The sequence below is a fragment of the Rickettsiales endosymbiont of Trichoplax sp. H2 genome (assembly GCF_009690945.1).
In the GTDB taxonomy this organism is placed as follows: Bacteria; Pseudomonadota; Alphaproteobacteria; order Rickettsiales; family Midichloriaceae; genus Aquirickettsia; species Aquirickettsia rohweri.
This window is the reverse complement of sequence record NZ_NPHZ01000001.1, coordinates 347,029-391,521: the sequence shown is the minus strand read 5'-3', so window position 1 is coordinate 391,521 and position 44,493 is coordinate 347,029. Positions and strand designations below refer to the sequence as shown.

The following is a 44,493-nucleotide window of genomic DNA, read 5'->3' as shown; positions in this document are numbered from 1 at the left end:
AATATTTTAGCTTCTGCATTAAATTTATTTATAGCAAGTATAGTGAATACAGCTTCATTTATCTCTGTTCCGTCTAAATGTCCACAACCTGATAGTATTACTGCTATTTTTTTCATTTTGTTAATTTATAAAAACTAAGTTTAAAATATTTATAATGCTTATTGTAAAATAAGTATTATTTAGTTAAATTTTACTATGATAAATTAATATAATCAAGAAGGTAAAAAAAACAAAAAATTCGTTTTGATATATTATCAAATAAAGATAATGTTAGTAAGTTAGATTTTAATAATGATATACAAGTGCAAATTCTTAAAATTAATTATATTAAAACTATATTAGGAGTTATGTTAGTAATAGCAGATGACAATTATGTGTACATGCTAGATTTTATAGACGCAAAGAATTTAGGAAATAAAGTATTACAGTTATATACCAAGACAAACTCAATTATTAGTACAGGTACAAATAGAATAATTTTATCTATAGAGAAAGAACTTGCATTATATTTCCAGGGAAAGTTAAAAGTTTTTCAGACACCAGTTAAGTTGTTAGGTGGAAGATTTGAGAAGATGGTTTGGAGAAAGTTAAGAGATATACCATATGGAGAAACTAGAAGTTATTTAGAGCAAGCAAAAGGTTTAGGTTCTTTAAAAGGATTTAGAGCAGTTGGTAGAGTAAATAGTTATAATAAATTAGTCATAATATTACCATGTCATATAGTTATAAAATCAAATGGTGAATTAGGTGGTTATGGTGGTGGACTAAATAGAAAGCAAGTGCTAATTAATCATGAAGAAAAATTTCACAATATTTAAATATTAATAATTGATATTGTAATTGGCTGTTAAAACAATTTTCAAATGATGAATGTAGAAATAATTCCATTATGAAATTTTGGTTTAAAGTACGTAGAATGAGGAGGAAAAATTAAATTATTATTTATTAAATTTTTACCTAATATTGAAGGTATATATAATATTAATTGATTATTAGATGTATTATATGATATTTTTTATAACTTATTTTTAAAATTTATTTTATCTTTACTGAGGATATTATATATATCTTTTAGAAATCCCTTAGCTAAAACAATATCTTGAGAATTGAATTGGATAAGTTATTTTTATAAGAAACGGATAATAGAAAACAAATTTAAAGCACAAAATTTTTTAGGTCAACAAAATGAAGTAAACATATCACTGCTAATTTAAGTATTATGAAAAGCATTGGAATGCCTATAATAATTTGTATTGCTTTAAAAAGTATGAAAACAGCTAGATTGAATATTTATGTAACAAAATTGGTCCAATAAATAGGAAAACACTTACTAAGTATACATTGCATAATTTGGTTATATACTATAAATTTTTAAATAGAAACTTAAGAGCATAAAAGATTAATAATATACCTGTAATAATGGAAATTAGTTTATTGTATTTTTTAAACTTGCTTATCAAAATATGATTTGATGAAATAAAGACTAGGGAAAAAACCCATATTGCACCAATTGAACATATAATTATCCAGTATATTAAATTTAAGATAAGATAATGTTTATTATGAGTAGTTTGAGAAAAAATACTTAGAAAGAAGCTAAAAGCTAAAGGGTTGCATATTTCTACTAAAAGTCCTTTTAAAAAATATCCATATATTTTAATTTTTTTTGTGTATGCTAATTCTTTATTTAATTTATTATCAAAAATGAAAATATTTTTTATGCCAAATATAATAAATATTAAAGCACAAATTATCTTTAATATTTTAAAAAACAAATAATTTTTGTAAAAAATGTTACTAAAGATTATTGCAATACTTGACTGAATAGAAATGCCTAAAATGACCCCTAAACTTGTACTTAGACCAATAGTCCTTCCATATAATAATGTATTATTACATATAATTAAAAAAGATGGTCCTGGTTGTATTAATGCAATTATATATAATAAAATTGTACTAATTGACATCAAAATCTAAATTTTTTTAATTGTATTTAAAAGTTAGCATTAAGAGTTAAATATATCAATTACAACTTGGCAATTAAATAAATGTATAAATAGAAAAATTTGTTCTGGTGTTAAGTATGATTTAAAAGAATTTGATATTATTACTGTGGTTCTTAAATGTTAAAATATTATAAGTGCTGTATATACAGTCTCTTTTTTGTAAAAATTTTCTAATTTTGAATTAATTAAACTACTTTTTAATTAAATAATAATATAAATTTATTTCCTAATTTTTAATGTATTTTACGGACTTCAAATGATTTGAATTTGCCTTAACATATTAATTAACTATTTTATGTGGATTATATTTGGACAATATGGTTGAAGATAAAATAACTATAGTTTATTCTTATGTTTTTGAATACAAGTTTTAACTTTTCAATAATGCATTAATTAGTAAATTTATGTAAGATCATAGTTGACAAGATTAAATTAACAATTTAATTTTTATTACGTAACAAATTAAGAGATATAAAAACTATGGTTAATGAATTAGTAAAAAGGCTCAGTACTGGCAAGCATAAAGTAACAATAGGGAATAGAGAAGAACCTAATAGTGAAATAGAAGAAAGACTTACAGATATGAAGTACATACATGTAATGTTTCCAAATACTAAAGGCGGTACTGAACTTGGTATAAATGTAGATACTGAAAGCTGTGATTTAACAAAAGCAGATTTTAATAAAGGAAAAGGTAAAGTACACATAGAGGGAACAACGAATTTAAATTATTGTGATGTAAGGTGTATAGCTGATGTAGATTTAGAAAGTAGAAAGGGAGAAGGTTATTTAGTAGTGGCCAATAACTAATTATAAATTATATAAAAACAAAAATAGAAAAGGAGGTAAAAAATGTCGGAAGAACAAGAAGAATACATATGTTTAATAAATGAAGAAGAACAATATTCTTTATGGTTTGCGTGGAAGAAAATTCCATTAGGTTGGAAGCAAGTTGGTCCTAAGGGTAGTAAAGAAGAATGTTTAGAATATATAGAGAAAGTATGGACTGATATGAGACCTAAGAGTCTAAGAGAACAAATGGAAAAAGATGTTACAAATAATGATGAGCAGCCTAGAGTTTTAAATTAATTAAATTTAATCCTTTACTATAACCGATATTACCCCATTGTTAAATTTAGGTTCAAAGTATGTAGAGTGAGGAGGAAAAATTGTTTGTATATCCATTAATTTTTTTCCTATAATTCCTGGTATGTATAATATAAGTTTTTCATTATGCGAATCTTGTGTTTTTCCTTCTGGCGTATTGTTAAAATTTATTTTTCCATTACTTAACTTTATGTATACATCTTTTAAAAATTTTTTAATTACATTGATTTCTTGTGAACTTAGTTTTAGTAGTTTATTTTGATGAGATAACATCACATAGCTATTTTTTTCTGAGTGATTATTTGTAGGTGATAAATTATATTTATTGCTCAATTCCTTGATTACATTTTGACAAATATATTCATTAGTATAAAACCGTGTTATATTTTTTGATTGAACAAGATCTTTTGAAATAAAAAAACCATATGCGTTATTATTTTTGGAACATAAAGTTTTTAATGAAGAGATTCTATGATGTCCATCTATTATAAAAAATTGATTTAAACTTGAGAAATATAAATTAATTAACTTATCGTTAGGTAATTTCCAAAAATAATAGTTGTTATTTGAATCACTAATTTTCACATCATAATGAGCTTGCATTATTTGTGCGTAATAAGAATTTATTTCTATATTATTCTCATGACTTAGAATTAAAGGAGTAGTTAAAATATTAAACTTATTTAAATCATTTTGATACTCAAAAACTTTCTCTTTTATAGTTTCTTCATGTAATTTTAGCTTATTGCTATGTAAGTCATTAGTATTAATTTTAGCTATAATTCCCACATAAGAATAATTTAAGATTTCTTTTTTTACTAAATATATATGTTCATCGAAAGGTTGGAAAAAGAAGCCTTTTTTATATTGCTCTAATAAATATTTATTATAATTAACTGCTTTCTTTGTAAATAAAGATGCTTCATTTTTTATATACAGTTTCTTTTGATTGAATACAAAGCTATATTCTCTAGTATTAGGAAAAATAGCTTTAAAAGGTAAAAGCTTCATTTTTATATTAATAAAAATCTTTTATTATAATATTTTCCTGTTGTTTTTGTGCTTGCTCATATACAAACTTAGATAAAGCAATATCTAATATTCCTAGTCCCATAGGTGATACTATAATAGGTTTTATATCAAAATTTAAATTATTAACCAATAGCTCTCCAATAGTAGCATTTATAAAGTTAGTATGATTATACTTTTGTTGAGCTAAATGAGGACTAGTATTTGCATTCATTACATGCTCAATATCATCTACTATATTTGATGATTGTTCTATAATATCAGGAGCTATATCTCGTAAAGAAATATTAAGTAATACCGCATTTTTTTTAATTAAATTATATTTATCTACATATGGTGTTTTACCAGTGGTAGTAAAAATTAATAAATCAGACTCTTGTAGTAACTTATCTAATTTATTTTCTACTTTTATATTGGAGTGCAAGGTAAATTTCTTATTTTGTAGTTGAGAACTAAAATCTTCTGCATTTTTAGTTACTTTATCATATAAGATAATATTTTTGGCACTCCACTTTTGATTGGAAAGACATTTTATTATATTAAATGCTATTCTACCTGTTCCAACTACTCCTATAGTATTTACTTTTTTATTTTTTATTAAATGATCGGTAACTAATACTGCGGAATAAGCAGTCCTTACAGCACTAATTAAACTACCTTCGATACATGCTAAAGGATATCCTGTTTCGTAGTCATTCAATATAATAACTGCTGAAGCTCTATTTAAACCATTATTAATATTTTCTGGATTACTAGAGATCCATTTAATTCCAGCAATTTTATCTTTGTTAGCAATTAGTGCTGGTAGTGCTATTATTCTAGATAAAGGTTTATCAGGATACCAGATAAAATAACTTGGTGGATTGACTGTATCTTTATTATGATGAGCAATATATGTATCTTTTATTATGTCATATACAGCTTGATGATTATTATTAATAATTCCTTCAACTGATTTAGCTGTAATAACTGAAAAGTTTTGATTCATTTTTTACCTCATTAACTAATTGTGTATTATAATTTTTTTCTATCCAATTATAATCATATATTGTATTTATATATTTATCTCCAAAATCTGGAGATATAGTAACTACATTACTGTTTTTATTTATAATATGATTTTTGCTGAATTGTCTAATTGCTTCTATAACAGTGCCTGAAGAACCCCCTAAAAACAGGCCATATTTTTTTAGTAGATAATAACACATTCTTATGGTATCTGGCTCTTTTATTAAGATTGTATCGTAAATATTGTAATTATTAAATATTTCAGGTTTTCTACTTGTACCTAGTCCAGGAACTAAACGTTTAAATGATTTATGACCAAATGTAACTGAACCATATGCATCAACTGCAATAATTTTAGTATTAGGGGATTTTTCAGCAAAATATTTAGCACATCCAGTTAAAGTCCCAGTTGTACCTGCTCCTATAAATAAATAATCTATATTCTTTATCTGGTTAAAAATCTCTTTTGCTGTAGTTTCGTAATGAGATTCTGTATTAACTAAAGATGCATATTGATTAGTCCAAATAATATTGGGATCGTTTTTAGTAATTTCATTAATTTTATTTATTCTTGTGTTTAAATATCCTCCATTTTTATCTTTTTCTATGACCTTGATTAATTTAGCATCATAAATAGACATTAATTTTTCTGCATGAAGAGAAATATTAGGATCCACAACACATATAAAGTTGTATCCTTTTTGTTTGCAAATTATACTTAATGCGATTCCTAAATTACCAGATGATGATTCGATTATAGTATTCTTTTTAGGAGAAATATTATATTTTTTTTCTAAAGGTTCTATTAGTGCAGAAGCTGGTTTTATTTTAATAGAACCAGCAACATTTAATCCTTCTATTTTAATATAAAAGTTATTTATATTAAAAAAATCTACTGCTTCATAAAATATAGGGTTGGTCTTTATTTCTTCTATAGCTGTTACTATCATCAAAAGATTAAGTAATAATATTTGATAAAATTTCTATGCCTTTGCTAATGTCGTCTAATTTACAATGACTAAAATTAAATCTGGCACAATCATTAGCAATTTCTATATTGTCAATGACACAAAAATCACTACCAGGTATGAATAATATTTTTTTCTCAGATGCTTTATTGAATATTTCTTTTGCATAATTGTTATGAAATTTTATCCATAAACAAATACCGTTATTTGGTTTATATAAAGTTATCTTATCCTGTAAATTAGTATAAAAACTATTTATCATATGATCTCTTTTTCTTTTATATAAATTTCTAATGTTAATTAAGTGCGATTCAAATTTATTTTGTGCTAAAAATTCCAGTACTATTTTTTGTGATAATGTTTGAGTATTAATATCTAGTGATTCTTTTAGAATAGATAATTTATTTATCAAATGATATGGAATTACTATCCAACCAACTCTTAAAGATGGGGCTATTACTTTTGAGAATGAGCCTACATAGCATATATTATCATTATTATAAGCTTTCAAAGCGGGATAATTTTGTTCATAGTATAGTAAACCATAAGGGTCATCTTCAACTATTGGAATATTATATTGCAATGATAAATCTATTAATTGTTTTCTTTTTTCTATTGTTAAACTATTACCTAAAGGATTACTACCATCAGATACAATATAAATAAAACTAGGCTTTTTATTTGATAATCTTATTTGTTTTGTTAAGTCTTCTAAACTAATTCCATTATTATAGTTTGTTAATATTGGGATAAGGTTAATTCTTGATGCTTGAGCTGCTTGTATAAAGCCTGGATATGATAAATTTTCTACTAAAACATTATCTCCTTCATTACTTAATAATCTTGTTAATAGACTAATACCTTGTTGTGCACCACTAGTTATAAATATTTCATCTTCCTTACATTTTACTCCTCTTTTTTTCATTATTTTAGTGATATGAGTTTTTAGCAAGTGATTGGTAGGTGAATATTGTAAGTTATGCTGAGCAAACTTGAATGATGAACAAAATTCTGAAGGCAGGGTTGATTCATCTGGGAGTCCTAAAGCAAAGGAAATATACTGAGATAAATCTCCAACTTGTAAAGACCTTTGCATTGCAGATGGTGATAAATTTTTTGTCCAATCAGCAAATTGTATCATATTTCTTGATTAGATTTTTGTTGTTGTTCCATAGCTTTAAACAAAGCTGTAATATTGTTTTTACCAAAGTTTTTTGCTCCTTCTCTTTGTATAATTTCATAAAACAATGTAGGTCTTGTTTGTGTTGGTTTTGTAAATACTTGTAGAAGAAAGTTCTCATTTTCTTCATCAATAAGCACATTTAAGTTTTGTAACTGATTTAAGACTTTTTTATAATTCAATTTTATGTTTTGTGAAAGATTCTTATAGTAAGAATCTGGTACATCTAATAATTCAATACCATTATTTTTTAAGATTTGTAATGTATTAATTATATTAGTAGTTAGAAAGGCTACGTGTTGTACTCCTGGGGAACAGTTATATTTTAAAAACATATCAATCTGGGATGTTAGCTTCTTTTTTAGAGGTTTTACAAATACTAGTTTTATTTCATTATTTGGTAGACTCATTACTATTGAATCCATGCCAGTAAAATTTGTCTCAATTTTTTCCTTGTAAGACTGATAAAATCCAAATATATCTTTATAATAATTTCTCCAACAATCAAAATCATCCACTGCAATTGCCAAATGATCTATATGACTCATACTGATATTATTATCATGCATTTCTTCAATATATGTAGTATCTTTGTTAATTTTTTGGATTAAGGTATGTCTTGTATCTCCAAAAGCGCCAATTGTAGCTTTAATTATTTTTTCAGATTCAAATAATAAACATTCTTTTGGTTGTTCTAATATTTGGATCCCAAAATTATTTACATTATTCATTAATAGTTCTATATTATCAACTTCAAAAGCTATATCTTTAACTGCGTCTCCATGTATATTAATTTCTTTATTAATATTACTACTACTATTTTTAGAAGAAGTTAGTAATAAAAGAATATTTCCTAATTTTAGCAAAGACTGCTCAGTTTCAGATTTTTTATTGATGTTATGATAAATTTCTTTAAATCCGAATCCTTTTTTGTAATAAAATTTTGATTGTACTAAATTAGCTACATAAATTTCTATGTATTTTATATTAATCAACATATTTTACAATAAAAATAATAATTTTAATATTTTTATGCTATAGTTATTTTTTCATTTATTCAAACATAAAAAGTTAGTATATAGTAATTTATGGATAAAAAATTAATAAATAAAGTAGCTTTAGTGACAGGGGGAGTAAATGGTATAGGAAAGAGTATATCTGAGATATTTGCAAAAAATGGCTCTCAGGTAATAGTTATAGATATAGATGAAAATTATAATGGTAGTACATGTGATAAAAATATAGAGTACTTAAGATTCGATGTTAGTGTTGAAAACAATTGGATAAAAATAATAGATTACATACGAAAAAAATATAAAAAATTGAACATCTTAGTTAATAATGCTGCTACAAATGGATTTAAATATAATCAAGATCCAGAAAATATGTCTTTAGAGGTATGGGAACACATACATAGAATAAATCTTACTAGTATATTTTTGGGGTGTAAATACTCTATAAAAATTATGAAAGAAAATAATAAGAATTGTTCTATAATAAACATGGCGTCTAGGTCTGGTATTGTAGGTGTTCCTAATTTGTCCGCCTATGCTTCTAGCAAGGCAGCGATAAGAAATTATACTAAATCAGTAGCTCTGTATTGTGCTCAAAAAGAATATAATATTAGGTGTAATACCATTAGTGCTGCAGCTATTGATACAAGGATATGGGACCATATAAAGCAAAATAGAAATAAATTTAAATTATTTCTTGACTCATTACCATTAAAAAAAATGGGGGATGTTAAGGAAGTGGCACATGCTGCACTATACTTAGCATCAGATGCATCATTATATTCAACTGCTTCTGAAATAATTATTGATGGTGGTATATTATCAACAGGTATAGGGCTGCCGAGATAAGAACATTTCAATAGTTTTATTTAAATAAATTCTATAAGTATCACAGCTATTATTTTATTGTATTTTGAGTAATTTTTAATGGAGCAAAAAATATTTAACAGGACACTTGATGGATATAATGCTATTTGTTCTTCCGTAAATTTTTGGGTTTTTATAAAACCTCTTTTTTGTTATTTATACTTCTTTTTTGAGATTTTTATGATTATTTTCTGTCTCTTTTTTTTGGTAGCAGATCAAGTATTTTTATAAAAAAATAACACTATATATAAGTTAAAATTATTAATTGTAAGAAAATATTAAAAATTATATGATAATTCTGTATTTAAATTTTAACATTCAGTAGCATAAAATCAACACTTCAGCAATAATTAACTTAGAAATTTTATATATAAATTTCTATAATCTTTTATAAATACTACTTTTATTGACAAATAACTCTTCATAGGTTCCATCTTTTATAATCTTTCCATGCTCAAATACTAATACTCTATCCATTCCTAATAATGTAGATAGCCGGTGTGCTATTACTATTGATGTTTTTCCTTTCATTAATTCTTTTAGTGACTCTTGAATTTTATTCTCTGTTTCTAAGTCTAACTGTGATGTTGCTTCATCTAATATTACTATCGGAGCATTTTTTAGTATTGCTCTTGCTATTACTATCCTTTGTCGTTGACCACCAGATAATTTGCCCCCTCTTTCTCCTATTAAGGATTTATATCCATATGGTAATTTTTTAATAAATTCATGAGCATGGGCTTTTTTTGCTGCCTCTATAATTTCATACTCACTTGCATTTAGATTACCATATCCTATATTCTCTTCAATTGTGCGATGAAATAGTAAAGATTCCTGTGGAATTATGCTAATGGCAGCACGTAGTGAATCTTGTGTTACTTTTTTAATATTTTGTCCATCAATTAAAATTTCTCCTGATGTTACATCAAATAATCGTAATATTAAATTGCTAAATGTTGTTTTTCCACCTCCTGAATGTCCTACCAAACTTACCTTTTGTCCTCCTTTAATTATAATAGATTTATTTTTAAACAATTCTGTCGTTCCCTTATAATTAAATTGTACATTGCTAAATTCAATTTCTCCCTTTGTTAGTACTAATTTTGTTGCATCTGGTTTATCTTGTACCTCCTTGGGCAATTCTAGTATTTTTAATGCTTGGTTAACTGTACCGCAATTTATAATAAACTCTTGTAAATTATATGATAAATTATATAGATTTGTGAAAAGGGTAAAATTTAACATAAAAACTAATGCAAAATCTCCTGGACTGATTATTCCTTCTCGGTGTAGGTATATTAAACCAATCAAAAATCCAATAGTATATATAGATACTATAACACCTTGTATTACATAAAACTTCATTAAAAAATATCCTTGCTGCTCTGCTTTTGATATAAATATTTGGCTTATATTGCTTAATTTACTATTTTCCCAACTACTCATTACAAAACACTTCACATTAAGTATATTGCTTAAATAATCTGATAAATGTCCCCATATCTTAGATCTTGTTTCCGCAAATTCGCTTGTTATTGGCCGAACTTTTTTTATACCAAAATACGTAATGATAAAAAATATAGACATCCATATAAGCATTACCACTACAAATAATATATGTACTTGTGCCAAAAAAATGAGTGTGATTAGTGTAGAAAATACAATATATATGAATTGATATATTACTGTACCTATAATCGTTGGTATTAGATTAAACACATCTTGCGCTTTAGCCAAAATTGTTCCTGATGTATGATTTTGAAAAAAGCTATATGCATATTGATCAATATTATCTATAAATCTTGACACTATATAGGATTGAAATTTAAATAAATACTTTATAGAGCACCAATCTCTTGCTGCAGATATATAAACCATTAAAAATTGAAGGCAGGAATAAATTATCACTAGCAATAAGAGATTACTTGCATTCGGACTTATTGTAGTATCAATTAGCAATTTAATAAGATAAGGACGTACATTCGTATCTATTGCTATAATACAAATGATAAAGATCATACATCCTAAATGGAGTCGATATGGGCGTGTTGATTCTAATATAAATTTCCAAACTCTCATAGTGTATATTCTATTTAATCTATTTTTAAGAAATACTTCTTGTTTCTTTTTTGATTCAACATTTGCTTTAAGATTACGTTCTGCTTTTTATTAAGGTTAAGTGTCTTAATACTCTTTGATATATACTAAACTTCTCTCTTTTATTATCACTATATCATTTAATTTATTCATTATTTTCTACTTAAATTAGTCACTATATTAAATATTATTTATACTAAGTGATATCTGTAAAATATTTAAATTTTTCGTCATCTAACTCACAAATACTCATAATAGCTATATTGTCTACACTGTTTTAGAGTTAGCACTTTATCAAGAATTATATCTAATTTTTAACTCAATTTGTAAGCTTAATAAAGATAAGTTTACTACTTACACTAGTATCTATTTTTTTTAGTTCATCCATTCTGTTTTGAGAAATTACTGGATGGGTTTTCTAGTAGTTTTGATACCAAATTTTTCGTATCCATAGCGTACATTTATAGTTTATATAAGTGCTAAGCTTAAAAATAATTTTTCTAATTTGCAAGTACTCTTTTAGATATTTTGATTTATAGTACATATATTGGTATTGGTAAATAAATTGTGATCTGCATTCATATTTAAAGCAAAAATCTCATTTCCTAAAGAGCATTGTTCTTCTTTTAATGATGCATAATTTACAGCTGAAGAAGATTCCATTAATTCTAATGTTTTATTTTCTATATGTAATTCAGCATCATAAAAATTTAAACTATCCGATATATGATGATCTATGCAAATAACTAAAGTATTAGTGTATTTTAAACTATTTTTTATAAATAATTGTAGTTCGGGGATTTCTTTTTGGTGTAGTCCTGTAAATGGTTCATCTAAAAGAAGTATTTTAGCTTTTTTCATCAATGCAGAAACCAATAATACTTTTTTCTTTTGTCCTCCACTTAGGACATTGCTCCATTCTTTTTTGAACATGAGAAATTCTTCAATGTTACATGTATTTTTAATGTCATCACTTCCACTGCAAAGCTTTAGTTTTTCAAGTATACTGAAGACTTCATAGTATATTTGTTCTTTTTTATCTAAATCTATACGTTTAGGATAATAAATTGCTTCTAAAAGCGTTACATTTATTGGAAAGAAATCTCTTTGAGACATTAATACTATATCTTTTGTATGATTTAATCCGTTTGGATATTTTATTATACCATTTGCTGTTATTCCATTATACATTATGCCTTTTATTTTAGATAACAAACTACTTTTTCCTGAACCTGAATCTCCTGTTAATGCATAATATCTACCTGATTTTAACACTAATTCTTCAATATGCAATAATTCTACATCACCTATTGTTATATGTAAATTTTCTAATATCATTTCATCTCTTGTATTCTCTATTTGTTGTAACTTTTTATCATGAACAACATCAATGTTATTAATTTTATTTATAAAAATATTGAGTTTTTCTATTGAACTACTTACTTCTTCAACTGTTCCAGCATTTTTTCCTCTCCAACTCATCAATGAAGATATACTTTCAGATGCAATCCAGACCTTTAACTGGAGACCTGTGTTCAATTCTTCTATGCGAACTTTATATCCTATCGAAAAAATGCTTACTATAACATCAGTATATTTTTGAATATTTCTCCATGTATCATGAATATATTCAACCATTAATTTCCTTGTTTTTGTAGCTTTGATTTCATTGTTTACTTCTTTTAGTACAATTTGGCTATATACAAACCCATCTCTTTCTACAACCGTCTCCACATTTCTTATATCGTGTTTTGTAATAATATTTCTTTTAGTTTCAAGCTCTCTTATTTCATTGTTATATGATATTTCCCATTTTGAAAGATACTCAGATATATATTGTGTGTAAGAATAATATATTTGGTAAAGTATTATTAAGTCTTGTGTATTATATTGATACATTAAATATTGACTATATACACTTTGTGCAACCCCATTAAAAAAGCTTTTTCTTAATCCTTCTCCACTATCTGATATAGTGGTTATATCTTTATTTAAATTATCGATTAATACTTCTGCATCTTCTTGTTGTAAAATCTTCTGTGGAATTTCACCTATTAGCCATTTTTGACTTACTGAATCATATAATAAATTCTGAGATGCAAAACTAAAATATGACTCAATAGGAGCAATGAATGCTTGTTTAATTATCACTAGATATGGTATGGAAATTAATATACTACATGAAGCAATTTTAAAATTACTCCATACAATATCATTTTTTAACTGTCCATAAAATCCCTCCATTTGTTTTTGAACACTACCTACGAATCTAAAATATAAAAATTGTTCTGCTATCATAAAACCAGACGTAGACAATACTTGTTTTTCTAACATATCAATGTAGACTTCTTTTGTTCCTAATTTTTCATATATTACACTTATATCTTTTTGAAGTTCTAATACAGTAATAGTGCTCTCTACTTCCTCTTTATAAGTGGATATTATTAAACTGGTTACAGCTGCAATGCCTTCTAAAAGATACGGTGATGATTTTTCTTTAAGTAAACACAAGATATGAGAGAAAGGGCTTATTATTAAATCATATATTCTTCCTTGTTCAAAGTGATTTAGTAAAGCAATTATAATACCTGACTTAGAGCTATCATTTATAAAATCACTAATAAATAATCCTGTTTTTATCTTAAGCAAATGTGTAATTGAAGCAAATGATATAGCAGTAGAAATATAATGTTTATTATATATATCATAGTATATGATCATTTCTTCTGAAGCACCTAATGCTATCCCAGCTAATACACCTTTCCAGCCAAATACATATCCTACCTGTAATGCTGTTTGTGTTGGTTTGATAATCTTATCTAGATATTGGTTATATTCACTAATTGCAAGTTGAGAAAATACAAAGCTTAATATTCCTCCTATACATCTTACTCCCCAAGAATTAGTAAGGGTTGCAAATGAACTTAGTCCCTGTATTATTGGGGATAAATAACGACCATTTGTCAAATTATAACTTACTAAAACTTCATCTATGATACCTGTTGCACCTCCTAGAAAAGCTCCAGGTAAACCAAACCCAACTGCCCCTGCAACTGAGTTTGCTATAGGTACAAATAAAAAATCATAGTCGCTTGCCATATCATATATAGACGTTTCTGTCTTTGAAAATAGAGATTTTTTTTCCATATTTTTCACCTTATTGATTGGTTATAACTAATTTTACTAATCCAGTTTTTATCTATCAATGTGGTATTTCAATATATTTACTAAGATATAGAGCAAACAATTACGTATATTAAGCTCTTTCCAAGCAGTATATTAAATTTTACTTATAACTTGATTACTATTATAAACAAAAACTGGTTACTGTAAAATAAAAATAGTTATAGACAATTAAGATTAACAAATTATTCTATTTGATGGTGTCACACTTTGTACAAGGTGCGTAAAGTTTATGTGTTTAATTTGCAATTAAAGCTAAAAAGTATTAATTATTTATCTTTATTTTGCAATACTAAGAATTATAATCTGAATTTGACTTATATAAAAAGCTGTGTACAATAAAATTATCAAGTATATAATATATATTATCTAGAAAGTTTTAAAGGGGTAGAAGTTTAATGTTATCTAGAGTATTAGAACCAGAAATAATGGACACAGAAGAAGACGCGGCTGAATATGATTCAATTCCAAATGACGATGTAAATGCAGAATTTGTAGAAGAAACGCTTAATTTAGCATCAATTAATGCAATTAAGCTAGTTGATCTTGGTTCTGGACCTGCTCATATTCCTATATTGTTTGCGTTAAAAAGACCTCAGCTTATAATAACTGCTGTAGAATTAGCCGAAGAAATGATTGTAATAGCACAGCAAAATATTAAAAATGCTAATGTAGAAGATAGAATTATAATAAGAAAACAAGATATTAAACATACAATGCTAACAGAAAAAAGTTTTGATATTGTTATATCAAATAGCTGTATCCATCATATGCATAATCCTATAGAATTATTTGCTGAAGCTAAACGATTAGTAAGCAACGGAGGGGTTATTTATTTTAAGGATCTCTTAAGGCCAAAAAGCTTGGTTGAGCTTGAGCATTTAGTTAGTCAATATGCATATGATGCCAGTGATTATCAAAGAGTATTATTTAGAAATTCTCTTCATGCTGCTTTAACATTAGATGAAGTAAAAGTAAGTGCTGAAGCTGCAGGGCTTTCAAATGCTAGCATTAAGCAAACTTCTGATCGTCATTGGTCATTATGTTATATAAAATAAAAAGAGTTAACCTTTTATGAATGTTGATTCAAGAAAAACAAGAATCTTTAAATTCTATAACCGATAAGTGTCTAAGGAGGATTGTTTGAAAAAAATAACTATAATTGGAGCAGGGTTAGTTGGTTTGCTGCTTGGCATTCTCTTAGGTAAAAGGGGTTATTCAGTTCAGATATATGAAAACAAAGACCAAAAGCACACTTTTGCAAAGCTTGGAAAATCAATTAACTTAACTCTTTGTAAAAGAGGAATAAATGCTCTTAAAAAAGCAGGAATTATTGATGAAGTTCAAAAATTATGGGTTCCAGTATATGGTGGTTGTCTTCATTTAAATGAGTCTCAAATTGAAACTCAGCTATATGGTAATTATGGTGAAGCTCTTTATTCTATATCAAGGCAAGAATTAAATACACTATTGCTTTCTATAGCTCAAAAAACTTCAGGAGTATCAATTATATTTGGCATGAAATGCGTAGGATATGACTTATCAAAATCAACTATTTTTTTGATAGATAAAAATCAACATAAAACAGAGTTACCCTTTAATACATTGATAGCTGCAGATGGTATTTATTCAGCAATTCGAAGTCAAATGCAGAGAAGTTTTGGATTTAACTATTCACAGTTTTATTCTAAGCATGTTAATAAAGAGCTTACTATTCCAACTGAAAATGCAAAAAAGTATAAATTAAAACAAAATTATATTCATATTTGGCCACGTAATGAATCTATGATTATTGCATTTCCAAATAGTAACGATAGCTTTACTTGCACGTTACAACTTCCTGTTAATGGTAGTAGCATTTCTTTTAAGAAGTTAAATTCGGAATCAGAGATGTTTTATTATTTTAAAAAGCTTTTTCCAGATGCAATTGCATTGATACCAAAACTTGCAGAAGAGTTTTTTCAAAATCCTGAAATTCCCATGATGACTGTTCGATGTTCACCTTGGCATATTAAAGACAAGGTGCTTTTGATTGGTGATTCAGCACATGGTGTATGGCCTTCCTATGGGCAAGGTGCTAACGCTGGTTTTGAAGATTGTGAAATTTTAATTAAGTGTATGGAACAGTATCCTGATAATTTACTAGCCTCATTTGTTGAGTTTCAAGAGAAGAGAAAAGCTAATCTTGACACTATTGCTGATCTTTCTGAAACACACTTTAATGAAATCAGACATCTTGTGGCTGATCCGAATTTTCTTTTGAGAAAAAGAATAGAAAGAAAAATGAATTTATTGTTTCCGTCAGAATATTTTTCTCTTTATTCTCGCATTGCATTTACGATTATTCCATATAAACAAGCAGTAAAACTAGAATCATTTTACTGTAAAATTATTGATGAATTATTAGAGTCTCAAGAAATAATTTCTGATCCAGATAGTAATGAGTCTGAGAAACTAATTTACAAAATTTATAAAAAGTATTTAGCTAATAATCCAATTCGGTATCATAAAGATCATTAGGCAAGTTTTTATTATTTGTGTACTACTGTTATTTATAACGTTAAAAATTTTTAGATTTTTTCAATAAATTAAAGTGGTTTATTTATTAAGCAGCGATTGATTGCTCAAATTTTTTTAATTCATTCTTTAAATATTCAAATGAATTAGCAAAAAATAATTGTTTTTGAAAAGAAGAAAAATTATATCCAATTTTTGTTGCAACATTAGTGAAAGGAATAACTTTAGTTTGTTTTTTACAAAAGCATTCAGACTCATTTTCTGATGATAATAAACCTGCTCCATACATTTGACATTTACCTTTATTATTTAATAGAATTCCAAACTCAATAGTCCACATAAAAAATCGACCTATCAATGTATAAATAGGTGGAGATAAATCTAAATTATCCTCAATTTTTTTAATCCTTTCTTCTAATTCTTTTGTTTGAGAATGGTTGCTTCCTAATGTTTCATGACAATTTGCAAGTTTTATATATAATTGATATAGTTGATTTTCATATGTATTGGCTTTAATTTCTTTCATAACTTTTCCAAGTGAAATAATATAGTCTGAATAATTAGGTGAAAACAACATAGGTAAGTGCCCAAAAATATCGTGTAACATATCAGGTCCAGGAGCATAATCTAGGTGAGATAGAGAGCGTAAATGTTTACTAATAGGAGATATTTTTTGTGATAAAAGTTCCGCATAGTAACTTTGATCTAAGTAACCATCAACATATATTACTTGCCACCCAGTTTTTTTTAAGGATAAGTTTAATTTTTCTAAAGTAGGAATTTGCGTTGGATCTAATTTTAAAGTATAAAACCCATTTATATAGTTTTGTAAGATAAAATCATTATATTTTTTTAAAAAGTCTTCTCTTTTTTTTAATGAAAGCTCCCAAACCTTTTTATTTTCTTCATTAAATAAGTTTTCATTTTTATTAAATTTAGGCTTTGATAATTTTGAATTCGCATTTACCATAAACGTACTCCATATTTTTTATACCTATTGTGCCTTATAACTTGTTCTATTTTTCGTTTTAGTAATTAGTAAAAATTAATCTTTTATAAATTAGCTTTACTTAATTAAGGCTTAAATACTTTAAAGGCTATTCCCTTTTCATTTTTAAGTCAATAATTTTAAAACTTTCTTTATATTTAGTATTAAAGTTTGAGATAGTCCAAAAAATTGGACAGGAAGAAAAATGCTCTGCTCTTCAAATTTATCCTTAACGATGCTGCAATTATGTCCAACCAACTAGGATAACTACTTCAGTTATAGTTAATCTTTTTAATTATTTATTTTCTTTCCTACCCCCTTTAATATTTTTTACCTCCAGTGATTGTATTTTTTAGCACTCTTTAAGGAAATTGATACATTTCTACTTGAAAAATCTTATTTCCTATGAGTATATTGATAAGAGCGTGACTTCAAAAGGTCTCAAATAATATAATAATTTATTAGTAAAGCGAGTATATAAGGGGAATTGAGTAAAACAATTGTTTGATAAATAGCCTATAGAGTTTAAGGTGTGTACAGAGATAGCTTTATTTGTTTTTAGTATGGGTTAACCTTAATAGTTCGCTTAGTTTTTTGATAGTATTTTGGGGAAAAATTTAATGAATGAATTTATAAGAAAATTAGCTAGGTTAAATGATCAAGGTTTTATCTTTTGGGTAGAGCAAGGAAAAAAGCTAAGGTACATGATTAGTAAAAATTACGCAGAAAAAGATAAGATTTTAGAATGGATAAAAGGAAATAAGGAGAAGTTATTGGAATTATTAAAAGATAATACAAAGTCTCCTAAAGGATATTTGCGTCCTTATATCTATAAATATAATAATGTGATGCAATTACTATCGTATGCACAAGAGAGGCTTTGGTTTATAGAGAAGTATGAAGGTGGGAGTAATGCATATAATGTTCCAATGATATTTAGTATTAATGAGGGAGTGAGGATAGAGTTTTTAAAAGAAAGTATTAGAGCAATAGTGGAGAGGCATGAGATTCTAAGAAGTGTTATAAGAGAAGATGGGAAAGAAGGTATACATTATCAGGAAGTAATAGATATAAAGGAAAAGACTTTTGAGATAGAAGAGATAAAATGTTGTAATAAAGAAGAATTAGAAAAGTATCTAGAAGAAGAAGCAAATCATATATTTAATCTAGGGGAGGAATACCCTATAAGAGTAAAAATATATAGACTTGAAGTAGGTGATAGATCTGATTATATTTTAAGTATAATAATACATCATATAGCATTTGATGGATGGTCAGCAGATATTTTTCTAAAAGAAATAAAAGAGTATTATAAGTACTACAAGAGTAAAGGAGCTGGATTAGGAGAGTATAAAGTAAAGTTAGCAGAGCTTAGTATACAATATAAGGATTTTGCATTGTGGCAGAGAGGATATTTAACAGGGGAAGTATTAGATAATCAACTATCGTATTGGAAGAGAGAGCTAGAAGGATATGAAACTTTGCAGATAAGTACAGATTATGCAAGGCCAGTAGAGATGGATTATGAAGGGAAAGAAATAAGATTTGAGATAGATGAAAAAGTATCTATATCGTTAAGAGAGATAGCAAGAGAGTTAGGAGTAAGTTTATATAGTCTGATGTTATCAGGATATTATCTAATGCTAAAAGGATATAGTGGGCAAGAAGACATAGTAATAGGGATGCCAGTAGCAAACAGGCATTATATGCAGATAGAAGATTTAATAGGCTTTTTTGTAAATACGTTAGCACTGAGAGTAGAGATAGGAAGTTTAAAAAATAAAACGTTAAAAGAATTTATCAAGTATGTAGGAAGTAAAGTAATAGAAGGTCAAGTACATCAAGACTTACCATTTGAAAAGCTAGTGGAAGAACTGCAAGTAGCAAAAGATACAAGTAGGCATCCAATTTTCCAGGTGATATTTGAATTGAGAAGTTTTAGTGATGATGAGGATACAGATGGAAGTAATAAGTTATTAGAGCCTTATATTAATGATACGAAAGAGGAGTTATATAAGATAGCGAAGTTTGATATAGAGACATTTATAGATGATAGAAATGATAGTGGAGCACTAAAAGGTTTATTTAATTATAGAGTAAGTTTATATAAAGAAGAAAGTATAAAAAGATTGATAAGTATATATAAAACGATATTAGGTCAAATAGCTAAAGTTCTAAGGGATATAGAAAAGAAAGAAAGATTCAAGATAGATGAGATAAGTTACCTTACGAGAGAAGAAGAGAATCTGATAGTAAATAAGTGGAATAAGACATCTACACCATACCCAGAAAACAAGACAATACATGAGCTTTTTGAGGAACAGGTAGAAAGAACACCGGATAGTATTGCTGTTGTATATGAGGATGTAAAACTTACTTATAAAGAACTTAATCAAAAAGCAAATAATCTTGCTCACTATTTGATTGAACATTGTAATGTTACCCCAAATACTCTCATTCCTTTGCTTATTGATAGAAGCGAACATATGATTGTTTCTATTTTAGCTGTTCTTAAAATAGGAGGAGCATATGTTCCTATGGACCCAGAATATCCAAATAAAAGAATAAATTATATCCTTAAAGACACAAAAGCAAAAGTAATCTTAATTAATGAGAAGTATGAAATAAGATTACAAGAAATGTTAAATAATAAGGTTGTAAGTAAAAGTATAAACAAGTATGATAATGCTGTTTCAATATTTTCAATAGAGAGTAATGAACTTATCCAAGAAATAGATAAAGTTTTACCTCACGATAAAGCATTAGATAAAAATTTACAAATACAAGATTTAAACCCAAAAAGTATAGCTTATATTATATATACTTCAGGTACTACAGGAGAACCTAAAGGTGTGATGCAGCTTCATAGTAATGTAATGAGGTTATTTACTGCAACTGAAGAATGGTATCATTTTAATAAAAACGATGTTATAGCCATTGAATTATTAGAAGATGATGATATTATTGAAATAAGTTAGTAAAATTAAAAATAGACTGCTTGGACGGTATGATTAATAAACCCATCTAAGTACTAGATAAAGTTTATAAGCATGCTCTTCACCCCTTCATCCTTTAATTTTAGTTCTAAGTTATACATAATCAATCATTGTTTATTGACAATCTTTTAAAAGAGATTAAACTCCATATTAGTCGTTCAATATATGAGTGCACTCTATGCAATATATTAATAGAATCATTAAACTACCATTAGATAAAACTTTCTTTCTTTTTGGTGCAAGAAATACTGGTAAAAGTACACTTTTAAAAAGTACTTTTAGTAAAAGTAATTGTCTATGGATATATTTACTAGATTACACTGAAGAAGAACGTTATTCTAGGAATCCCCAAACTTTAGAATTTGATGTCTTAGCTGCAAACGATCTCAAATATGTGATTATAGATGAAATTCAAAAAATACCTAAATTACTTGATATAGTACATAAACTAATCGAAACTACTAATAAGATTTTTATATTAACAGGGTCAAGTTCTAGAAAATTAAAATATGGAGGAGCTAATTTACTTGCAGGTAGAGCTTTTACATATAACTTATTTCCTTTCTTATCTTTAGAAATTAAAAATTATTTTGAATTAAATGAAGTGCTTAGATGGGGATCATTACCATCTATTTTATTTTCTATGAAAACTGAAGAAGAAAAAATACAGTTTTTACAATCTTACACTCACACATATATAAGAGAAGAAATCTGGATGGAACAATATATTAGAAAGTTGAATCCTTTTAGAAAATTTTTAGAAGTTTCAGCTCAAAGTAATGGACAAATCATAAATTATGCTAATATATCACGTGATGTCGGAGTAGATGATAAAACTATAAAACAATATTTTTCTATACTTGAAGATACATTGATTGGCTTTTTTTTAGAACCTTTTCATCATTCTTTTAGAAAGAGATTAAGTCAAAAACCAAAATTCTACTATTTTGATCTCGGAGTTAAAAATGCTTTAGCAAGAATGTTATCAATTCCATTAGTTGAGTCTACAAGTGGTTACAGTGTTGCTTTTGAACATTTTATTATTTTAGAAATACTAAGATTAGGAGCTTATTTCTTTCCGGAATATAAATTTTCTTATTTAAGAACAAAGGATGATGCTGAAGTAGATTTAGTAGTTGAGAGGCCTGGAAAAAAATCTTATTTATTGAAATAAAAAGTAGTAACAATATCCATAAAGAACAATTAACAACTTTTTCAAAATTAGCTAAAGATTTTCAAGATTGTGAAGCTATATGTTTATCTAAAGATTTTCGTTCTAAACAATTAGATAATATTACTATTTATCCTTGGCAAGAAGGAATTAATAAATTCTTTGTTCCTAGCAATCTCAAAGATAATTAGTCTTGTTAAAATTTCCTTGATGGTAATAATGTGATATTGTCTATATAAGGGAACTATGAACTTTTAGGTTAAAAAGTGGTCTAAGGCTATAGATATGATAATAAGAGAGGTTCAAAGGTTGTATTTAATGGTTTCTGTAAAATTCATTCAGTAAAAAGACATGTTTTAGGATCATCCAAATTTTCTGCATACTCCAATATACCGATACTCATATTTTATAACTTTCTGATAAAAGTTTCTTTTACTGAAAGAGAGAGAAAATACTATCTATAGTATGTAAATTTACAATAAAAAACATTCAGTAAATGGTACCTTTTATTGAATGTTAAAAATTTTTCACTTGACAAGTACTATGATAAAGATCCTAATGTTAATTAGACTCAATATCCTTTTTACTGAAAGATATAAATATTAAATAAACATTATACAACTTATGCTAAAAAAGCCTAAAAATAAAGATAGAAGAGCGCGTGAATATTTAACAGAAGATGAGATAGAAAAAATAATTACAGCAGCTAAAAATATAGGACGTCATAAAAATCGAGATGCAACAATGATTTTAGTGGCTTATAGGCATGGACTCAGAGTAGGAGAATTATTAACTTTAAAATGGCAACAAATAAATTTCAATATAGGTACTATACAGATAAATAGATTAAAGAATGGTATAGATAGTGCACATCCATTATTTGGTCCTGAGTTAAGAGCATTAAGGAAAGTAAAAAGAGAGTATCCAGAAACTCAGTATGTTTTTGTTTCAGAAAGAAAAAGTCCTCTTAACTACATCAATATTTAGCAAAATATTAACTAGAGCTGGTGAGAATGCAGGAATAGAATTATCGATTCATCCCCATATGCTAAGACATTCCACTGGTTTTAAATTAGCAAATGCATCGCATGATACACGTAGTATACAACAATATCTTGGGCATAAAAATATAAGGCATACAGTAAGATATACTGAAATTCTACCTACAAAATTTACAAAGTTTTGGAATGATTAATGGCTGATAAAAATTTTTCACAGCAAAGTCTTGTAGAATATGGCACATTAAAGAACACTGATATACAAGCTGTTAATAGATGTAGGAATGATTATAATAAATTAGGATTTGGTTATCAGGTAGCCTTTGTAAAATTATTTAATTACTTTCCTAAAATAGCACCTTTTGAGGTTATAGAAGAAATAGTAACGTTTGTAGGCCTACAAATTAAGGTAGATGCAGATAAAATTGAAAAATATTCTAGAAACAGATTTAAAATCATAGAACATCAACAAGAGATTACAAATTATTTATGTCTTAGTAAATTTGATACAGAAAATGAAGTAAAAACTAAAGAATATGTATATAATGAAGCTTTAAGATTAGAAGCAAAAAGCTTACTAAAGAGCAAAACAATATTGTATTTAAAAAAGAATAGAATATTGTCACCAACAGAGATTAGATTATCAAAGATAATATCAGGAGAAAGGCAAAGAGCAAGAAAGGCTATTTTTGACAATGTACAACAAAAATTATCTTTAGAAATTATTGATAATCTAAATTTATTATTAGAAAGCCAAAGCACAATATCTAAATTAGAGTTTTTAAAGAAACCTCCATATCGAGCATCTGTAAACGGAATTCTTAATTTATTAGAGAAATTAGAATATATAAGGAGTACTGGAGCATTATCTATTGATGTAAGTATGATCAATAATAATTATCAAAAAATATTAACAAGAGAAGTTAAGTCATATTCAATTACAAGATTAAGGAGAATAGATCCTTTATACAGGTATGCAGCAATTGTATGCTTCTTACATCAAAGTTACAAAGATAATAATGATTTTTTAGCAGAGTCTTGCATTAAATTACTTTCTTCTAGTTATAAAAGAGCAGATAAAATTATTAAACTAAAAGTAACACAAAACGAAAAAGAAATAAGGAAAGCTCTAGAAAATTATTCAAAAATAAAGGAAGTAGTAAGAGATGAAACTGTACCAGATATTGAATTAAGAGCATTTTTATATAAAAAATTTAAAGCAGAGCTAATTAAAAAAGATAACTTAGAATTATTATTAGCAGGGAAATATAGGCATGCATTTAATTTATTTGTAGAAAAGTATGGATATTTTAGGCAATTTACTCCTAAATTATTAGAAAGTTTAGAAATAAAATTAGAAGAAGGAAGTAAATCAGATATACTAAAGGCAATAGAGATTTTAAAAAACTTAAACAAAAAGAAAAAACGTCAATTGCCAAAAGATATTCCAACTAAGTTTATATCAAAGGGGATAAAGAAATTTGTAATTACAAATGGAAAAATAGATAGAAGAGCTTGGGAATGCGCATTATTATTTAAAATCAAAGAAGATTTAAAACATAATAATTTAGTTCTAGAAAATGGAAAAAGGTTTAGTTCTTTCGATAGGTTTTTTATGCCTGAATATATCTGGAAAAACTATATGACAGAATTTTTTCATAACAATAAGCTTCCATCAAATGCGAGAAATGCTGAAGCTTTTTTAACTAACTATTTAGGTCAAGCTTATGATACCTATTTTATAGGAGAGAAAGGTAATAAACATGCTAGAATAGTGGATGGTAAGTGGGAGTTAAAACGTGATCCTGGGGAGCAATTAACAAAAAAACAACAAGAATCCTTAACATTTTTAAAAAATTTAATTGAAAGTAATTTGAGAAGCATCAAATTACCTGATTTATTAGTAGAAGTAGATAATAAATTACAATTTACAGAAGCATTTATGCTACCCAATCAAGAAAACTTAAGAATTAAAGAAGATATATGTGGTCTTATATTAACTATAATGGCCCATGGATGTAATATAGGTATTTATACTATGGCTCAATTAGTAAGCGATGTATCATATGATTATATGAAGAGAATTACAGATTGGCAATTAACTGATGAAGCATTAAGAACAGCACTGGCATGGATAGTAAATGCAATATCAAAATTAAATATTACAAAGAATTGGGGAGAAGGTAAGAGATCTAGTAGTGATAGCCATTTAGTAACCTTTAAAGAGAAAGTTTTACAGCAAGAGTTTAGTGTAAAGCTAGGAGAATTTGCTTTAAAATTTTATACTTTTGTTGCTGACAATTATGCGCCATTTTTGAGTAAGCCAATTCAATGTTATGAAAGTGAGGGAGCTCATGTGTTAGATGGTAAGCTATATAACGAAAGTGATTTGCCTTTGGAAGAACATTTTACAGATACGGCAGCAGCAGGTGCAATAACATTCTCTGCTTTTGCATTTATTGGAAGTAAATTTAATCCAAGAATAAGAGGAATACAAAATCATAATATATTTAAAATAGATAATAATAGAAATTATAAAAGTTTAAGTCCACTATTAACTCATAAAGAAAGTACAATAGATATGACAAGTATAGTCAATCAATGGGATAGAATGGCACATTTTTATGCCTCTATATCTACAGGGCATGTTAGTGCATCTCTTGCAATGAGAAAGCTATTGTCATTTAACTCAAAAAATGAATTTTATAAAGCTAATTTACAATTAGGCCGTATATTTAAAACAGCAAATACATTAAAAAGCATGGTTGACCCAGAAATACGAAAAAAAAGAAATGAAGATTTATTGAAGGGAGAAGAAATGCATCAATTAGCAAGAGATATAAATTATGGTAATCAAGGTAAGATTACAGGACGTGATTTAATAGCACAAAGAAATAGTTGTAACTGTTTAACTTTAATAATGGCCTGTATAATATATTGGCAAGCAAATGAGATGAGTCGAATTTTAAGGGAGAGTGATATCCCAGAATGGGTAGATCTCTCAATGATTAAACATATAAGTCCAATTGGATGGGAAAATGTTGTATTATATGGAGAGTATAATATTAATAAAAGTTTGATACTCTAATAATTATTTTACGGAAAGTTAATGTTTGAAAATTATAAAATTAAAAGAAAGATTCTCTCTTGCAATAAAATAACCTTTTATCAGAAAGTTATAAAATATGAGTATCGGTATATTGGAGTATGCAGAAAATTCGGATGATCCTAAAACATGTCTTTTTACTGAATGAATTTTACAAAAACCATTAAATGCAACCTTTGAACCTCTCTTATTATCATATCTATAGCCTTAGACCACTTTTTAACCTAAAAGTTCATAGTTCCCTCATATGGAAGCATATACATAGACATAATTAATCCAAATTCTGTTGCTGAGATATAAAACTCCTGCATTAACGCAGGTTTAAAAACAGTTATAGAATACTTTAGAAAATAATCATAAAATAAAAATAACGCTACTATTCCTAAAGACAATACACCACGATTTGAACTTAATAACTTAGACATACTTCCTCACTTATTATATAAAACAATGGGTGATAATATATTCTAATTTATATCACTCTTCAAGTTTTTATGTCTGAAAGGGATTTTGTTTTTCTAAAGTTTAATAAAGCTAAAAGATTTAACGCTTTTTATTAATATATCTATATTAAAGTAATTTTAAACTTGTGAGCTATTATATTACTCTAATACCAGTATTTCGTTTTGCTCTTTCTTGTTTTAATTGTTCAAGAGCTGCTCTTCGTTTTTTTAAATCTTTATTATTATCTCTCATATCTTCACGTCTTCGTTTTCTATCATCAGCTTTATCAGCCTCTCTTGCTATCTTTATTGCTTCTTGTTGATCTTTATCTAACTCACTTTTTGGTTGCAACCTTTGTTTTCTTGCTTCTAGTTCATGTCTTAATTGTTCAAGAGCTATTTTCCTCCTTTGAAGATCCTTATTGTTATCTCTCATCTCTTGACGCCTTTGTTGCCTATCATCAGCTTTATCAGCTTCTCTTGCTACTTTTATTGCATCTTGTTGTTCTTTATCTAATTTAGGCATAAGTACCTCATTAATTACAAAGTTTATTTAAAATATAATATCAAGCCTATCATAAATATTTCTTATATCAACTACTATAAATATGATAATAAAGATACTCAACTAGCTATAAAATGTATAAATAGCAGGAATAAAAAATAAATAATCAAAAACTATATTTCTCCAAATGTTTTTATTTTTATTTTTGGATGTATTTCATTTTGAGATAAAATAATCAAATTAGGTTTAAATCTTTCTGTTACTGATCTCACAAATGGTCTTAAAATAGGGGATGTCAACAATACTGGTATAATTTTAGAGGCTGTAAGCTTATCTATAGTTAAGTTTACTTTTTCAACAAATTCTCTAAGTTTACTTGGTTGCATAGCCAAATGTTTATTATCATCATCTCCAACTAAATTTTCCATAAAAAGTTGCTCCCAGTGTGATGATAAAATGACGATAGGGATATATCCATCTTCGTTTAAAAATCCATGGCAAATTTGCTTACTTAGTCTAGTTCTAATGTGTTCTACCATTCTTGCAACATTTGTGGTATTATTTGCAATTTCTGAGATAGCTTCTAATATAGATGGTAGGTCTTTTACAGCTACTGATTCACTTAATAAACTTTGTAAAATACGTTGAAATTTAACGACAGATATTTGAGCAGGGACAACTTCTTCTGCAAGTTTTTTGTGATCCCCATCTAAATTAGATAATAATTTTTTTGTTTCACTATAAGTTAATAATTCTGTGATATTTTCTTTTACAATTTCAGTAAGGTGAGTTGAAATTATAGTAATTGGTTCAATTATTGTATATTTTTTAAATACAGCTTCTTCTTTAGCACTTCTGTCAACCCATTTTGCAGGTAAATTAAAGGCTGGCTCTATAGTATCTTCACCATTTATATCAATTTTACCACCTGTGGGATTTAATATTAAAAGTTTCAATGGCTTTAATTCTCCTCTTCCACATTCAATATCTTTAATTTTTATTACATATATTTTTGAATCAAGTTGCACGTTATCTTGTATTCTTACAGATGGTAAGATAAATCCTAAATCTTGTGCGATCTGTTTTCTTAAATTTTTAATTTGGTCAGTCAATTGATAATCAGCATTATTATCAACCATTTGCAACAACTCATATCCTAGTTCAATTTTAACATAGTCTATATGTAAAGATTGAACTATCATTTCTTCTTGGGTAAGTTCCTTTTTTACAGGATCTTGTTTTAGTTTTTTTTCTAATAATTCTGTATCTTTCTTCTTTTTATTTAAAAAATATGAAAGTATACCCGATAGACAAGAAATTATAAAAAATGGAACAAATGGAATGCCTGGCATTATACTCATAACTATTAGCAATCCACTACATGCAGCTAATGCTTGAGGATGTTTACTTAATTGTTGAAAAATTGCTTTGTCTGCAGAACCATGTACTCCAGATTTAGTTACAAGAAGTCCAGCACTAATCGAAACAATAAGAGCAGGAATTTGTGCTACTAATCCATCACCTATTGTAAGTAAAGTATAAGTCTTTATAGCTTCATTAAAAGTCATTCCATTTATAATAACTCCTATTATTATCCCAGCTATAAAATTAATAAAAGTTATTAATAATCCAGCAATTGCATCTCCTCTAACAAATTTATTAGCTCCATCCATAGAGCCAAAAAATGTATTTTCATCTTCAAGTGTTTTTCTTTTTTCTCTAGCCTGTTCTTCATTAATAATGCCTGCTGATAAATCTGCATCAATAGACATTTGTTTACCTGGCATGGCATCTAAGCTAAATCTTGCTGCTACCTCTGCTATTCTTCCAGAACCCTTTGTTATAACAACAAAATTAATAATAGTTAAAATACCAAAAACTATAGCACCTATTATAACTGACCCCTGCATAACAAAATATCCAAATGCTTCAACTACATGGCCAGCAGCAGAAGGTCCTAAGTGATCATCTGCAAGGATAAGCCTTGTAGTAGAGATATTTAAAGCAAGTCTAAACATAGTTATTACCAAGAGTATGCTAGGAAAAGCATTAAAATCTAAAGGTTTATCAATAAATAAAACTGTCATTAAAATTAATGCAGAAAATGCAATTGATAAACTTAATAAATAGTCTAATAATCCAGGTGAAACAGGGAAAATTAAAAAACTTATAATTAATAAAATACCTACTGCAAATATTATATCTTTTTGTGATGATATATTAATAAATTTGCTAATTAATTTATTTTCCTTTAAACTTAAAATACTATTTTTTACATTATCCATTTAATTAGATCCCACTACATAAAATAAGCATTTAATAAAATTTTTTAAGAACGTAGTTTAGGATACCATTATTTAGAAAATAATCTAGTTCTATTTGAGTATCAATACGTGAAAGTATCTTTATATTTTTAATAATTTTATTATTTTTTTTAATTTGACATTCAATCAATCCTTTTGGTGTTACTTTATTATACCCAAGTAATGATATTGTTTCATCTCCCTTCAAAAGTAGGCTATCTAACGTAGTATCAATAAATTGTAAAGGTAAAACACCCATTCCAATTAAATTTGATCTATGAATTCTTTCAAAACTTTCTGCAATAACTGCCTTAACTCCAAGTAATTTTGTTCCTTTAGCAGCCCAATCTCTAGAAGAGCCAGTTCCATATTCTTTGCCTGCAAGAATTATTAATGGTACATTATCATTAATATATTTTTGCGATGCATCATAAATTGTCGTAAGTGTGTCATTATTTTTTTTATCAAAATATTTAGTAAAACCTCCTTCTTTACCACTTACCATTTTATTTTTAATTCTAATATTTGCAAAAGTACCTCTAACCATTACTTCATCATTACCTCGTCTTGAGCCATATGAATTGAAATTTTCTTGCTTAATTCCTTTTTCGATTAGATATCGTCCTGCTGAATGATTAGCTGCTATACTTCCTGCAGGGCTTATATGATCTGTTGTTACGCTATCACCTAAGATTGCAAGGATTCTAGCATTTTCTATATTATCTATTGATGAATTACTTTGAGAATTTTCAAAAAAAGGAGGTTTTTTAATATAAGTACTATCTTCTTGCCATGCATAACATGTTGTTTTACTAATATTAATTTCTTTCCACTTTTCATCTCCATCAAGAATGTCATTATATTTTTCAATAAACATGTCTTTAGTAATAATCTTGTCAATTAACTCTTTTATCTCATTATGATCTGGCCAAATGTCTTTTAAAAATATTTCTTTCCCATTTTTATCATTACCTATTGGTTCCTCTAAAATATTAATATTGATTGTTCCAACTAATGCGAATGCAACACATAAAATTGGAGATGCTAGATAATTTTGTTTTACCAACGGATGTATTCTTCCTTCAAAATTTCTGTTACCTGATAAAATTGCAGAAACAGATAAATTATTTGATTTTATTTCTTCTTCAACATCTTTTAATAATGGTCCAGAATTACCAATGCATGTTGTGCATCCATAACCTACTATATAAAATCCAAGCTGTTCAAGATAATAAAGTAATCCTGATACTTTAAGATATTCTGTAACAACCTGAGAGCCAGGAGCTAAAGATGTTTTAATCCATTTTTTTGTTCTTAATCCTAAATCATAGGCTTTTTTAGCTAAAATTCCTGCTCCAATAAGTACATATGGATTTGATGTGTTAGTACAGCTTGTGATAGCAGATATAACAATATCGCCATCCTTTAAATTGGTGTTATTTTTATCTTCTTTTTTTGATTTTAATTCAGAGAGCAAAATTCTATCTTGAGGTCTCTTAGGACCAGCTATACAAGGTTTAACTTGAGATATATCTAATTCATATTCTTCATTAAATTTTTTCTTATTTTTTTCATGACCTTCTTCCCAAATACATTGTTCTTTTGCATACTGTTTCACTAAATCTATTTGAGATTGATCCCTTCCAGTTATATTTAAGTATTTTATAACTTCTTCATCAATAGGAAAATAACCACATGTTGCTCCATACTCAGGCGCCATGTTAGCAATGGTAGCTCTTTCAAATAGTGAGAGAGTTTTTAACCCAGATCCAAAAAATTCTACAAATTTACCTACAACATTCTTTTGTCTAAGTATTTCTGTAATTGTTAAAACTAAATCTGTTGCAGTTACTCCACTAGATAGCTCTCCCTTTAATTTAAACCCAACTACTTTAGGTATTAGAAGTGAAATTGGTTGACCTAACATTGCAGCTTCAGCTTCTATTCCTCCAACTCCCCACCCCAATATAGATAATCCATTAATCATTGTGGTATGACTATCTGTTCCAACTAAAGTATCAAAGTATGCAACATTTTCTCCATCAACTTCTTGATTTGAAATAACATTTGCTAAATATTCTAAATTAACTTGGTGACATATTCCTTTTCCAGGTGGAATAACTCTAAAATTTTTAAAAGATTCTTGCCCCCATTTCAAAAATTTATAACGTTCATTATTTCTTTGAAATTCATATTTAATGTTTTCAGAATAAGAGTTTGAGGAACCAAATTTATCAATTTGCACTGAATGATCTATCACTAAGTCAACAGGAATCTGTGGATTAATTACCTCAGGATTAATTCCTTTGTCATTTAATGCATCTCTCATTACAGCTAAATCAACAACAGCAGGCACTCCTGTAAAATCTTGCATTAAAACTCTTGATGGATAAAATAAAATCTCTTCATTAGATGAATCATCTTGGAAATACTTAAGTAAATTTTTAATACTCTTTAAAGTAATATTTTTACCATCTTCTTTTCTAAGTAAATTTTCAAAAATAATCTTAATAACATTTGGTAATTCATTTAAATTTATGTTTAATTTTTTAGCAGCTTTTTTTAAATTATAAAAATAGTAATCATTATTGTTAATTATTATTTTGTTTTTACTTTTTAAGCTATCTAAATTTTGCATATTAATTTTTTAAAATAGAATCTTATTATTAGAAAATTGTATATGATAAATAGCTTAGTTTGCAAGATTTTTCCTAATAAAATTATATGATTAAAAAAATAAGGCATTGCCTAAGCAATGCCTTAGTAATGATCAGAGGTAGGTAACATATTAAAAACTGCTCATTACATGTTTCAATTACAAAACATTTTAATGCTATAAAATAACTCAATATAATCAATCTAAATATTAAAAAAAATCATTAAATAATCCAAAAACTCGCTTATTATAAAAAATTTTTTAAAAAAAGCATCATTTGATTTTGTTGATATAAAATTAAATAGTAATTAAATAAGAATTACTTAAAAAATATTATTATTTTACTGAACTATAATTTATTTATATATGACCAAGGATAAATCCAATAAGTATTAGTACTCCATAATCAAAATGGGTTTTGAAATTTTGATTACATTCATCAGGTGAATTTAAATTTATATTATCTAGTTTTTGCAATGATAAAAATAAAACAATAAATAATATTGCAAAATATATGATATTTAAATTTGAGTTTAAACCTGTTAAAGCTAATGTGGCTATTAATATTTTATAAACATAATTTAGAATAATTTTTGTTTTGTTATTAAACTTTAAAGCTGTAGATTTAACTCCTATTTTTATATCATCTATTTTATCTTGATGTGCGTAAATTGTATCATAAACAATAGTCCAAAGCACCGCTGAAAGATAAATTAAGATTGGTATAAAAGATATATGATTTTTAACAGAATACCAAGCAATAAAAACTCCAATATTAAAGGTAAATCCTAAAAATATTTGAGGATAATAACTATATCTTTTTATAAATGGGTAAATAACTGTTAAAAATAAAGCTAAAAAGCCAAAATAGATAGATTTTAACGGCAATATAATTAAAATCATTAGTGCTATTATTAATAATATCGCTAAAAGCTTATAACCCTGTTTAATTGTTAATTCACCATTTGCCAGTGGTCTAATCTTTGTTCTTTTTACATTTTTATCAATGTCTTTATCAATAATATCATTAACTATTGAACCTGCACTCCTCATAATTACAGCTCCAAAAATAAATATTATAGTAAGACATAGAAAATGTATTATATCATATGAAATTATAGTCAAAGTCCATAAAACTGGCAAAACAACCAATTGAATTCCTATTGGTTGATGTAATCTCATTAACCTTGCATAAGGATTTTTAAAGGTAAAATTCTGAAAATTTATATATGCTGATTTAATTAATTGAATATTTTCATCAATAAAAAGATTGCCATTATCTATTAATTTTTGAAATTTACTATTTTGTTGCTTTTTCATCACCTGGTAAAATGTATTCTTCTCCTTCCCATGGAGAGGTAAAATTAAAGTCTCTAAATTCTTGTGCTAATTTGACTGGTTCGTAAATTACTTTTTGTTTTTCTTCATCATATGTTACCTCTACATTGCCTGTTACTGGAAAATCTTTTCTCATAGGATAGCCAGAAAAGCCATAATCGGTTAATATTCTTCTTAAATCATTATTACCAACAAAGAATACCCCATACATATCCCAAATTTCTCTTTCATACCAATGTGCACAAGTAAAAATATTAACAACACTTGGAATTAAATCTTCTTCTGAGGATTCAACTTTAATTCTTATTCTTAAATTTTTTTCTATACTTAAAAGTTGATATACTACATCAAATCTTTTTTCTCTACTGGGATAATCAACACCACAAATATCTATTAAAATTCTAAATAAATAATCTCTATTCTCTTTTAATCTTATTAATATTTCTTGAATACTATTTTTATCCACTGTAATAGTTAATTCATCAAAAGATATTTCAGATTTAATAATAAATGATTTTAAATTTGAATCAGTAGTTATTTTTTGTAATAAATTTTTTATGTTCATTAACGTAATATTTAAATTTATTATGTGACACTAACAAATATTGTAAAACACTTCAATTAATTATAATCTCCAAAATAAAAATTGCAAATAAACAATGGCAAGAAATGATAGTGTAACTAAAAGGCAAAAATACGTAAGATCACTTTACTGTAAAGAAGAAAATTTATTTAAAGATGTATTTGATACTGCAATGGATAAAAAGAATATTCAATTAAGTCCAGAAGAGGGCAAGTTACTGAGTATGATTTTAATGATTAATAAATCTAAATACGTTTTAGAAATTGGTACTTTAGTCGGATATTCTTGTTGTTGGATAGCATCATCTATTCCAGATTATGGAAAAGTAATAACAATAGAAACTAATGAAGCTAATTATAAAATTGCAAATCAAAATTTTGCAAAAACCCCTTTTGCTAATAAAATTAAATCAGTAAATAGTGATGCTATAAAATATTTAACAGATTTAAAGCTTAATTATAAACTTGATGCAGTATTTATTGATGCAAAAAAAGATGAATACCCAAAATATTTAGAACTTATATATCCATTATTAAGGATAGGGGGTTTGATAATTGCTGATAATACGTTTTTATTTGGAACTGTTTATGAAGATAATCCACCTAAATATAATGAAAAATGGGAAGGTATGAGGCAGTTTAATGAAGAAATAAGCAATCAAAAGAAATATAAAAGCTTAATATTACCAACAAATGAAGGATTAACTGTTGCTGTTAAGTTATGAAAAATATATAATTATTAATCTATAATTCATCGTACGTATGTTTACACCCATCATTTAATTTAGTATGCTCTGATAATATGTCTGTTGCTGTAAGGTTAAAATTTTCGCTAGGTTCAAAATCGAAATCTTTATGAAGTTTTAATATGTTTTTATTTGATTCTTGAATTAGGTTTATAATACTGATAACTTCCTTAATAGTAGCTTTACAAATATCTATTTTTTTTAAATTTTGAATATGAGAAGTTTTTAATTTAAGCATATTAGTATATTCAGCCTTAAACTTTCTTTCTTCTTCTTTTCTTTCATCCCAATATGCTTTTAGTATTTTTTTTATAAAGTTTATACAAAATTTACTGTCATAAATATCAACTTCATTTTTTTTATTATCGCTAAATAAACTAAAGTGCTTAATAACACAATCATATTCTTCTTTACTTAATTTTGTGTTTTTATCAGGGTGTGCAGAAATTTTATATTTTATGATTTCTTTTTGAGAAAGGTGGATTTTTTCCTTACTTGTATCAATTTCATCTCTGTCTATATTATTAGCACTCATGACTTTACCTTTATTTATATTTATATAAACTCAGTAACATAATAACTTTTGTATAAATATCAATAATTATTTAGGTATATTTTATATAAAAATTTTTATTTTCCAACTTTTAACACAGAAATAAATGCACTTTGTGGAATATTTACATTACCAACTGATCTCATGCGTTTTTTACCTTTCTTTTGCTTTTCAAGCAATTTACGTTTTCTTGTAACATCCCCACCATAGCATTTTGCTGTAACATCTTTTCTCAGTGCACTAATTGTTTCTCGTGCAATAATTTTACCACCGATCGCAGCCTGAATTGGTATTGCAAATAAATGTCTAGGTATCAATTCTTTTAGGTGTTCGCATATTTCTCTTCCTCTTGTTTCTGCTTTTGATTTATGTATCAGCAAGCTTAGTGCATCGACAGATAATGCATTGATTAGTATATTCATTTTAACTAAATCACCTCTTTGATATACATCCAATTCCCAATCACAACTAGCATATCCCTTAGAGCAAGATTTTAATTTCTCATAAAAATCAAAGACTATTTCATTAAGAGGTAGCTTGTATATGAGCATTACCCTACTACCTACATAAGTTAATTCCTCTTGTTTGCCTCTTTTATCCGTACATAGACTAATAACAACACCTAAGTATTCATCTGGAACCATTATTGTCGCTTTTACCCATGGCTCTTCCATATATTCAATTTGAGTTGGATCTGGCATATCTGCAGGATTGTGTAGCTCCATCATTTTTCCTGAACGCATATATAATTTATATATTACACTAGGGGCAGTTGTAACAAGGTCTAAGTCAAATTCTCGCTCTAATCTTTCTTGAATTATTTCAAGATGAAGCATTCCTAGAAATCCACATCTAAAACCAAAACCTAATGCTTTGGATGTATCAGGTTCATATTGTAAGCTTGAGTCATTAAGTTTTAGTTTTGCTATACTATCTCTAAGTACTGGATAATTACTGGAATCAGTTGGATATATGCCACAAAAAATCACAGGCTTACTTGGTTTAAACCCAGGCAATGCCTTGTCTATAGAATTTTTTGCATCTATAATTGTATCACCAACATTACAATCAGATACTTGCTTTATGCTACCTGTAATAAATCCAACGTCACCAGCACTTAATTCATTAATTACTATTTTTTTAGGAGTAAAAATACCAACTCTTTCAATTATATATTCTGAATTTGTTGACATCATTTTTATATTCATGCCTTTTTTAAGTACTCCATCTATAACTCTGACTAATATTACAACCCCTAGATATTTATCATACCAACTATCTACCAACATAACCTTAAGATGTTCTTTTATTTTACCCTTTGGCGGTGGCAAAATATTGACAATTGCTTCTAATACATTATCAACGCCTTTACCTGTTTTTGCAGATATTTCAATTGCATTTTCTGTATCAAGTCCTATTACATCTTCAATTTGTCTTTTAATTCTATCTGGATCAGCAGCAGGTAAGTCAATTTTATTAAGTACAAGAATAATTTCATGGTTATTTTCTATTGCTTTATAGGTATTAGCAAGAGTTTGAGCCTCTACTCCTTGAGATGCATCAATAACTAAAATTGAGCCTTCACATGCAGCGAGTGATCTATCCACCTCATAACTAAAGTCAACGTGTCCTGGAGTATCAATTAAATTCAAGATGTAATCTTTGCCAGATTTTGATTTATACTTTAGCTTTACAGTCTGGGCTTTAATAGTTATCCCTCTTTCCTTTTCTATATCCATGGAATCTAATATTTGATCTGACATCTCTCTTTCTTCTAGATTACCACACATTTCAATTAGTCTATCAGCAAGAGTAGATTTGCCATGGTCAATATGAGCAATTATTGAAAAATTTCTTATATTATCTAATTTTGTCATTATATATGTGTTTTAATAAGTAATGTTATCTAAGCTCCACCGAGACTTAGGTTCAAAATCTAAATTACTATAATCTCCGTTGTTTAACCTTTCAATCCCTGCATAAGCAATCATAACAGCATTATCTGTACATAAGTTAACTGGTGGATAAAATAATTTATAACCTAAAGTACTAATATTTTCACTTAATTTTTTTCTTATATATTTATTTGCAGCAACTCCTCCAGAAATAACAACATTCTTTGAGTGTGGAAATTTAGAATTGAATAATTTAAAGGATTCCATAATTTTATGATTAATAATTTCTGAAACGGTATATTGAAATGAAGCACATATATCTGATTTAGTCTTTTCAGATAATTTGTCTAATTTGTTAATTTGATTTCTTACAGCAGTTTTAAGTCCTGAAAAAGAAAAGTTGCACTCACCTTTTTTCAATAAAGGTTTTGGAAAAGTAAAAGCCTTTTCATCTCCATTTTCTGCATATTTCTCTACAATAGGGCCACCAGGGTAACCTAAATCTAATAATTTAGCAGTTTTATCAAAAGCTTCTCCTGCTGCATCATCAATTGTTTTACCTATAATTTCATATTTACCAAGCTTTTCAACAATAACTATTTGACAATGTCCGCCTGAAATTAAAAGCAATAAATATGGATAGTCAATATTTTCTGTCATTCTCGGAATTAATGCATGACCTTCAAGATGATTTATGGCTATGAACTTTTTATTAAGAGCAGAAGCTATTGTTTTTCCATACATCACTCCAACCATCACACCACCAATCAATCCAGGTCCACCAGTTGCAACAACAGCATCAATATTTTTTAAATCAACTTGTGCTTCTTTAATTGCTTCTTCAAGTATATATGGTAATAATTCAACATGGCTTCTTGCAGCAATTTCTGGCACTACTCCACCAAATTTCTTATGCAAATCAATTTGAGAATAAATCTTATTAGAATAAATTTTCTTTTTATCATCTATAATTGCTACAGCAGTTTCATCACAACTAGTTTCAATTCCAAGTACTAACATTAAAAATTAGGTAAAAATAAATTTGAGCAAGATTTTATATGATTTAGATATATATTCAATAGATATTAAATTAATACAAAGTGACTCTTTGATTAAACATTAGATTTATGATACAATCTTGTGATGTAAATTTTCATTTAAAATAAATATATGACGAAAGAAGCTCAAAATTATAGTGCTGATTCCATTAAAGTTTTAAAAGGTCTTGAAGCTGTTAAAAAGCGTCCAGGAATGTATATTGGAGATACGGATGATGGCTCTGGATTACACCATATGGTTTATGAGGTTACTGATAATGCTATAGATGAAGCATTAGCTGGTCACTGTGATAAAGTTATTATAATTTTAAATACAGATGGATCTGTCATTGTAGTTGATAATGGAAGAGGGATACCTACAGATATTCATAAAGATGAGGGTATATCAGCTGCAGAGTTAATAATGACTCAATTGCATGCTGGAGGAAAGTTTGATGATAACTCTTATAAAGTTTCTGGTGGGTTACATGGAGTAGGGGTATCAGTTGTAAATGCTCTTTCAGAATGGTTAGAATTAACTATTTGGAGGGATGGCAAAGAGTTCACTATGCGGTTTGAACATGGTCACAAAGTTAAAGAGTTAGAATCAAAGCCAAGCGATGATCCCCAAAAAACTGGAACTCAAGTTAAATTTTTTCCATCTGATAAAACCTTCTCTCATATAGATTTTAATTATTCTACTCTAGAACATAGATATAGGGAATTAGCATTTTTAAATCCAGAAATATCTATAGAACTTTATGATAAAAGAGGGGAAGAAGAAAAATCAGCTAATTTACATTTTGAAGGTGGTATCTTAAATTTTGTAAAATATCTTGATAGAGCAAAGCATGCTATTAATAAGACTATAAGAATTACTGGTGAAGCAAATGAAATTGTAACTGACGTTGCTTTTCAATGGAATAATAGTTATCATGAGAACACACTTACTTTTACCAATAATATTCGCCAAAAGGATGGTGGTGCTCACTTGACTGGCTTTAGAGGTGCTCTTACAAGAGTGATAAATAACTATATTGAAACCAATCAATTAAATAAAAGACAAAAAATTAAAATTTCTCCTGATGATATGAGAGAGGGACTTACATCTGTTGTTTCTGTTCGTGTTCCTGATCCAAAATTTTCGTCTCAGACAAAAGATAAATTAATTAGTAGTGAAGTTCGTACAGTTGTTGAATCAGTTGTTTCAGAGGAATTTGCCAAATGGCTTGAAATAAATCCTAAAGATGCCAAAACAATAATTGGCAGAATGGCTGAATCAGCAATTGCAAGAGATGCTGCAAGAAAAGCAAGAGATCTATCTAGAAAGCAACTTGGAAATCAAATCTCAACTCTTCCAGGGAAATTAGCCAATTGTCAAGAAAAAGACCCAGCTAAATCAGAATTATTTTTAGTTGAGGGTGATTCGGCAGGAGGATCTGCAAAACAAGGGCGTGATAGAAAAACTCAAGCAATTTTACCTCTGAAGGGTAAAATACTTAATGTAGAAAGAGCTAGATTTGATAAAATGCTTAATTCTGCAGAAATTGGCACATTAATCACTGCTTTAGGAGTTGTACTTGAAGATAAAGAGTTTGATCTAACAAAATTAAGATATCATAAAATTATAATTATGACTGATGCTGATGTAGATGGTGCTCATATAAGAACTTTGCTTTTAACATTCTTTTTTAGGTATATGCCTGGATTAATTGAAAAAGGTTATTTATATATAGCTCAGCCACCATTATATAAAGTTAAAAGAGGGCAATCAGATACATATTTAAAAGATGAATTAGCTCTTCGCAATTATCTAAAAAGCATAATTTTAAAAAATTGCAATATTAAAATTAGTAATCAAGAGTTGGATGAAGATAAAGTCAAAACACTTTTGGATAACTTAATAAGATTTTCAAATATAATAAAAAACTACACAAACCAAGTGTCTGCTTACATTATTGAAGAATTATTATTTTTAGGCTTTTTTAATGATGTGCCATCATCAAAGAAAATCGATTCACAGAACTTGATTAGCAGATTTAATAGACTATTTAAAAATAATCAAATTGAATGGAAAGTTATAGATGTTGAAGAGGGGTTAGAAATACATAGGTTAGAAAAGGGTGTAAAAGAAGTATATGAAATAAGTAATCATTTATTCTCTGAGAAAAATAAAGATATAATTATTGAATTAACGAACATGCTTTCTGAATTTAATAAAGATAATGAATTTACCTATAAAGATGAAAAAATTCTTAAAACTTCAACTATAACTGATTTAGTAGATACTATCTTTAATTATTCTAAAAAAGGATTGTATATACAAAGATTTAAAGGACTTGGTGAAATGAATCCAGATCAACTATGGGAAACGACTCTTAACCCAAATAATAGAACTTTACTTCAAGTTAATGTTAACGATGCAAGCGATGCTGAGGAAGTGTTCTCAACTTTAATGGGTGATGTTGTAGAGCCAAGAAGAGATTTTATAAAAAGTAATGCTTTAAAAGTTGCTAACCTAGATTATTAATTTTATATATAAATTATAATTTATTTTGGTAGTGAAATATGTCTTGGCTTTATTTAGTTTTAGCTGGTTTTTTTGAAGTTGCTTTTGCAATAGCATTAAAGCTTTCTGATGGTTTTACTAAAACTAAATATATAGTATTATTTATACTTTTTAGTGCATGTAGTTTTTATCTGTTATCAAAGTCTTTAACAAAAATACCTATAGGAACTGCATATCTAGTATGGACTGGAATTGGTGGTGTTGGAGCTGTTATAATAGGTATTTTATTTTTTAATGAACCAGCTACCTATATGAGAATATTTTTTATAGCTTTGGCAATAATATCAATAATAGGTTTGAAATTATCTTAAACAATAACCCAAGCTGAAGATAAGAAGTTAGAATTTATACTAGATATTATCGTCATGAAGCACAATATCTCTCACAGTCATCACGAACCTCGCAAGGGGCGTGGTGATCCAGTATTATTGCCATACTTATATTTGCTTACAACTTTTCTGGATTGCCACGGATGCTTTTGACATCCTCGCAATGACGTTTTTATTTTTATCATCACAGTAGAGTTAAATCTCTTCTTCATGATGTATCATTACTGTAAAGACGCTGCAAGCATATGTAACAATTCAGTAGGATTATTAATGGAGCATTGAATAAAAGCAGTAAATAATTAAAAATGAAGTTGGGATCGAAAGTAATGCTATTAGGTTTTCTAATTTACTTGCTTTTCCTGGTGCTGGCCCAAATCTATTATTACCTTTACTTCCAGGCATAAAAAAGATAAACAAATTAAAAATTACACCAATTACAGGGATAAGCTTTAATAATAAAAACCAACCTGAGCAATTGAAATCATGTAACCTTTTAATTTCTATTAATATAAGCATCACAAAAAGCACTATAAATATTATAATACTTGTGACTAATATTAACATATTTGATACTGCGGCTTCTAAAATAAAAATAATGGGAGCTATTAAACAAGTATAAATTCCTATTAGTGCGAAACATTTAACACGATTAATCCTATTTGGAAGATTAACAACATCTATAAATTTTATTAATTTAGAAAGCATAATTTTCCCTATTTATTAAAAACTATTCTTTACCCTTGTGTACAATAAAATACATTCCACTAAAGACTATAAATGAATAGCCTATAAGTGAATATACATCTGGTATGGCTTCTTTTAAAATTAAACAAGCAAATATACCAGTAAAAGGTAATCTTAAATAATCAAAAGGCCCAACTATAGACATGTCAGATAATTTATAAGCTCTAAAAAATGATACCTTATGCAATAAACTTGCCAATCCTGCGGAAAGAATTAGTAATAATGATTGAGTTGTAAACTCTGGCCATTTTGCACAAGACATATTGATATCAAAATTACTAAAAACAAATGAAAATTTGAAAAATGCTAATGGCAGAGCAAAAATTGATGCAAATAGACTTGAATAAAATAATTGTGCTCTAGAATGCTCAGTTTTAGTTAATTTTTTTATAATTACATTATTAATAGACCAAAATAATAATGCTAAAAATGCAAAGTAATGACCTTTATTTATATTTTTTCCAAAACTTTGAAAATCTTCAATAAATATAATTCCTATAATACTACCTAATAGTAAAATAATCTTAGGCAAAGTGATTTTTTCATTAAATACTAATATTCCAGCAATAACCATAAAAACAGGTGTTAATTCTGATATAGCAGCTGCATTGATCACATTCATTACTGATACAGCATAAAACATTGAGAGTGATCCCATTATACTGAAAAAACCTCTTAAGGCATGAAAGAATAATTTTTTAGTTTTTAAATGATGAATAAAGCCTAATTTTAAACATGAACACAATGTTAAAATTAAAATAGTAATTTTATATAAAAAGCCCACTTGATTAGAAGTAAAGCCTAAATTATTTGTTAAAATTTTAACTATAATATATAACAAAGACATAAAAAATGCATTTGCTATCATTAATAAAATACCTGACAAGTGCTTGGAAGGCTTAAAAGAAATAATAGATTTAATCACAAAACTAAAAACTATATAATAAAGTTTTTTATTACTGTATATTCATGGTATATGTCAATATAATTTTATATTGATTATTAAATTTAATAGATTATTAATATAGCTAAATAGTGCAAACTATGGAAGGGTGGCCGAGCGGCTTAAGGCGCACGCTTGGAAAGCGTGTTTACCCTCACAGGTAACAAGGGTTCGAATCCCTTTCCTTCCGCCAGGGTAAAGGGCATGAATAAAAAAATGATATTATTATGAATAATTTAAAGAAACCTGAATGGTTAAGAGTAAAGGCTCCAACAGGAGAAATTTTTGAAAAAACTAAAAAGATTGTAAAAGAAAAATCCTTAAATACAGTATGTGAAGAAGCTGCATGCCCAAATATAGGCGAATGCTGGAATAAAAAACATGCAACATTTATTATTCTTGGTAGTGTTTGCACAAGAGCTTGTAGATTTTGTAATATTGAAACAGGCTTGCCAGATAAATTAGATCCACATGAACCCGAAAAAATTGCTAAATCTGTTTTTGAATTAGGATTGAAACATGTTGTTATAACTTCTGTAGATAGAGATGATTTAGAAGATGGAGGAGCTAATCATTTTGCAAAATGTATACTGGAAGTAAAAAATAAATGTTCTGATGTGACTATTGAAGTATTAACCCCTGATTTTTTGAGAAAAGGAGATGTATATAAAATTATTGTAGATGCTAAACCTGAAGTATTTAACCATAATATAGAAACAGTTCCATCTTTGTATCCAAAAATTAGGCCAGGATCAAGATATTTTAATTCTTTAAATTTATTAAGTAATGTAAAAAAATATGATAAAAATATTTTTACAAAATCTGGCATGATGGTTGGTTTAGGGGAGAATTCAGAAGAAGTATTGCAGGTTATGGATGATTTAAGATCTGCAGGTGTTAACTTTTTGACTATAGGTCAGTATTTACAACCTACTTCAAAACATGCTACTGTTAAAAAATATGTTGAACCTGATGAGTTTAAATATTACGAAAAAATGGCAAAAGTGAAGGGATTTGAAATGGTTTCAGCTACCCCACTTACTAGATCTTCTTATCATGCAGAGGAAGATTTTTTAAAATTGAAACAAAAATGTATTAATGAATAGTATTAGGGATAATAAATTTAAAATATTTTATTGGAATAAAAAGCAATGTAAAAAAAATTTAAAAGCATTATTATTTATTTGTATTTTTACTTTGCTAGCTATAGATACTTTAAAATTTAAAATTTTAAATAAAAAATTTTATGATATATCATCATCTACATACTCTGTAATATCTTATCCTATACATTTAATTCAGGATAGATATTATAAATTGAAAAATTATTTCTCACTTGTAAATAGTAAGCAGGATATATATTTAGAAAATCAGCAATTAAAAAAATTAATTCAAAATATAGAACTAATTAAGGAAGAAAATAAAAATCTTAGGCGCTTAGTTAATTTTCAAGATAATTTTCATTTTTCAAAAGTTACTAGTAGAGTTGTAGTTGAATCAATAGATAACTTTGATAAACAGTATTTGTTAAATATTGGACTGCATAATGGGGTTAAAAAGGGATATGCAATAGTAGATGATAGTAAATTAATTGGAAGGATCATAGATGTAAATGA

14 protein-coding genes and 1 tRNA gene (1 of these 15 only partly in view) are annotated in these 44,493 nt (G+C 27.2%); 6 read left to right on the top strand and 9 right to left on the bottom strand.

Annotated elements, in window-relative coordinates; genetic code table 11:
* Positions 1-27,355: 27,355 nt before the first annotated feature.
* The 4 genes from flhA to h2es_RS01925 all read right to left on the bottom strand — a co-directional run bounded on the left by flhA (position 27,356) and on the right by h2es_RS01925 (position 34,044).
* Complete coding sequence (flhA, locus tag h2es_RS01940) at positions 27,356-29,467, bottom strand: flagellar biosynthesis protein FlhA (protein WP_154510900.1); 2,112 nt, start codon at positions 29,465-29,467, stop codon at positions 27,356-27,358.
* Positions 29,468-29,498: 31 nt separating this feature from the next.
* Positions 29,499-32,123 carry an aconitate hydratase AcnA gene (acnA, locus tag h2es_RS01935; RefSeq protein ID WP_154510898.1) on the bottom strand — a complete coding sequence of 875 codons (2,625 nt, stop codon included), beginning with the start codon at positions 32,121-32,123 and terminating at the stop codon, positions 29,499-29,501.
* Positions 32,124-32,501: 378 nt separating this feature from the next.
* Entirely contained in the window at positions 32,502-33,461 is a 960-nt protein-coding gene (ubiA, locus tag h2es_RS01930; RefSeq protein ID WP_154510896.1) for a 4-hydroxybenzoate octaprenyltransferase, read from the bottom strand.
* Entirely contained in the window at positions 33,442-34,044 is a 603-nt protein-coding gene (locus h2es_RS01925) for an NADH-quinone oxidoreductase subunit C (protein WP_154510894.1), read from the bottom strand. The genes ubiA and h2es_RS01925 overlap by 20 nt, the downstream gene beginning before the upstream one ends.
* Positions 34,045-34,138: 94 nt before the next feature.
* Here h2es_RS01925 and h2es_RS01920 point away from each other — a divergent pair, with 94 nt between their 5' ends.
* The gene (locus h2es_RS01920) at positions 34,139-34,786 is read left to right on the top strand and encodes an O-methyltransferase (protein ID WP_154510892.1); all 648 of its coding nucleotides are present in this window, start codon (positions 34,139-34,141) and stop codon (positions 34,784-34,786) included.
* Positions 34,787-34,805: 19 nt separating this feature from the next.
* Here h2es_RS01920 and h2es_RS01915 read toward each other — a convergent pair whose 3' ends face one another.
* The 3 genes from h2es_RS01915 to tsaD form a co-directional block, all read right to left on the bottom strand.
* Positions 34,806-35,342: a hypothetical protein gene (locus h2es_RS01915; protein ID WP_154510890.1), complete on the bottom strand. Its 537-nt coding sequence runs from the start codon at positions 35,340-35,342 to the stop codon at positions 34,806-34,808.
* A 95-nt stretch (positions 35,343-35,437) separates the two neighbouring features.
* Positions 35,438-37,237: a translation elongation factor 4 gene (gene lepA / locus h2es_RS01910; RefSeq protein ID WP_154510888.1), complete on the bottom strand. Its 1,800-nt coding sequence runs from the start codon at positions 37,235-37,237 to the stop codon at positions 35,438-35,440.
* Between the two features lie 12 nt (positions 37,238-37,249).
* Positions 37,250-38,275, bottom strand: a complete 1,026-nt coding sequence (gene tsaD, locus h2es_RS01905) for a tRNA (adenosine(37)-N6)-threonylcarbamoyltransferase complex transferase subunit TsaD (RefSeq protein ID WP_154510886.1) — start codon at positions 38,273-38,275, stop codon at positions 37,250-37,252.
* Between the two features lie 150 nt (positions 38,276-38,425).
* Between tsaD and gyrB the strand changes: the two genes are divergently transcribed.
* On the top strand, positions 38,426-40,822 hold the full coding sequence (gyrB, locus tag h2es_RS01900; RefSeq protein WP_154510884.1) for a DNA topoisomerase (ATP-hydrolyzing) subunit B: 2,397 nt from the start codon (positions 38,426-38,428) through the stop codon (positions 40,820-40,822).
* Between the two features lie 38 nt (positions 40,823-40,860).
* Positions 40,861-41,172 (top strand): DMT family transporter, encoded by a 312-nt coding sequence (locus h2es_RS01895; RefSeq protein WP_126045100.1) that lies wholly within the window; start codon positions 40,861-40,863, stop codon positions 41,170-41,172.
* A 285-nt stretch (positions 41,173-41,457) separates the two neighbouring features.
* Here h2es_RS01895 and h2es_RS01890 read toward each other — a convergent pair whose 3' ends face one another.
* Positions 41,458-41,895, bottom strand: coding sequence for a DUF805 domain-containing protein (locus tag h2es_RS01890; protein ID WP_154510882.1), 438 nt, complete (start codon positions 41,893-41,895; stop codon positions 41,458-41,460).
* A 22-nt stretch (positions 41,896-41,917) separates the two neighbouring features.
* The gene (locus h2es_RS01885) at positions 41,918-42,859 is read right to left on the bottom strand and encodes a DMT family transporter (protein ID WP_154510880.1); all 942 of its coding nucleotides are present in this window, start codon (positions 42,857-42,859) and stop codon (positions 41,918-41,920) included.
* A 121-nt stretch (positions 42,860-42,980) separates the two neighbouring features.
* Between h2es_RS01885 and h2es_RS01880 the strand changes: the two genes are divergently transcribed.
* From h2es_RS01880 to mreC, 3 genes are all read left to right on the top strand, one after another.
* Positions 42,981-43,070: transfer RNA gene (locus h2es_RS01880), tRNA-Ser, on the top strand.
* Between the two features lie 34 nt (positions 43,071-43,104).
* Positions 43,105-43,983: a lipoyl synthase gene (lipA, locus tag h2es_RS01875; protein ID WP_154510878.1), complete on the top strand. Its 879-nt coding sequence runs from the start codon at positions 43,105-43,107 to the stop codon at positions 43,981-43,983.
* Positions 43,976-44,493: the 5' portion of a rod shape-determining protein MreC gene (mreC, locus tag h2es_RS01870; RefSeq protein WP_154510876.1), read on the top strand. The gene runs 334 nt beyond the window's last position; the window shows 518 of its 852 coding nt (coding positions 1-518); it begins with the start codon at positions 43,976-43,978; its stop codon lies beyond the right edge, outside the window. Before lipA ends, mreC begins: the two co-directional genes overlap by 8 nt.

Bases quoted from the DNA above. Each gene is read 5' to 3' on its own strand.
- flhA (WP_154510900.1), bottom strand. From the start codon at position 29,467: ATGGATAATGTAAAAAATAGTATTTTAAGTTTAAAGGAAAATAAATTA.
- acnA (WP_154510898.1), bottom strand. From the start codon at position 32,123: ATGCAAAATTTAGATAGCTTAAAAAGTAAAAACAAAATAATAATTAAC.
- ubiA (WP_154510896.1), bottom strand. From the start codon at position 33,461: ATGAAAAAGCAACAAAATAGTAAATTTCAAAAATTAATAGATAATGGC.
- h2es_RS01925 (WP_154510894.1), bottom strand. From the start codon at position 34,044: ATGAACATAAAAAATTTATTACAAAAAATAACTACTGATTCAAATTTA.
- h2es_RS01920 (WP_154510892.1), top strand. From the start codon at position 34,139: ATGGCAAGAAATGATAGTGTAACTAAAAGGCAAAAATACGTAAGATCA.
- h2es_RS01915 (WP_154510890.1), bottom strand. From the start codon at position 35,342: ATGAGTGCTAATAATATAGACAGAGATGAAATTGATACAAGTAAGGAA.
- lepA (WP_154510888.1), bottom strand. From the start codon at position 37,237: ATGACAAAATTAGATAATATAAGAAATTTTTCAATAATTGCTCATATT.
- tsaD (WP_154510886.1), bottom strand. From the start codon at position 38,275: ATGTTAGTACTTGGAATTGAAACTAGTTGTGATGAAACTGCTGTAGCA.
- gyrB (WP_154510884.1), top strand. From the start codon at position 38,426: ATGACGAAAGAAGCTCAAAATTATAGTGCTGATTCCATTAAAGTTTTA.
- h2es_RS01895 (WP_126045100.1), top strand. From the start codon at position 40,861: ATGTCTTGGCTTTATTTAGTTTTAGCTGGTTTTTTTGAAGTTGCTTTT.
- h2es_RS01890 (WP_154510882.1), bottom strand. From the start codon at position 41,895: ATGCTTTCTAAATTAATAAAATTTATAGATGTTGTTAATCTTCCAAAT.
- lipA (WP_154510878.1), top strand. From the start codon at position 43,105: ATGAATAATTTAAAGAAACCTGAATGGTTAAGAGTAAAGGCTCCAACA.